We start from the raw sequence: 45,721 nt of genomic DNA on the forward strand, positions 1-45,721 counted from the left end.
GCTCATGTCGTGCAGGCAGGTACGGCGTGGGTGGGGTTGGATGCAGGCCCGATTCAGGCAGACATGGGCGCGTGGGCGTAGCGCCGGATCTCATCCAGTACCAGCCCGAAGCTGACCTGCAGCTGCACCAGTTCTTCGGGGCGTGGCGTCTGGCCCTGGCGGCCGGCCTGTTCTGTCTGCAGCAGCAGGGCGGTCAGTACACGGGCGTTGAACAGGGCGCACATGCCCTTGAGGGTGTGGCTCTCGTGGCGGGCGGCGTCGGCATTGCCGGCCAGGGTCGCCTGTTCCAGTCGCGAAAAGATGTCAGGCGCGCTGTCCACGAAGGTGCGTGCCAGCGCCGCGACGGTGCGCGCATCGCCGCCTACGGCCTCCAGCAGATCGCTGGGATCGATATGAAGATAGTCGCTCGCTGACTGGCCCGGATGCACGGTTCCCCCCTGTGTTTTCATTTCTTTGCCGCCGTTTTACTTCGGCTCTTCTATTGGCAATGTGAAGCTGAAAGTCGATCCCTGATGTTGTTTGGACTGTAACACGAGTTTACCCCCCATGAGCGTCACCAGACGCTGGGCAATGGTCAGTCCGAGACCGGCGCCATCCCTGGAACGGCGCACGCTGTCGTCGGCCTGGGTGAACTTCTCGAAGATGGTCTCCAGTTGCGCGGGTGGAATGCCGATGCCGGTGTCCTTGATATGGATGTCGAGCTGGTCGGCAGCACTGCGCTCGACCTCGACCATGATGCGGCCTGTGTCGGTATAGCGCACGGCGTTGCCGATCAGGTTTTCCAGCACGCGCAGCACCTTGCGCTGGTCGCATACCAGCAGCTGCGGGACGTCGTCTGCGATGCGGCATTCCAGCAGCACACCCTTGTCGCGGGCAGCCGCATAGTGGCGGGCGATGGCCTGCCCGACCAGTTCGCGCAGGTTTTCCGGTGCCATGTGAACGGTCACGCGGCGGTCTTCCAGTTCGGTCACCTCCAGGATGGCATTGACCAGGTCCAGCAGGCGATTACCACTGTCGTGGATGGCCGTGGCGTACTGCGCCAGGGGCGACTCCCCCAGCTCCTCGCGCAAGGCGTCGGAATAGCCGAGCACGCCGTTGAGCGGGGTGCGGAACTCATGCGACATGTTGGACAGGAAGCGCGACTTGGCCTGGTTGGCCTGCATGGCGTCCTGGCGGCTGCGTTGCAGCGAGCCGGCCATCCAGATCAGTACCGCATTGAATACCAGCACCGCCAGCGTGATCAGGGTCGCCAGCGTGAGGGTACGGTTGCGTTCGCGGTAGTAGGGGGCCAGGCGTTCTTCGATGTCGATGCCCACCGAGGCGTAGAGCGGGTAGTCGCGCAACTTCTGGAAGGCGTAGATGCGCTCGCGGCCGTCGACCCGGCTGGCGGCTTCCACCACGCCGCTGCCCTGGGCCAGCATGGCAGCGTAGACCTTGCCGCCGCGCACCTGCTCGCCCATGGCGTCCATGTCGCCGGTGCGGCGCACCCGTGCCACGCCATCGGCACCGACCAGGGTGATCACGCCGTGATGGCCGACATCGATCTGGTGGTACAGGCTGGTAAAGTATTGCGGGTCCATCGAGACCACCACGACGCCGCCGAAGCCGCCGTCGGGGCGGTTGATGCGTCGCGTGAGCTGCAGCGACCATTTCTTGGAGACGCGGCCCAGTACCGGGGTACTGATGAAAAGCTTGTCTTCACCGCCATGCATGTGAACCTGGATGTGTTCGCGGTCGGACAGGTTCAGGGGTGTGAAGGGCTTGCTGGAGAGCACCACGTCACCGTTGCGGTCGACGATGGTGAAGAGGTTGTAGACGTTGCGTGCCACCAGGCCATTGTCGATCTCGTTGGCCAGGTCCAGTGCCGGGCCGCGTTCACCATAGCGGTAACGCAGGTAGACGGCAGCCTGGTCGGCTGCTTCGATGGTGCGGTAGGCATGTTCCAGGAACAGCCGCGAGAGCGACTGGGCATCGCGACGGGCGTCCTGCAGGTGGTTTTCGCGGCTGCTCTGCAGCTCCTTGAGCGCTCCAAGCCACAGACCGCAGATCAGCAGCAGGGAAAACAGCCCCAGCGCCAGGCGCAGATCGATGCGCGCAAACCGGAGGGGCAAGAGAGAGGTTTTCCGGTCATCCATGGCGCTGCTGGCCTTTCCAGTGGTAGTCCCTAGCGGGACTCGCGCTCCCTGCGTGCACAACAGGCCCGCATGTAGCCGCGTAATTCATCAAAATTGACCGGTTTGGGGAAGAACACCACCCCTGCCGGAATACCGCCACGCTGCGCCATCTCGTCCTGATCCAGGCTGCTGACGATGGCGATGCTCACATCGCGCAGTTGTGGATCGTTGAGGATGGTCTTGACCACTTCGTAGCCGTCCATGCCTTCCATCACGATATCGGCCAGCACCACGTCGGGTTTGCTGCGCGCGATCTCCAGCAATGCCTTGTAACCGTTGTCGCAATAGACCAGATCCAGCGGCAGCCCCCAGGAACCGAGCGCGCTTGCATACAGCTCGCGTTGCAGGCGGTTGTCCTCGATCACCAGTACAGCGGTGCGGCCATTGCCAGGGCGCGGTGCCGGCGCGTTGCGACTGTACTCGGCAGCGTCGCCGGAGCTACCCGGCGTGGCCTTGTAGGCATGCACGGCAGCCAGCGGAATGCGACGGTGACCGCCCTTGGTCTTCCAGGCTTCGATGATGCCGGCCTCGACCAGTTGCTGAACGGAGGACACCGAAATGCCCAGGATATGGGCCGCTTCCTGCGTGGTGCAGACCTCGGAGCTGATTGTCTTTGCGGTTTTCATAAATCCATTATCGGTATTTTGCACAAATAAATCAAATTTGTTAGATAAAATTTGAATTCGGTATAATCGGTTTTCGACGAAAAGCAACAGTGATGCCGCGCAGTCGGCTTTGGCGGCCGCATCAAGCAGGGAATTTCGTGAGTTCGTCAGATTTTGTGTATTTTGCCTGCTTTTGGGCAATCCAGCACAAGTTATCGGCCGGCGGGAGTTTCCCCGAACGATACTGGGCCAGCAGGCCCTAGAGACTGTCCAGGCGAGCGCGCAGGGTGGCGGCCTGTTCCTGCAGGCGGGTGATATCGGCCTGGTCCATCTTCTTGAGTTGCTGGTAGGCCATGCCCATGCGCGGGTTGTTGCCGAAGGTGGAACGGTGGCGCAGGAAAAAATCCCAGTACAAGGCATTGAAGGGGCAGGCGTCCTCGCCGGTCTTCTGCTTGGGATCGTAGGCGCAGCCCTGGCAATAGTCGCTCATGCGCCCGATATAGGCGGCGCTGCTGACATAGGGCTTGGTGGCGATGATGCCGCCGTCGGCCCATTGGCTCATGCCCAGGGTGTTGGGCAGTTCCACCCATTCGAAGGCATCGATATAGATGCCCAGGTACCAGTGGTGCAGTTCCTTGGGGTCCAGTCCGGCCAGCAGGGCGAAGTTGCCGATGACCATCAGGCGCTGGATGTGATGCGCATGTGCCGTCTGCAACGACTGGCCGATGGCGTGCTGCAGGCAGCGCATGCGGGTCTGGCCGGTCCAGAACCAGGCCGGCAGCGGCAGCCGGTGTGCCAGGGCATTGCGTTCGTCATAGCCGGGCATCTGCGACCAGTAGATGCCCCGCACGTATTCGCGCCAGCCGATGATCTGGCGGATGAAGCCCTCCACCGCCGCCAGCGGCGCATCGCCATCGCGATAGGCCTGCTCGGCGCGACGGACCACCTCCAGCGGCTGCAACATCTTGACGTTGAGCGCGAACGACAGCAGCGAGTGGAACAGGCGCTGGGCCCGGCTGCTCATCGCGTCTTCATAGTCGCCGAAGCAGGGCAGCACGCGGGTGATGAAATGCTCCAGGTGCTGCAGGGCTTCGTCGCGATCCAGTGGCCAGCGCAACTGGTTGGCCTGCGGCTCGCCGAAGCTGGCCACGCCCTGTTGCTGCAGCATCTGCCATAGCGCGCCGTGGTCGTGCGGTGCGCGCCAGTCTTCCGGTTCGGGCGGAGTACCGGGCCAGCGCTTGCGATTGTCGTGGTCGAAATTCCATTGACCGCCCTCGGGCTGGCCGGCCGCATCGAGCAGCAGTTCGAAGCGGCGGCGCATCTGCCGGTAGAAGTGTTCCATCAGCCATTGCTTGCGCCCGGCGAAGAGGCGCGGCAGTTCATGGCGGGCGGTGAGGAAGTGCTCGGTATCGACCACAGTCGCCGGCAGCGCCTGGCCCTCGGCCCATTGTTGCAAGGTCTGGTCGACCCGCCATTCATCCGGCGCCTGCCATTGCACCTCCTGGGCCTGGTAGTGGGTCACCAGGGCCGACAGGTTGGCCTCCAGCGACTGGCGGTTGCTGGCATCGTCCAGGCTGATGTAGCGCACCCGGTGGCCGTCGGCGCGCAGGCGCGCGGCAAAGGCACGCATGGCGGCGAAGATGGCCAGGATCTTCTGCGCGTGGTGCAGCACGTAGTCGGTTTCCGAACGGACTTCCATGAGCACGTAGACCACCTCGGGATCGACGGTATCGAACCAGGAGTGCAGCGGGTTGAGCTGGTCACCCAGGACCAGGCGCAGAGTGCGGGCCGGATGGAACGAGGACGTGTCTTTCTTCTTCATGCTGATGCGTCAAAAAGGATGCCTGCGCCCATAGCGGCTCAGTGCCACGAAGGCGCAGAGCTTGAGCAGGCAGGGCAGGGCGGCATAGACCAGGGGCAGGCTGGTGCCGGGGCCCTGGCCAGGGTGGTAATCCAGGGCCGACAGGATGGGGAGCGCGATGCCGGCCAGGGCCAGCGCCAGCTTGCCCAGCATGGTGAGGATGCCAAAGGCCGCGCCCACCGAGCCGCGCCCGGTGACGACCCGCGCTAGCAAGACCGGCGGCAGCAGCAGGTCGGCGCCCAGTGCGGCACCGGTGGCCAAACACACGGCAAGGAAGGCGAGGCGATCGCCCGGCCCCAGCCACGCCGCGCCGATGAAGCCCGCGGTCGATAGCAGCATGGCCAGGCGCCAGCAGGCCACCGCGCCGACCTTGCGCGCCAGTGCACTCCACAGCGGCAGGCCCAGCGCGGCCGCGCCGAAATAGGCGGCCAGGAACAGGCCGGCGAGGGCCTTCTCCTGCAATTGATCTTCGATGAAGAACAGCGCCAGCGTGGCCGGAATGGCAGCCGACAGGGCATTGAGCAGATAGGGGGGCAACAGGGCGCGGAAGGCGCGATTGGCCCACAGGCTGGTCAGCGCCTGTCGCCACGGCTGCCCGGCTGCCACGGTGGGCGGCGCAGGCTGGCGCAGCAACAGCACTAGCGCCACGCCCAGCACGGCGGCAAAGAACAGGCAATACATATTGAGACGGGCCGCTACCTGCGCCGGGTCGGCGGCCAGGATGCCCACCGGCACCACGCTGGCCACGATCACCCCGACCAACCCGGCCGCCTCGCGCCAGGCCACGGCGCGCAGACCATCGTCAGGCAGGCGCGAGCCCCATGACAGGTAGGCGATGCTCAGCATGCTGTGCGCGCCATAGGCCAGCACCAGCATGCCGACCAGCCAGGGCATGGCGGCCTGGGGCGTGGCGGGAGGATTCCACAGGCAGACGAAAGCCAGTGCCAGCACCAGCGCGGCCAGGCCCATCCAGCGCTTCTGGCGTTGCGCCGAGTGATCCAGCAGATGACCGAAGAGCGGGTCCTGCAGCATGTCCAGCAGGCGTGCGGCAAACAAGACCCACCCCAGCGGGGCCAGTGCCACGCCGACATGGCTGGCGTAATACGCCGGCAGCTGTACGAACAGCGGCAGCGCCGCCATCGCCAGCGGTGCGCCCAGCATACCGTAGGCCGGGTCGTGCCAGCGCCCGGGCAGGCAGGCGGTGCCTGCACTCAAGGCGTTTCCCCCAGCAGGCGGCGTCGCAGGCTGTCGTCACGGCTGGGCTGGCCGAGCCAGATATTGAAGAAGGCGCGTGCCAGTTCGGGATCGGCGATCTCGGCCAGCAGCTTGTTCCTGTCATAGAGCCGCATGCCACGTCGGGGCAGATAGACGCCCACCAGTTCATCGCCATCGGCGACATCGACGAAGGCGCGGCTGAGCTCGCTCTTCCAGCGCGCCAGCGTGGGGCCGGGGATCGGCGCCGGATTCATGCGCTGGATTTCGTCGATGGAGGTATTGGCCAGCCGGTCGCGGCTGATGCCGACCTTGTAATCCAGTTGCAGCGCGAAAGGCTGGTTGTCGTCCAGCGGGCGCTGCGGCGCCCACAGGGTGGCGTCATAGATGCGCAGGCCCAGCCAGCGCATGGTGCCGCTGCCCACGGTCTGCGCCTGCGGCAGCACTTCGCGCCAGGGTGGGGTGGCTTGCGGAGCGGCCTGCGCGAAGGCGGTCCCGGCCAGGGAGAGTTGCAGGCCCAGAGCGATGCCTGTCATCAGGCGCCGCCGGCAAGACAAAGACAGGGAGGCAAACAGGGTGAACAGGGCGGTAGCGATGGACATGCGAGTCATTCCTCGTGGCGAAGGTCGGGGGCGCCAATGCGCGGCGCTTCACTTTGGTCGCTAGATTACTACCAAAGAAAGATGAACGCTACTGCTCGGTATTTTTTATTTACCAATCGGTATTATGGTGTTCGAGCCAGACCGTTCAGCGCGTCCATTTGCGTTCGTAGTCCATCTCCTCGAAGTGCTGGACCAGGAAATCGATGAACACCCGGACCTTGGCCGGCAGGTGCTTGCGCCCCTGGTAGGCGATATTGATGGTCAGGCGCGGCAGGTCCCAGTCATCCAGCACCGGCACCAGCCGGCCGGCGACGACGTCGTCGTAGATGATGTAATTGGGCTGGATCAGGATGCCCAGCCCCTCCAGCGCGGCGGCCCGGATGATCTGGCCGTCGTTGGATTGCATCAGGGCGCTGATCTCCAGCGTGCGTTCACCGGCCTGGCGGTGGTGAAAGCGCAGGCTGTTGGGCTGGTTGGCATGGCTGTAGACCAGCAGGTCGTGCATGGCCAGGTCCTCCAGCGTGCGCGGTACGCCACGTGCGGCCAGGTAACCCGGAGCGGCGGCCAGGATGCGGCGGGTCGAGGCCAGGCGGCGCACGGCGATGTTGGAATCCGGTTCGAACTCGCGGGTGCGGATGGCCACATCGATGCCACTGTCGAGCAGGTCGACATAGCGATTGGCCGCCACCAGGTCCAGCGTGATGTCCGGATAGAGCCGGTGAAAGCGCGGCAGGATGGGGCTGATGTGCTTCATGCAGAACGACAGCGAGGAGGTCACCCGTAGCATGCCGCTGGGCGCCACGCTATTGGCGTTGACCAGTTCCTCCGCCTCCTTCATCTGCACCAGGGCCGCCTTGCATTGGCGGTAGAAGGCTTCGCCGGTCTGGCTCAGCCCCAGCCGGCGCGTGCTGCGCTCCACCAGGCGTGCGCCCAGGCGTTCTTCCAGCGCCGCCAGGCTGCGGCTGGCCGCAGCGTTGGACATGCCCAGCACCTCTGCCGCACGCGACAGGCTGCCCAGTTCGGCCACCTGCACGAAGAGTTCGAATTGGCTCCAGCGGTCCACCCGGGTCTCCCGTCATGGCCGGGTGGAAAACAGTTTTCCACTTCCGGCATATATCCCTCCAGAAAACCGGCCTATATTAACGCCCAGCGGAAAAATCCGGACGATCCACCCAAAATAAGCGAGGAGACCATGCTCAACCTGAACGAAGACACCATCACCCAGGCCGTGCTGGCCCGCCATGCAGGCATGCCCGACGAGCGCCTGCGGCAGATCATGACCAGCCTGGTGCAACACCTGCACGCCTTCGCCCGCGAGGTCAAGCTGACCGAGGAAGAATGGTTCGAGGGCATCCGGTTTCTCACCGAGACCGGCCAGATGTGTTCCGACAAGCGCCAGGAATTCATCCTCCTCTCCGACACCCTGGGCCTGTCCACGCTGGTGATGGCGCAGCAGAACCACAAGCCCGCCGGTTGCACCGAGGCCACGGTGTTCGGTCCTTTCCATGTCGAGAATTCACCGCGCTACGAACTGGGTGCCGACATCGCCAACGGCGCACGGGGCGAGCCCTGCTTTGTCAGTGGCAGTGTGCGCGGACTGGATGGGCAGCCGCTGGCCCATGCCACGCTGGAAGTCTGGCAGGCCGACGAGGATGGCTTCTACGACGTGCAGTATCCAGACCTGGACCAGCTGCAAGCCCGTGGCACCCTGCAGACCGACGCCCAGGGGCGCTTCCATTTCCGCAGCATCCTGGCCAACTCCTATCCCATCCCGCATGATGGCCCGGTAGGGCGGATGCTGGACAAGCTGGGCCGGCATCCATGGCGCCCGGCCCACCTGCACTTTCGTATCCGGGCCGAGGGATATGAAACATTGATCACCCACGTGTTCCGCCGCGGCGACCACTACCTGGACTCGGATGCCGTGTTCGGCGTGCGTTCCACGCTGATTGCCGACTGGCCGCGCCATGAAGCGGGCATCGCCCCCGATGGCAGCCATTGCGAGCAGCCCTTCTACACGCTGCACTATGATTTCATCCTCAATCCCCAGCGCAACTGAACCGAGACCGCCATGCAAGCCTTTACCTACACCAGCGCTGCCGCCCGTGTGATCTTCGGCGCCGGCAGCCTGCAACATCTGGTCCGCGAAACCGAGCAGCTGGGCGCACGCCGCGCGCTGGTGCTGTGCACCCCGGGCCAGCGTGCCGAGGCCGAACGCGTGGCCGCGCTGATCGGCGAGCGCTGCGCCGGCATCTTCGACCAGGCCGTCATGCATGTGCCCATCGAGACCGCGCGCCACGCCCGCGAAGTCGCCCGCGAACTGGAGGCCGACTGCGCCATCGCCATCGGCGGCGGTTCCACCATGGGCCTGGGCAAGGCCATTGCGCTGGAATCGGATTTGCCCATCCTGGCCATCCCGACCACCTATGCCGGCAGCGAGATGACGCCGATCTACGGCATCACCGAAGCCGGCCTCAAGAAGACCGGGCGCGATGTGCGCGTCTTGCCGCGCACGGTGATCTACGATCCCGAGTTGAGCCTGGGCCTGCCGCTGCCCTTGTCGGTCACCAGCGGCATCAATGCCATGGCGCATGCGGCCGAGGGTTTGTACGCGGCCGATGCCAATCCCATCATGTCGATGCTGGCCGAGGAGGGTATCCGCGCACTGGCCGAAGGGCTGCCGCAGATCGTCCTGCGCGCCGATGACCTGGATGCCCGCAGCCAATGCCTGTACGGCGCCTGGCTGTGCGGGACGGTGCTGGGCAATGTCGGCATGTCGCTGCATCACAAGCTGTGCCACACGCTGGGCGGCAGCTACAACCTGCCGCATGCCGAGACCCACACCGTGATCCTGCCGCATGCACTGGCCTACAATGCGCCGGCCGCGCCGCAAGCTATGCAGCGCATCGCCCGCGCCCTCGGTAGCGGGGACGCGGCACAGGGCGTGCATGCGCTGGCGCGCGCGCTGCAGGCGCCCTTGTCGCTGCGCGAGCTGGGCATGCCCTATGAAGAGCTTGATCGCTGCACCGATATCGCCTTGCAGAATGCCTATGCCAATCCACGTCCGCTGGAGCGGGCCGCCTTGCGCGCCTTGCTGGAAAATGCCTGGCATGGCCATCCACCGGGTGCGGGGAACTGAGATGGCAGTTCGGCACATCGTGATGTGGGACATCCAGGGCGAGCGCGGTAGCGCGCCGCATCTGGCCAATGTCGAACAGGTCAGGCAAGCCTTCGAAGGGCTGGCCGGCCGCATTCCCGGCCTGCGCCATCTGGAGGTCGGCACCGACGTCAGTGGCGTCGATTACGCCTGTGACGTGGTGCTGGTCACGGAATTCGACAGCGCCGAGGCCTTGCGTGCCTATGCCGACCATCCCGCCCACCTGGCCGTGCGCCAGCAACTGGGCAGCCTGCGCATCGCGCGGCATCAGGTGGATTATCCGGTGCGCTGAGAAGCGACCAAAAGCCGGGCTGAAAGGCTGCGCAAAAGTGGCAGACGCGCCACGCCCATCGATCAGCGCAGCAGCAGGTGACCGATGGCGGCGCGTTCTTCCATCAGTTCATCGACGGCCCCCTGCAGGCGTTCACGTGCGAACGCGTCGATCGCCAGGCCGGTGATACGTTCAATGCGACCTTCTTCGCAGCGCACTGGCACGCCAAAGAAAATCCCTTCCGGAATATCGTAGTCGCCATTGGAGGGCAGGCTCATTGATACCCACCGGCCGTGGCTGCCGCAGACCCAGTCACGCATGTGGTCCACCGCCGCACTGGCGGCTGATGCCGCTGATGATTTGCCGCGGGCTTCAATCACCGCACTGCCACGTTGTGCCACGCGGGGAATGAAGACTTCCCGATTCCATTGCTCATCCTGGATACGCAGGGGCACCGGCTCGCCTCCGACCAGCGCGAAGCGATAGTCGGCATACATGGTGGGTGAGTGATTGCCCCACACCATCACCTGCTCCAGGCTATCCACCGGTTCGCCCAGGCGCGTGGCCAGCATGGCGCGAGCCCGATTGTGGTCCAGTCGCATCATCGCGCTGAAGCAGGCGGGGGCGAGGTCGGGGGCGGCACTCATGGCGATGAGGGCATTGGTATTGGCCGGGTTGCCGACCACCAGCACCTTGACCGAGCGGCTGGCAACGGCATTGAGTGCGCGCCCCTGCTGGGCGAAGATGTTGGCGTTGGCTGCCAGCAGGTCGCGCCGTTCCATGCCCTTCTGGCGCGGCTGTGCGCCGACCAGGATGGCGTGATCGACCTGATCGAAGGCGCGCTCTGCGTCATCCGTGCAGACGATACCCCGCAGCAGCGGGAAGGCGCAGTCCTGCAATTCCATTTCCACGCCGCGCAATGCCGGCTGCGCCGCAGGGACATCCAGCAAGCGCAGGCTGACCGGCTGGTCTGGCCCCAGCATGTCGCCGTTGGCGATGCGAAAGACCAGTGAATAACCGATTTGACCGGCGGCGCCGGTGATGGCGATGTGCTTGATTGGCTTCATGATGGACTCATAGTTGATGAATGGGAGGCCCGGTGCAGCAGAAATCGAATCTGAAGCTTCGACCTCCACCGCCCGTCTTGCCTGGACTGTTCTCGCAGACCGTGAATCCACTTTACGCACGTCTGATGAAGCTGTAAAACAACTTAATCTGTTTTGATCAACCTACAAAAAAGGTAGATATTTGCCTCGGTATTGCTGTCTCCCGACCGCTTAGACCATGCCGCCATTGGCGCGGATGGTCTGGCCGTTGATCCAGCCGCCGGCCGGGCTGACCAGGAAGGCCACCACCTCGGCGATATCGTCCGGCTGCGCCAGGCGTTCCAGCGGCGGCAGCTTGGCCAGGTGTTCGATCTGGGCCTCGGTCTTGTCCTTGAGGAAGAGATCGGTGGCGGTCGGTCCCGGCGCCACGGCATTGACGGTGATGCCGCGTCCGCGCAGTTCCTTGGCGAAGATGTTGGTCATGGCCTCCACCGCCGCCTTGGTGCCGGCATAGACCGAATACCCGGGCAACGCCAGGGCCTTCACGCTGCTGGAAAAGTTGACGATGCGGCCGCCGTCGCGCAGCCGTTTGGCGGCGATGCGCATGGTGTTGAAGCTTCCTTTGAGGTTGATGGCGATCAAGCGGTCGAAGAGCTCGTCATCGGTATCGGCCAGCATGGTCAGGCCGGGCTGGATGATGCCGGCGTTATTGACCATGAAGTCGACGCCACCGAAAAGCGTGCAAGCCTGATCAACCATGGCGGCCACCTGTGCCGGGACGGCGACATCGGCCTGGACGGCGGCAGCCCGTCCGCCGGCGGCTTCGATCCCGGCCACGACCGCGTCTGCGTCAGCCTTGCGTCCGGCATAGTTGATGATGACGGCGATGCCATCGGCCGCCAGGCGCCTGGCGATGGCCGCCCCGATGCCGCGTGATGCGCCGGTGACGATGGCGACCTTGTTACTGGAACGGGAACCGGAAGCGGTATTGGCAATACTGGTCATGGTTTTCTCCTGAATGGAAAGTCATTGGGGTGGAACGGCATGGAAGAATCATCTCACTGCCGCCGCTTCTGCTGTAGCCGTATAATCGACATATCGCTTATCCACTTATTGCATAGCCATGTTCGATGATCTGGTCCTGTTGCGCAGCTTCGTTGCCATCGTCGAATGCGGCAGTATCTCCTCCGCTGCACGGGCGCTGCGGATGACCCAGCCGACACTGAGCCGGCAGTTGAGTGCATTGGAACAGCAGTGCGGTGCCGAGCTGCTCAGGCGCGATACCCATCGCATGAGCCTGACCGAGACTGGCCAGCGCTTCCTGCATGATGCCCGTGCCATCATCGAACTGGCCGATGAAGCCCAGCAACGACTGAGGCTGGAACAGGGCGGACTGCAGGGCAACATCCGGGTGTTTTCCACCATCGACTTCGGGCAGACCGTGGTGAGTCGTCTCATCAGCAGTTTCATCCATGCACACCCCGGCGTGACGATGGAACTGGCCTATTCGAACCGTCCGCTGCACATGATCGAGGAGGGCTGTGACGTCGGCATCATCGCTGGGGCGTTGACCGACGACCGGGTGGTGGCGCGCTCCCTGGGACAGATCCGCCGTCATGTGGTGGCGTCGCCCGGGCTGATGGCGGCACACCGCCGCTGCCGTCGTCCGGAAGACCTGCAGGAATGGCCGTGGGTGATCCTCTCGTCCGCTACCTTTGGCGGTACGCGCGAGGTAATGCTGTATCGGGACGGGGAAGAAAGTCGCCTGCAGGTACGCCCGCTGCTGCAATCCGAAGGCGTGACCAGCCTGCGCGAAGCAGCGCGCATGGACCTCGGCGTGGCGGCGTTGCCGACCTGGCTGGTCGAGGAGGATCTGGTCTCCGGCCGGCTGGTGCGACTGCTGCCGAAATGGGAAGCCAGCACGCTGCCGGCGCACGTGGTCTATCCGGCGCGGCGCAACCTGCCCCTGCGGGCCAGGACCTTCGTGGACTTTGCGCTGGAGTATATGTCCACGGTCCTGACCTCGCACAGGCGCTGAAAAGCCGCGCTGAAGGATTGCACGGAAGAGCTGCGTCCGCTCTGCCTCAGGAGTGCAGGGCCTCGCTCCAGAGATCCACCGGACCCAGGCGATCAGCACTTTGCGTGGCCAGCATCCAGCCTGGATATTCAGGCGGCAGGGCACTGACCTCATCAAGGGCCTGCAATTCTTCCTGATCGAGTTGCAGATCGATGGCGCCCAGGTTGTCCTGCAACTGGTCGATGCGACGCGCTCCCATGATGACCGAGGTCACCACCTCCCGTGACAGCAGCCAGGCCAGCGCCACCCGCGCCGGGCTGACCTGGTGACGGCGGGCGATTGGCGCCAGCACATCGATGATGTTCCAGGCGCGCCCCTTCTCGACGATGGGGAAGTCGAAACCGGAACGGCGCGAGTCCGCCGGTTTCTGGTTGTCGCGGCTGAACTTGCCAGACAGCAGGCCGCCGGCCAGTGGGCTCCATACCATCAAGCCCATCTTTTCGGCTTCCAGCAGGGGGGCGATTTCTCGCTCCAGGTCGCGTCCGGCGAGCGAGTAATAGGCTTGTACCGTTTCGAAACGCGCCAGACCCTTTTCCGCCGAAACACCGATGGCGCGGGCGATCTTCCAGGCCTGCCAGTTGGATACGCCCACGTAGCGCACCTTGCCCTGGGTCACCAGATCATCCAGCGCGCGCAGGGTTTCGTCGATGGGGGTGATGGTGTCGTTGGCGTGCACCTGGTAGAGATCGATGTGGTCGGTCTGCAAGCGGCGCAGGCTGGCGTCGACCGCATCCATGATGTGACCCCGCGAGGCTCCCACATCATTGCGACCCGGCCCCATGCGGCTGTAGACCTTGGTGGCCAGTACCACATCGCTACGCGCCAGGCCGAGGTTGCGGAAGGACTGGCCCAGCGTGGCCTCGCTGGCACCGGCCGAATAGACGTCGGCGGTATCGAAGAAATTGACGCCGGCCTCGAAGGCGGTCCTGACCAGCTCATCGGCCTCTTTCTGGCCGACGTTGCCGATGTGCTGGTAGACGCCTTCACCATTGCTGAAGGTCATCGTGCCCAGGCAGAGACGGGAAACGAGCAGGCCGGTGTGGCCCAGGGTGCGGTATTGCATGTTGGATTCTCCTTGGCTGGAATAGATAGGTTCGGACGGTGACCGGTGGCGAAATCGACGACCGTCAGTGCGTCATGCGATCAATGTAGTCCTTGCATTCCAGGAGGAAAATACAAATAATCGGCGGATCATTTTCCATAAATAGAAAACGTCGATGGACTGGAACGACCTCAAGTTCTTTCTCGAAGTGGCCCGCAGCGGCAGTCTCACCAGGGCGGCCAGTGCATTGAAAGCCAGCCAGTCCACCGTAGCGCGGCGCGTGAGCGAGCTGGAGCAGGACCTGGGCGCCACGCTGTTCGAACGGCATCAGACCGGCTACTTCCTCACCGATGAAGGGCAGGAGATACTGCGCCGCGCCGAAGCCGCCGAGCAGGGCGTGCTGGCCGTGGAGCGGGGCGCGGCCAGTCTGAGTGGAACGGTCTCCGGCACGGTGCGCCTGGCAACCTCCGAAAACCTGGCCACGGATCTGGTCATTCCCGCCATGCCGGCGCTGGTCAAGCGCCACCCCGCGCTATGCCTGGAGATCGTCACCCACACCGCCACGGTGACGTTGGGCCGGCGTGAAGCCGACCTGGCCTTGCGGGTGGTGCGGCCGGCCAGCGGCAACCTGAAGCTGCGCCAGCTTGGCCGGATGAGTTATGCCGTCTACGCCAGCCGTGCCTACCTGAAGCAGCACCGCCAGCGCGATGGCGATCCCTTCGCCGGTCGCGATGTCATCACCTGGGACGACGCACACAGCCACCTGCCGGCGGCGCAATGGATGACGAGCCACGCCTCGCAGGCGCGCACCGTGCTGATGGTATCGAACCTGCCGATGCAGATCGCGGCGGCGCGTGCCGGCCTGGGGCTGGCGATCATCCCGGATTTCCTCGCCACAGCCCCGGAGCTGGTGAAGGTGGTGCCATCCGAGGAGCTCTTCGACAATGGCCTCTGGCTGGTGATGCACGCCGACCTGAGCGCATCGGCACGCGTGCGCGCCGTGGCCGATTTCCTGGCCGAGACGGTGGCGCGGCATCCGGTTCTGGGGCGCGCGCGCTGAGTGGAGAATGGGGCGGGGGCAGGATGGCGTCGCCGACGCCTTGCTCTTGTCGGCAGTCAGGTCCGCAGTCTGGCGACAGCGCGACCCTCCTCGGCCTAGAGCCCCTTGCGCAGGATATCGAATGCCTCAAGCAGATATCTGGAGGCAGGCTTGCGTTGACCGGATTGTTCGCGCCAGGTCTGCAAGGCAAGCCGCATGGCACCCACAGACACCATGGCCACCATCCGCAGCCGTGCTCGCTGCTCAGGATGGCGCCATACCTGGCATAGCGCGTCGAAGAGCATGACTTCCTGCTCCGCATAGAAGGCCTGTTTGCGCGCCATCAGGGACTCACTGGAACGCATCAGATTGTCCACCGCCGTCATCTGTTCGGTGGTGTAGCGCCCAATGTGCGCCACCATCACGTCCCGCACCGCATCCAGTGGATCGGCATCCGGCGACACCTTCAGCAGGTCCGCCAGCAAGGCAGCGGTATCGGCGTCCCGCCAGTATAGGATGATGTCGTCCTTCGACTTGAAATACGAAAAGAAGGTGCGGCGGGAAATATCTGCCGCAGCCGCGATGTCGTCCAACGTCGTGGCGGCATATCCACGCGCCATGAACAAGCCTTGCGCCACCTCGGCGATGCGACGCCGCGTCTCCAGACGCTTGCGCTCGCGCAGGCCAGGGGAAGCCCCGGAGTCGACGGAAGATGAAATGTCAGACATGAATAAACTCATTGCTAAATTGCACTGAGTGCATTAAATTATGCACTCAGTGCTTATTTTTAATCCGATTACTGCTTTCCAGTCAGGTTGACGATGATGACACATTGGACGGAGTCTCTCATCCCATTTCAACGCGGACGTACGGCCATCGTCACGGGGACCGGCGGCCTTGGCTATCGTACGGCACAGGCGCTGGCCGCCAGTGGCGCCCGGGTGATCATCGCCGGGCGGAATACGGACAAGGGCGCTGCGGCGGTGCAACGCATCCGCAGCGAAGTGCCTCAGTCCCTGGTCGATTTCGCATTGCTGGACCTGGCCAGTCTGTCTTCCATCAGCCAGTTTTGCCGGCGCCTGCAGGATACGCATGGGTGTGTCGACCTGCTCATCAACAATGCTGCCGTGATGGCGCCGCCGCAGCGCTGCAGCACCGAGGATGGCTTCGAATTGCAGTTCGGTACCAACTACCTCGGGCATTTCGCATTGACCGCCCAATTGCTGCCCTTGCTGCGGGCGGCCCCCCAGCCGCGCGTGGTGACGGTGTCGAGCGTAGCGGCGCGCTCGGGAAAGATCAGTTTCGATGATCTGCAAAGCGAGCATGCCTATCGGCCCATGAGCGCCTATGCGCAATCCAAGCTGGCCTGTCTGCTGTTTAGCATCGAGCTCCAGCGGCGCAGTCAGGCCATGGGCTGGAATATCCGCAGCATCGGCGCACATCCCGGCGTTTCCCGTACCGACCTGATCGCCAATGGCGCTGGCGCGCAAAGCGCTGCGGGATTGCTGCGGCGTTACTTCTGGTTCCTGTTCCAGCCCGTGGAGCAGGGAGCACTGCCCATCCTCTACGCGGCAACGGCCGAAGAGGCCGAGGCAGGTGCTTACTATGGACCGGACAAGCTGGGGGAGACCCGCGGATTTCCAGCCCCTGCCCGCGTCCCCAGGCAAGCGCTTGATCGCGGCGTGGCCGAACGGCTCTGGCAGGTGTCGGAACAGCTGGCTGGCGTGCGATTTACCTAGGGCGGGCATTGTGCTTCCAGGCCGCCGCGCAGTGTGAATTGGGCACCGGCGTCCGTTTGCTCTTCACCGTCGAGCTGGCCGGCGGGTCCGGCACCGACGCTTTTCTCCCGCATTCGGGTGGCGCTTCTATGATGACATGCTGCTGAGTTAGAATCGTTCGCCTAGACGTAACCAATACGTTACTGAAAAACTTACTCAGGGGGGAGAATGCGTCATTTTGATGAGCTGCCGCGTCGCAAATTTTTACAGGCCGGGGCGGCATTGCTGTATGCGTGCAGTGTTCCTTCGGCGCTGGTCGCCGCACCCGCGCTGCATTCCCCCAGAAACCTGCGAGCCCTGCGCAGCAGCATGCACGGCCGTCTGATCTTCCCCGGCGAAATGGGCTATGCGATGGCCGCCGCACCCAACAATGCCCGCTATGCCTACATCCTGCCGCGTGCCGTGGCGATGTGCGCCGATGCGCATGACGTCCAGCTCTGCCTGCGCTGGGCGGCCGACCATCGCGAGCCGTTTGCGATCCGCTCGGGCGGCCACAACTACGCTGGATTCTCCACCACCCGGGGCTTGCTGATCGACGTCAAGGCGATGAACAAGGTGTGGTACGACCTTGACAAGAACCGCGGCTACATCCAGGCCGGTGCCTGCAATCAGGATATGGCCGACGCTTTCAGCGGTACCAATTTCGCAATCCCCTCAGGTCGTTGCCCGACTGTGGGCGCAAGCGGCCTGGTGCTGGGCGGTGGCTGGGGTTTTTCCGCGACCCACGCGGGCCTGACCTGCGACAGCCTAGTGCAGACCGACCTGGTGCTGGCCAGCGGCAAGCAGGTCTCCGCCGATGCCGGCGGTGATTACAGCGACCTGTTCTGGGCGCTGCGCGGCGGGGGTGGCGGCAACTTTGGCGTCAACACCGCATTCAGCTTCGAACTGCATGAGGTCAAGGACGATGTGACCATCTTCAACATCGTGTGGCCCGGCGAGAAGCAGGTCGAATTGCTGCTTGCCCTGCAGGCGATCCAGAACGAGCACGCGCAGCATATCTCCACCCGCACCAAGGCCTATCCCAGCGCGCCAGGTGCGTATCCGAAGCGCGACCAGCTGCTGGTGACCACCTTGGGCCAGTTCTTCGGTCCGCGCGAGAAGGCGCTGGAAGTGCTGGCACCGGCGCTCAGTATGGTCAAACCGATCAAGCAGGACATCCGCCAGATGAGCTACTGGCAAGCGCGCGACTACCTCATCACCGATGATCCGAATGGCATGTACGATCTGCGTTCGAGCTACGTCGCCGACAAGCTGCCTCCGGAAGCGCTGGAAACCATGCTGCGCTGGATGATGAAATGGCCCGGCGGCTCGCTGCTGCCGCAGAACATGGGCATCCTGTTCGCCATCGGCGGCAAGGTCAGGGAGGTGGCGGCGGACGCCACCGCGTATGTGCACCGCAATGCCAACTACATCTTCGAGATGGAGAGTGCCTGGGCGCCGATCGATAATCCAGACACGGTGCGCCGGCAGCAGGCATGGCTGGCCGCCTATTTCGAGGACATGCAGTGCTTCATGCTGCCGCAGTCCTACGTCAATTTCCCCAGCCGGAACCTGCCCCACTGGGCCAAGGCCTATTACGGCGACAATCTGACACGACTGATGCGGGTGAAGAGAAAGTACGATCCCGAGAAGCTGTTCACGTTCGAGCAAAGCATACCGTCAGCTTGAAGCGGGAATCGCCTGGACCTGATCCACCCCGGGTCCGACCGAGGTCCAGGCATGCTATCTGTGAAGCATTCATGCAGGTTCAACCCAGGTTACCGGCGAAGCGTCGTGCGTAGTCTTCACGTTTAAAGGCCTCGATCAGGAAATCGATGAAGAATCGCGTCTTGGCCGGGAGCAGGTGGCGGCTCGCATAGTAGAGAGAGATTGCGCCCGCATCGGCCCACCAGCGCGGCAAAACCCGCACCAGCTCCGCCGACTCCAGTCCTGCCAGGATATCAGGAACGGCCACCATGGCCATACCCAAGCCCAACTGCACCTCGCTCTTGCATCAACCATAACCGGACCAGCCGGGCCGCCGCGTTGCTGGTGCAGCGCTGCGGCCACTTCGGACAGGGAGGCAGCTTGCACTTTGGTCAAGACCCTCGGCAAAGCGCGATTGCTGTCGCCCTGCTTGTTCAGGTTAAATCTGGCAGGCGCACGCCATTGCCTTTGTCTGTCACGACCTCGACAAGTAGATTCCGAATCCAGCGATGGCCAGCGTGTCCGTGGCTGCGCTCGTGCCAAATCAAGCTGACGTCGAACTGCTCCGAGAGCCAAGGGATATCGATCAAGACGAGCCGGTCCGCCTGGCCTCGTAGTTGCCGCCTCGGCACAAGGGCGACAAGATCGCTAGACGAAACGATCTCGGGGACGAAGAGGAAGGACGCTGCCGACATAACGACTTGGCGGCGATGCCCAAGCGCTGCCAGTGCCTCGTCGATCGGCGTTGTGAAGGCGCCGCCCGATGGTGACACGATTACATGTTCCAGTTTCGCGAACTCTCCGGGCGTAAGTCCGGGCCTGAGACTTGGATGATCTCGTCGACCGATGAGGACGTAGGTCTCCGTGTATAGGTGGCAGGTTCGCAGATGCACGTGACTGGGATCAGGCGTGGTGAGAGCCAGGTCGATCTCGCCGCGACTTAGCTGTTGCTCCATCGACGCAGGATCCCAATGGCGAACGGCCAGGCGCACCCCCGGCGCGCGCTGCCTCAACGTCACAGCGAGCGGTATCAGGACCGCAGCCTGCACATAGTCCGTGCAAGCCACCGTGACTGTCAGCTTGCCCCGTGCCGGCGAGAAGTCTTTATGGGAATGGAGGGTGATTCGCAGTTGATCGAGCGCTTCTCGCAGCGGGCCGATTAGGTCGAGCGCCTTGGCCGTAGGCGTCATCCCGCGGTGGGCCGGGACAAGCAAGGGATCGTCGAACACATCCCGAAGGCGGCTCAACTGTGCGCTCACTGCTGGCTGACTAAGGTGAAGTCGCGCGGCCGCCTTTGTCACATTCCGCTCTGCCAGGAGAGCTTCAAGAGTCAGCAACAAATTGAGATCGAGGCGTCCGGTATCCATGTGGTGGATTGTAGAGTAAAAAATAATCGATTTCACATATACCAGGGCCAGAGGCCATCATGCGGTCATTGCAAACCACTTGGAGAACCGCACCATGACCAAGAAAGTCCTCATCGTCTACGCCCACCCTGAGCCGACCTCGCTGACGCGGCAACTGGTCGATGTCTCGATTGAAGCCCTTACCGCCCAAGGGCATGAAGTCATTCAGTCGGACCTCTATGGCATGCGCTGGAAGGCTGTCTTCGATGCAGAGGATTTTCCGAGCAGGGTTAATCCTGATCGGCTCTCGTACATTATGGAATCAGGTCATGCCTATGCAACTGGGCAGCAGACGGCGGATGTCGCCGCAGAGCAGGCGAAGCTGATGGCGGCCGATGCGGTGATCATGCAGTTCCCCCTTTGGTGGTATGGCTTGCCCGCCATCCTGAAAGGCTGGATCGATCGTGTCTACGCCTTCGGCTTTGCCTACGGGTACAAGAATGGCACCAACGAATATCGCTTTGGGGACGGCATCCTGAAGGGCAAGCGGGCGCTGGTTAACGTTTTGGCAGGCGGCCCGGCTGCGGACTATGGTCCGCGCGGCATCAACGGCCCGATCGATCAGCTGCTCTTTCCGCTCACCCACGGCGCGCTTTTCTATCCAGGCATGGACGTGCTCCCCGTCCATCCGGTGTACGGCGCCGCCCATGTCGGCAAAGCGGAAGAGATCGAACTCATCCGGGCGGTGTGGCGTAGTCGCGTCGAACGCCTGTTCGACGACGCGCCGATTCCGTTTCGCTCGCAGAACGGAGGCAGCTTTCCCGATCGCCACACCATGGCCGACCATGTTTCGCCAGGCCAAACCGGCATCGCCGCGCACATTGCCGACCTGACCACCGCATAAGGACATGGAAATGGATATGGATATGGCCCTCATCGGGCTTGGGCAAATGGGCTCGGGCATGGCCGCCAGGCTGGCCTGGAACAATCGCGACAAGGACGTCTTCCCGGACATCCCTGGCGAGGCCGAATGGATCCCGCTGCCGGTGCACTGAAGCCGGCGCACCCAAAGAACACGGATGTCAACGAACTCACTTGGACGACAATAAACAAAAAACCCGCTATCTCCTAGGAGATAAGCGGGTTTTCCGGATGTCCTTGGATTTCAAAGGACTGATGTTTGGTGGAGCCGGCGGGAATCGAACCCGCGTCCAGAAGCACTCTACAGACAGTTCTACATGCGTAGTGCAGTCAATTGGTTTTGATCCTGGCGACGCGGACGCACACGCTTCGACAGGACGAGTTACCTTGGATTTAATGACGTATCAAGTAACCCGATACGCCACGATTCCCTGTAAATGACTCTACCGCTGTTGCCAGCACACCCCAGGGAAGAAGTGCTGTAGAGCTAGAAGTTTCTTAGGTTTCTAGGTGCGATTTACGCTGCGAGAGCGTAAGATTCGTCGTTTGCATTTAAGCAGTTCCGGATGGATTAACGAGGTAACCAGTCCTCGGCATGCCCTGTTCCGCTTTGCAACCCCTGTCGAAACCAAGTCGGCCCCGTGAGTGTTGAAGCTTCGCAAATCCAGCTGGGCGCTTGAACCTGCGTATTACGCTTGCCTCCCGCTAGAGAGGCGCCCGCTTTTCGGCGGGAGGTAAATTATAACCTACTCCTTGTTGTATGGGCGTGGCCGGGCTTTTCAAGGTCCGGCGTTCACTCCGTTCATCCATTCATCCATCCGTTCATTCATCCAGTCACTGGATCGTCAGTTCCACCCGCGCCTTGGGCTCCTTGGCTGGAATACCGGTGCCGTCCAGCCTGGGGGCGATCAGGAAGATGCGCGCCGGGTCGATCACGCTTTGCTCCTGCAGGTAATTGCGCACCTGGTCGGCACGACGCTGGGCCAGATTGCGCAGATCATCCTGGGTGACCTCTGTATGTTCCAGGATCATCTTTTCCATCTCTTCCGGCGGTAAGGACTTGGACAACCCGATCATGTTGCGCGGCTTGTCGAACTTGCTGTCCTTGTAGACGCGCTCCAGATACTTGCCGCGCTCGGCCGGGCTGATGCGCACCGGGCCGGAGGGCTGGCCTTCGCGGGCGATCAGGTCGGCGCGTTTCAGGCCGCGCATCTTGCGTTCCAGGGCTTCCTGGCGCAGGCCCTGGTCATCGACCTGAGGATCGACGCGGCCGGTGATGTCGAGCTTGATGCCGGGGCGTTCGTGCAGGACGTAGCCCAGCGCATCGAGCTTCTTGCGGACCTCGTCGGTGACTTCGGAAGAGCCAGGCGCGAACTCGATATAGCGCAGTTCGCCAATGTGCTCGTCGGCACGGAACATCGATCCGATGAGCGCAAAGGGCGAGGTGACGGCCTTGACGATCAGGTTCACGAAGACCCGCACGATGATGCCGCCGACCGAGAACTCGGGGTCGGAGAGCGAGCCTGAGATCGGCAGGTTGAGATTGATATTGCCGTCACGGTCCTTGAGCAGAGATACCGCCAGCATGACCGGCAGCTTGGTGGCGTCGGGGCTGTCCACGCGTTCGCCGAAGGTCAGCTGTTCGATGCGCAGGTCGTTCTGGGCGACCAGCTTGTCGTTCTCGATCTTGTATTGCACATCCATGGACAGCTTGCCCTTGGTGATCGGATAGCCGGCGTACTTGGCGGAGTACGGCGTCAGGCGCGGCAGTTGCACGCCGTTGGCGCTGGCCTTGAGGTCCAGGTACATGGGCTTGAACAAGGGATTGAGCGAGCCGGAAATCTGCAGCGGGGCATCGTTGTCGATCTTGCCGCTGATGTTGACGGGAGCGGGCTGCGGTTTCTCCGACGAGATCTGGCCGATGGTGCCGGCCAGGCCGGTCATGTTGGCGGTGTAGTTGGGTTTGACGAAGTTGTCGGTGTAGTTGATGTTGCCGCCTTCCAGGACCACCTGACCGATGCGTACGATGGGGGCATCAGCGGAGGCGGCCGGCGTGGTCACCGGGGCGGTGGAGGTGGTCTTGCGGGAGCTGCCGATGTTGCCCGCGTTGCCGGGCTTGGTCTCCTTGCTGTCCTTCTTGCTGTCGTCGGTGATCGAGCCCTGTTCCTGGGCGTCGGCCACGACGATGTCCTGCAGGTTCAGGCGGCCCTTGTCGGAGAGGATGGCGCGGGCGTAGAAGTTGGACAGGGTGATCTTCTCCAGCGCCACTTGCGTGCGTGCCCCCAGTCTGGCCTGGATGCCGCTCACGGCCAGGGTGCGCCAGCGCAGGAAGTCGGTGGAGGTGACCTTGTCCTGCATGCGCAGGTTGGTGACGGCCGCCTCGCCCTTGTAATCCAGCGCGAGCTTTTGGCTCTCCAGCGGCGGCGTGACGGCCAGCTTGCCCTTGGCGCTGACCAGGCCGGTGCTGAGGGTCACGTTGAGGACATTGGTGAAGTAGTGCTGGAAGGGCGCGATGGGCAGGTCCTTGACGTCCAGGTCGAGGTCCAGCTGCTTCAGGCGAGGCGCAGCCTGGCCGCTCAGTTCGGCACTGCCGGCTTTGTCGAAGCGTGCCTGCAGCTTGAAGGGGATGGGCTGGTCCACCGTGTCGCTGAGATTTTTCGCCTGCAATGACAGGGACTGCAGGCTGATCGGCTGGGCGCCCTTGCCGGGCGGCGTCAGGCGCAGGTCGGCCAGGTCCACGCTGGTGTCGTCGAGCTTGATGTTCCCATCGCGCAGTTGCAGGGTGGAGTTACCGGAGAGCTTGCCGGCGATGTCGGTGACGGGGCTGCGCGCCAGGTAGTTGCGGTAGGCGGCTAGGTCGATGCGTTCCAGCTTGAGCTTGCCACTGACCTGCGCCTTGAGCGGCTGGACCTGACCGTCAAAGGCCAGCGTGCCGTGACCGTTTTCCGTCACCGACAGGTTCAGTTGGGCGGGCTTGGCATCGACGGCGGTCGACAGGCCGGTGGCATTGATCTCCAGTTTGGAGAGCTTGATGTCCTGCGCAGGGCTGGCGTTGGCCTGGTCACGCCAGTGGATGTCGCCGCCGTTTACTTTCAGTTGTTGCAGGACGATGGGGGCCGCTGGTGCGGGTGCCGCGGGTGTTGCTGGTGCAGCCGGAGTCGCCGGTGCCGGCGTGCCGGCCTGCGCTGGCGTGGCGCCCGGTTTGGCCGGAGCCTTGCTGTTGCTGGTACCGCTGCCGAGGGCGCGCAACCAGTTGATTTCGCCGCGGGCATTCATGTCGACCCAGACTTGCGGCTGTTCCAGGCTGACCTGGCTGATCTCGCCGCTGGCGGCCAGCAGGTCGAATTGTCCGAGCTGCACGGCCAGTGACTTGGCCTTGAGCATCGGTGCCTTGGCCTTGTCCTGCAAGGAAATGTCGTCGATCCGGATATCACCGGCCAGGGTCACGGTGGGCTTGTCTTCCTTGCGACTGAAGCCCAGGTCCAGCCTGGTGGTGAGCTTGGCGCTCTGCACGGCCAGGGGCAGTTCGGCGGGGACGAAGGGCAGGTAGCTGACCAGGTCCAGCTGGTCGATGTCGATGGCGAATGCCGATTCCTGCGACGAGGTGAAGGGTTTGCTGCGACCCTTCAGGTGCAGCGGCGTGCCGTTGATGGTGGCGGCCAGTTGCGGCTGCACGAAACTGTCGATGTTGCCGGGCAGGTTGGAGATGAAGGGCAGGCCCAGTTGCAGGGCGGCGATGTCGATGGTCTTGCCGCTGACCTTGTCTTCGAAGTGGATTGCGCCATCCTGCAATTGCACGTTGGCCAGCGAGAAGCGGGCCTGGCTTTCGCTCTTGGGCTGTGCGGCCAGACGGTCGAGGATGTCGGAGAAGTTGTAGTGGCCGCTGCCATTGGCGTCCAGGCGAATGACATGCAGTTGCGGAGTGGTCAGCTTGATCTCATCTAGTACCGGTGCCATGCGTAGCAGTGAGGCCGAGGAGGCGTCCACCAGCAATGATTGGGCGCTGAAGAAGGCACTCTTGCCGTCGGCTTCGAAGAGCGTGATATCGGAGGCCCGCAGCGCCAGCCGGAAGGGATTGAAGCTGATCTCGCCGATGGAGAGCTTGCGGCCGATCTGGGCCTGGGTCTGATCGACGGCGATCTTGCGCACCAGCGCCGGCAGGGCGGCCCAGCTGAGGGCGGCCAGCACCAGCAGGACGACCAGGATCCAGGCCAGCCATCTGAGGGGGCGGCGCAGACGCTGCCATGCGGGGTGCTGGGTGATAGAGGCGGTGCCCGGCTTGGTCATTGCGGTTTTCCCTTGTCGGTGCCGGCCCGTCCGCTGCATTGGCTGCAATGGCTGCAATCCTTGCAAGGGAGGCCGGTTCTGATTGTGATGTGTCGGCGGTGAGCCTGTCTGCCGTCATTCTAATGCGAGGCGTCGTCACTGTGACACGTGAGGCTGGCGCAGGCTAGGAGGGGAAAGCGGCGCCAAAGTTTCCGCTGGGCGCCGCTGGGGGATCAGGAGAGGAGGGTGAGGATCTGCAGTGGGGCGTGCAGCAGGGCGTCGGCATCCCATCCGGTGGGCTCGCTGTGGCCGCAGTAGCCCCAGGCCGCAGCGATGGTGGGCATGCTGGCGGCACGGCCGGCCTGGATGTCGCGCAGGTCGTCGCCGACGTACCAGCAATCCTCGGGCGCCAGTTGCAGGCGCCGTGCGGCTTCCAGCAGCGGTGCGGGGTGGGGCTTGGGGTGCGGGGTGGTATCGCCGGAGACGATGCAGGCAGCGTGGCCCAGGCCGATCTGCGGGGCTAGCACGTCGGTGAAGCGCGCAGCCTTGTTGGTGACGATGCCCCAGGCGATCTGGCGCGATTCCAGCTGTGCCAGCAGTTCGGGGATGCCGTCAAACAGGCGGCTGTGCTGGCTCATGTTGGCTTCGTAGCGATCCAGGAAGCGCACGCGTAGCGCTTCATATTCGTCGTGCTCGGGATGGATGCCGAGCGCTGCCCCGATCAGGCCGCGTGCACCGGCTGAGGCGACCGGGCGAAGCTGCTCATAGGGCGCATCGTCCAGGCCGCGCTCCTGGCGCAGGAAATTGGCGGCCGCCGCAAGGTCGGGCGCGGTATCGGCGAGGGTGCCGTCAAGGTCGAACAGGATTGCGCGCGGAGGGCGTAATGGCATGGGGTCTTGTCTGTGATGGCGGTGGAGAGGAGCGGCCGCAGCAGGGCGCTGCGGCGCGATGGCGGATCAGGCCAGCTTGGTACAGGCGACCAGGTAGTTGACGCTGGTGTCTTCGTTGAGGGAGTAGATCTTGGTCAACGGGTTGTAGCCCATGCCCTTGAAGGCGTCGATCTGCAGGTCGGCCTCGCGGGTGTAGCGGGCCAGTTCGGCCGGGGTGATGAACTTGGCGTAATCGTGCGTGCCCTTGGGGAGCAGGCGCAGGACGTATTCGGCGCCGATGATGGCCATCAGGTAGGACTTCATGTTGCGGTTGAGCGTGGAGAAGAACAGCTTGCCGCCCGGCTTGGCCAGGGTGGCGGCGGCGCGCACGATGGCGGCCGGATCGGGTACGTGTTCCAGCATTTCCATGCAGGTCACCACGTCGTACTGGCCGGCTTCGCGTGCGGCCATGTCTTCGGCGGCGATTTTCTCGTAGCGCACCTGTACGCCTGATTCCATGCTGTGCAGGTCGGCCACTTTCAAGGCCTTGTCGGAAAGGTCGATGCCGGTGACGTCGGCGCCCTTGATGGCCATGGATTCGGCCAGGATGCCGCCACCACAGCCGATGTCGATGACTTTCTTGCCGGCCAGCGGAGCGCGGGCATTGATCCACTCCAGGCGCAGCGGGTTAATTTCGTGCAGGGGACGGAATTCGGAACCCGGGTCCCACCAGCGATGGGCCAGTTCACTGAATTTCTGGATCTCTTGGGGATCGGCGTTCATGGTCGCGTTGGTCGCATTGGTCGTGTTCATGGGGCCTAATGATAGCCCAAACGGACAGTCCCGGTTGGCGGCGGCAGATCAAGTGATGCGGCAAAAAGGGGCTGACGCGCAAATGCCGCAGCAATAAAAAAACCCCGCCGAAGCGGGGTTCATTGAGCCTTGTAGCGTCAATCGATTACTTGCGGGTACCCACAACTTCGATTTCCACACGACGGTTCTTGGCGCGGCCAGCAGCGGTCTTGTTGTCAGCGACCGGTTGCGACTTGCCCTTACCTTCGGTGTAGACGCGGTTGGCTTCAACGCCCTTCGAAACCAGGTAGGCCTTGACGGACTCAGCGCGGCGAACCGACAGCTTCTGGTTGTAGGCGACGGAGCCGATCGAGTCGGTGTGGCCGACGGCGATGATGACTTCCAGGTTGATGGCCTTCAGGTTACCAACCAGTTCGTCCAGCTTGGCCTTGCCAGCCGGCTTCAGGGTTGCCTTGTCGAAGTCGAAGAATGCGTCAGCAGCGTAGGTGACCTTTTCCGAGGTCGGAGCAGCGACAGGAGCCGGAGCCGGAGCAGGAGCAGCAGCGGCAACCGGAGCCGGTGCCGGCGGTTCTTCGCACGGACCGTTCACGTAAGCGGTTTGCCAGCACAGACCGTAACCGCTGCGGGTCACGACGTCACGGCCATCTTGCAGGTACAGGCTGCCGGGACGAACCTTGATGTCCTTGGTTTCCTGAGCGGTGGCAGACAGTGCGATGGCTGCGGACGCAGCAGCGAAGACGAGTTTTGCTAATTTGTTCATGTTTCTCCTCTCGGGTGAGATATCCGCAGATAAACTGCGCTACAAGATTACGACATCAAAAAATGAATAATATCATGTGTTCAGGTCGTCACAGGCCCTTGTTCCATGGGGCTAGTAATGAACTTAGCCGCCATTCTGCCACACGGATTGCCCTTGAGCGATGCTTGCCAATTGGTCCAGACAACGTTTTTGGGACTGTGTTGTTTCTTCGCAACGGGATATTTTTGAGCCGTTTTTGTTCCATCTGAGCCTGAAAAACCCCGATTTTTTCTAGAAAATCCTTATTTTTCATACAGTTCGCGCATTTTCGTCTCGGCAAGTAGTTGTCATTTTCTCCGAGGCATTGTCGACGGCGATGTGGATCAATTTTCTGTGCCGGGGCACGGGAATGATCTCGAGAAAGTTTTTGGTGCTTGTTATTTTGGCATCAGGCAGGCCAGCGCAAGGAAAACAATGCCTTCTGGCAATGCTTCCGTTTCTATCTCGCCAACCTGGTGCGTCAACGGCCTGGCTGCCGGATGCCGCCACTAATATATATAGCGAGTGCGACCACAAGGCCAGCCGCTCCCGCAGGCTGGGAGCGGCTGTGCGGCGGGCATCTGAAATTTGCTTCACTTCCCTGGCGGGCGGTGAAGCGCGCCGTTCGAGGCGTTTTGAGGGCGGTTGAAGGGCTTTTGACCCTCCTGGCGTGCTAGAATCCACTGTTCTGATCAGTCCAAGGGCCACGCCCGCCCGGCAGGATTTTCTGGCCGGGAAACATCTTTCGACTCTCCAATGGATCAATTCGCTAAAGAAACCATCCCCATTTCCCTCGAAGAAGAGATGCGCAAGAGTTACCTCGATTACGCCATGAGCGTGATCGTGGGTCGGGCACTGCCGGACGTGCGCGATGGCTTGAAGCCGGTGCACCGCCGCGTGCTGTACGCGATGCACGAGATGAACAACGTCTGGAACCGTCCCTTCGTGAAGTGCGCGCGCGTGGTCGGTGAAGTGATGGGCAAGTATCACCCCCACGGTGACGCTTCCATCTATGACACCCTGGTGCGCATGGCCCAGGACTTCTCGCTGCGCTATACCCTGGTCGACGGCCAGGGCAACTTCGGTTCCATCGACGGCGACGGCGCTGCGGCGATGCGTTACACCGAGTGCCGCCTGGACAAGATCTCCAACGAATTGCTGGCCGACATCGAGAAGGAAACCGTCGATTTCGTGCCCAACTACGACGGCAAGGAAAAGGAACCTTCGGTCCTGCCGACCCGGATCCCCAACCTGCTGGTCAACGGCTCCTCCGGCATCGCCGTGGGCATGGCCACCAACATCCCGCCGCACAACATCACCGAGGTGATCAACGGCGCGCTGCACCTGCTGGCCAACGAGCATTGCACCATCGATGAACTGATCGAACTGGTGCCGGCGCCTGACTTCCCCACCGGCGGCATCATCTACGGCGTATCCGGCGTGCGCGACGGTTATCGCACCGGGCGTGGCCGCGTGGTCATGCGCGCCAAGACCCACTTTGAAGAGTATGGCCGCGAAGGTCGTATCGCCATCATCGTCGATGAGCTGCCCTACCAGGTCAACAAGAAGGCCCTGCTGGAACGTATCGCCGAGCTGGTGCGCGACAAGAAGCTCGAAGGCATTTCCGACCTGCGCGACGAGTCCGACAAGTCCGGCATGCGCGTGGTGATCGAACTGAAGCGTGGCGAAGTGCCTGAGGTCGTATTGAACAACCTCTACAAGCAGACCCAGCTGCAGGACACCTTCGGCATGAACATGGTGGCCCTGGTCGATGGCCAGCCCCGCCTGCTGAACCTGAAGCAGCTGCTGGAATGCTTCCTGTCGCACCGGCGCGAAGTGGTTACCCGTCGCACCGTGTTCGAACTGCGCAAGGCGCGTGAACGCGGTCACGTGCTGGAAGGTCTGGCCGTGGCACTGGCCAACATCGATGACTTCATCGCCATCATCCGCGCCGCACCGACGCCGCCGATCGCCAAGGCCGAACTGATGTCGCGCGCCTGGGATTCGTCCATGGTGCGCGAGATGCTGGCCCGCGCCGGCGAAGCCAACGAAGGCGGCATCGAAGCCTTCCGTCCGGAAAGCCTGCCGGCCCATTACGGCATCCAGTCCGATGGCATGTACAAGCTCTCCGACGATCAGGCCCAGGAAATCCTGCAGATGCGTCTGCAGCGCCTGACCGGCCTGGAGCAGGACAAGATCGTCAACGAATACAAGGAAGTCATGGCGCAGATCGCCGACCTGCTGGACATCCTGTCCAAGCCGGCCCGCGTGACCGCCATCATCACCGACGAACTCAACGCCGCCCGGAACGACTACGGCATCGGTGCCAAGGACGAGCGTCGCTCCACCATCGAGCACAACGCCACCGACCTGGCCACCGAAGACCTGATCACGCCGCAGGACATGGTGGTGACCCTGTCCCACACCGGCTACATGAAGTCGCAGCCGGTCTCCGAGTACCGCGCACAGAAACGTGGCGGTCGCGGCAAGCAGGCCATGGCGACCAAGGATGACGACTGGATCGACCAGCTCTTCATCGCCAACACGCACGACTACATCCTGTGCTTCTCCAACCGTGGCCGCCTGTACTGGCTGAAGGTCTGGGAAGTGCCGCAGGGCTCGCGCAACTCGCGCGGCAAGCCCATCGTCAACATGTTCCCGCTGCAGGATGGCGAGAAGATCACCGTGATCCTGCCGGTGTCGGGTGCCAACCGCAGCTTCCCGGATGACCGCTATGTCTTCATGGCGACCAGCCTGGGCACCGTCAAGAAGACCCCGCTGTCGGACTTCTCCAACCCGCGCAAGGCCGGCATCATCGCCGTGGACCTCGATGAAGGCGACTTCCTGATCGGTGCCGCGCTGACCGATGGCGCTCATGACGTGATGCTGTTCTCGGACGCCGGCAAGGCCGTGCGCTTCGATGAAAACGATGTCCGTCCCATGGGCCGTACCGCCCGCGGCGTGCGCGGCATGAACCTGGAAGAAACACAGCAGGTCATCGCTCTGCTGGTGGCCGAGAATGAGCAGCAGTCGGTGCTCACGGCCACCGAGAACGGCTTCGGCAAGCGTACCCCGATCACCGAGTACACTCGCCATGGTCGTGGCACCAAGGGCATGATCGCGATCCAGACCAGCGAGCGCAATGGCAAGGTGGTCGCGGCCACGCTGGTGGATTCCACCGACGAGATCATGCTGATCACCACCGGTGGCGTGCTGATTCGCACCCGCGTCTCGGAGATCCGCGAGATGGGTCGTGCCACCCAGGGCGTGACCCTGATCGCGGTGGAGGACGGCACCAAGCTGTCCGGCCTGCAACGCGTGGTCGAGTCCGATGTGGAAGACGTGATGGACGGCGAGAACGCCGAGGGTGCCGGCAGCGAAACTCCTGCCGCTGGCGAGTAAAGCAAGTCCCGGGCGGCTGGCGACATGCCGGCCGCCTTTTTTGATGGCGAACGCAGAAATGGTTTATAACTTTTCCGCCGGACCGGCGGTATTGCCCAAGGAAGTGCTGCAACAGGCAGCCGACGAGATGCTGGACTGGCATGGCAGCGGCATGTCGGTCATGGAGATGAGCCATCGCGGCAAGGAGTACATGTCCATCATCGAAGCCGCGCTGGCTGACGTGCGCGCGCTGATGAACATCCCCGCCAACTACAAGGTGCTGTTCCTGCAGGGCGGGGCGATTGCCGAAAACGCCATCATCCCCATGAACCTGGCGGCCCTGCGTTCACCGGCCGGCAAGCACGAAGTGGGTGTGGCCGACTACATCAATACCGGTTCCTGGTCGACCAAGTCGATCAAGGAGGCAGGGCGCTACTGTACCGTCAACGTGGCGGCTTCCTCGGCCGACCGCAAGTTCGCCAGCATTCCGGCGCGCGGTGACTGGAAGCTCTCGCGCAATGCCGCCTACGTGCACATCTGCAGCAACGAGACCATCGACGGCGTCGAATACCAATACACCCCCGAGGTTGCAGCCGATACCGACGGTGCGCCGCTGGTGGCCGACATGTCTTCGCACATCCTCTCGCGCGAGGTCGATGTCTCGAAGTACGGCGTCATCTATGGTGGTGCCCAGAAGAACATCGGCCCGGCCGGCGTGACCATCGTCATCGTGCGCGAAGACCTGCTGGGTCACGCGCTGCCGTTCTGCCCCTCGGCCTTCGACTGGAAGATCGTGGCCGACAACGACTCCATGTACAACACCCCGCCGACCTACGCGATCTACATCGCCGGCCTGGTGTTCCAGTGGATCAAGCGCCAGGGTGGCGTGGCTGCGCTGGAAGCGCGCAACATCGCCAAGGCCGGGCTGCTCTACGGCTACCTGGACAGTACCGATTTCTACAGCAACCGGATCGCAGCGGATTGCCGTTCCCGCATGAACGTGCCGTTCTTCCTGCGCGACGAGTCGCTCAATGACACTTTCCTGGCCGGCGCCAAAGAGCGCGGCCTGCTGCAGCTGAAAGGCCACAAGTCGGTCGGCGGCATGCGTGCATCGATCTACAACGCGATGCCGATCGAGGGCGTACAGGCCCTGGTCGATTATCTGAAAGACTTCGAAAAGCAGCACGGTTGAACTGCACCTGACCGGGCAGCCTGCCCGTGCGGTGCCGGCCTTCGGTCGTGCGCCATGCCAACGCCATGCCAAGAACGCCGCAGCCCGGTCTTCGCGCCGGGATGCGGCTGCAGACACTGAAAGAGCAAGATGAGTGACGACAAGTTGCTGCCCCTGCGCCAGAAGATCGATGCCATCGATGCGCAAATCCTCGACCTGCTGAACCAGCGCGCCCGCGTCGCGCAGGAAGTGGGTCACGTCAAGGCCGAGACCAATGCCCCCGTGTTTCGCCCCGAGCGCGAAGCCCAAGTGCTGCGCCGCGCCGCCGACCGCAATCCCGGCCCCTTGCTGGGGACCGATATCCAGACCATCTTCCGCGAAGTGATGTCGGCCTGCCGCGCGCTGGAAAAGCGCGTGGTCGTGGCCTATCTCGGCCCCGAGGGCACCTTCAGCGAACAGGCGGTGTACCAGCAGTTCGGCCACGCCATCGAAGGCCTGCCCTGCGTGTCCATCGATGAAGTGTTCCGCGACGCCGAAGCCGGCACCGCCGATTTCGGCGTGGTGCCCATCGAGAATTCCTCCGAAGGCGTCATCAACCGCACTCTCGATCTGTTGCTGCAGACCACCCTGACCATCAGCGGCGAAGTCTCCATCCCGGTGCATCACAGCCTCATGACCGCCGACGGCAAGATGGATGGCATCACCCGCATCTGTGCACACTCGCAGGCCCTGGCCCAGTGCAATGCGTGGCTGAATATGAACTATCCTTCCATCGAACGCCAGGCGGTGGCCTCCAACGCCGAGGCGGCGCGCATGGCAGGTGAAGACAAGAGCGTGGCGGCCATCGCCGGCGAGATCGCCGGGCAGAAGTACAACCTGCAGACCGTCAACGCACACATCCAGGACGACCCGCACAACCGCACCCGCTTCGCCATCATCGGCCGTCTGCGTACGGCGCCCTCCGGCCGTGACCAGACTTCCATCGTGCTGTCGGTGCCCAACAAGGCGGGGGCGGTCTACAACCTGCTGGCGCCACTGGCGCGTCATGGCGTGTCGATGACGCGCTTCGAGTCGCGGCCGGCCCGCATGGGCGCGTGGGAATACTATTTCTACGTCGACCTGGAAGGTCACGAGCAGGACGAGAAGGTCGCCCAGGCGCTGGAGGAACTGCGCCAGAATGCCGCCTTCTTCAAGCTGCTGGGTTCCTATCCGCTGGGCCTGTAAGTGCCGGCTGTCCTGACACCTTTACCGTCCGAGTCCACCGTGTTCAAGAAAGTCGTCATCTTCGGCGTGGGCCTCATCGGCGGCTCGTTTGCCCTGGCGCTGCGCCGTGCCGGCCAGGCCGCCCACATCGTCGGCGTCGGTCGCTCCCCGGCCAGCCTGGAGCGCGCCCGCGAACTGGGTCTGATCGATAGCGTTGCCACCGACCCGGCGGCTGCAGTCGATGGGGCCGACCTGATCCTGCTGGCCGCCCCGGTGGCCCAGACCGAAGCCATCCTGGCCTCCATCGCGCCCTACCTGGCACCGCGGGCCATCGTTACCGACGCTGGCAGCACCAAGGGCGACGTGGTCGCCGCAGCCCGCAAGGCGCTGGGTGCGCGCATCAGCCAGTTCGTCCCCGCCCATCCGATCGCCGGGCGTGAGCAGCATGGTCCGGAAGCCGCCCTGGCCGACCTCTACGAAGGCAAGAAGGTGGTCATCACCACCTTGCCCGAGAACGCCGCGCAGGACGTGGAAACGGTCGCCGCGGCCTGGCGCGCCTGTGGTGCCGTCATCCACCGTCTTTCGCCGCAGGAGCATGATGCGGTGTTCGCCTCGGTCAGCCATCTGCCGCATGTGCTGGCCTTTGCGCTGGTGGACGATATCGCCGCCAAGCCGCATGCGGACACGCTGTTCCAGTATGCGGCCAGTGGTTTTCGCGATTTCACCCGCATCGCCGCTTCTTCGCCCGAGATGTGGCGCGACATCACACTGGCCAATCGCGATGCCCTGTTGACCGAAGTCGATGCCTATCTGGTGCAATTGCAGGCCATCCGCGAGATGATCGCCAATAGCGATGGCCCCGCGCTGGAACAGGTCTATGCCAGTGCCCGCGATGCGCGCCAGCAATGGGCCGCCGCCATCGAGGCTGCCGAACGCAAGAATGGCTGAGCCAGCCTGGCCGGCAGATTAATGAAACTTTGCGTGCCGCTGCGGCGGCCCGATTCATCCACCGAAAACGAATCCCGATGAAACAGCCTTCCTACCCCCGTCATATCGACCTGGCTCCGGTGCACCACGTGCAAGGCACGGTCAAGCTGCCAGGCTCCAAGAGCATCTCCAACCGCATCCTGCTGCTGGCGGCGCTGTCCGGCGGCACCACCCGTATCTTCGATCTGCTGGCCTCCGACGATACCCTGGTCATGCTGATGGCCTTGCAGACCCTGGGAGTGAAGTGGGAGCAGATCGAAGGCACCCAGGATTACATCGTCCATGGCGTCAACGGCGTGCTGCCGGTGCACCAGGCCGATCTCTTCATGGGCAATGCCGGCACTGCCATCCGCCCGCTCACCGCGGCGCTGGCCGTGCTGGGTGGCGACTACACGCTGCACGGCGTGCCGCGCATGCATGAGCGCCCCATCGGCGACCTGGTCGATGCCCTGAATACGGTGGGCATGCGTATCGACTACACCGGCAACCCGGGTTATCCACCGCTGCATATCCGTCGTGGCCAGTTGACTTCCTCGCGCATGAAGGTGCGAGGCAATGTGTCCAGCCAGTTCCTGACCGCCTTGCTGATGGCGGCGCCCTTGATGGCGCGCGAAGAGGCGATGCAGATCGACGTGGTCGGCGAGCTCATTTCCAAGCCCTACATCGAGATCACCCTGAACCTGATGCGCCGCTTCGGCGTCGAGGTCGAGCGTGATGGCTGGCAGCAGTTCATCATCCAGCCCGGCCAGCACTACCGCAGCCCGGGCAGCATCCACGTGGAGGGCGATGCGTCCTCGGCCTCCTACTTCCTGGCGGCCGGCGCCATCACCGGCGGCCCGATCCGGGTCGAAGGGGTGGGCCGCGACAGCATCCAGGGCGATGTGCGCTTCGTCGAGGCGCTGCAGCAGATGGGGGCCACCATTACCATGGGTGAGAACTGGATCGAGGCCTCGTCCAACGGCCCCCTGAAGGCCATCGAAGCCGATTTCAACCATATTCCCGATGCCGCCATGACCATCGCCGTGGCCGCGCTCTATGCCGACGGCCCCAGCACCTTGCGCAATATCGCCAGCTGGCGTGTCAAGGAAACCGACCGCCTGGCTGCCATGGCCACTGAGCTGCGCAAGCTCGGCGCCGAGGTGGAGGAGGGCGCCGACTACCTGAAGGTGACGCCGCCGGCCGAGATCGGCAGCGCCGCCATCGACACCTATGACGACCATCGCATGGCCATGTGTTTCTCCCTGGCATCGCTGGATGGTGCATTGCGGCGTGGCAACCGGGTGCGCATCAATGACCCCAAATGCGTGGCCAAGACCTTCCCGGATTACTTCGACGTCTTCAAAAAGATTGCCGAGCAAACCTTGATCTGATAAACCCTGTAGTAACGAGAAATTGCACTAAATTATTCACTGATAAAGGGTTCAGGCCATGGAAAAAGCAAAGATACCGGTCATCGCCATTGATGGTCCCACCGCCTCGGGCAAGGGCACCGTGGCCCAGAAGGTGGCCCAGCAACTGGGTTTCCATTACCTGGATTCGGGCGCGCTGTACCGCCTGACGGCGCTGTCCGTGCTGCGGCGCGGCATCGCCCTGGACGACGAGCATGCGCTGGCCAAGGCGGCCGAGCACCTGCACTGCCATTTCGATGGCGCCCACATCTTCCTGGCCAATGAAGACGTGACCCAGGCCATCCGTGCCGAAGAGGTTGGCAATACCGCCTCCCGCATTGCCGCCCTGATCACCGTGCGCCAGGCCTTGTACGGCCTGCAGTTGTCATTCAGGAAATCCCCCGGCCTGGTGGCCGATGGTCGCGACATGGGTACCGTCATCTTCCCCAACGCCCGTCTGAAGGTGTTTTTGACCGCCAGTGTGGAAGCGCGCGCCACAAGACGCTATAAGCAATTGATTGACAAGGGTTTTTCTGCTAATATCGAAGACCTCTCCAGAGATTTGAAGGAACGTGACGAACGCGACATGAGTCGCTCGTCGGCCCCCTTGAAGCCTGCGGAGGGCGCATATCACCTGGATACATCCGACATGACCGCTGACGAAGCGGTGCAGCAGGTACTCAGCTGGTACGCTGCCCTGGGGCATTGAAAGCGCTTGAATCTGCTTGAAAAAGCGCCTTTCGCTGCCATCATGGGCAAGTCCTTGTTGTACCCGTAGTGCCATTGGTGCCCGGCAGATGCAAAGTCTGACGGGTGTTGATAAACCTAACCCAGTATCCATGCCATCGGCGGCAACGCAGGCGGCAGTGCAAGTCGGGACGATTGCATCGTACGGATACCGGCCAATCTTTCTTACTTTCTTTTATGTCTACCACTACCGTTATCGCTGCAGGTGTTGATACCTCCAGCGAATTTGCTGCTCTGTTTGAAGAATCGCTGTCGCGTCAGGACATGCGTTCGGGTGAAGTCATCTCGGCAGAAGTCGTGCGCCTGGATCACAACTTCGTGATCGTCAACGCCGGCCTGAAGTCGGAAGCATTCATCCCTGTTGAAGAATTCAAGAACGACAACGGCGAAGTCGAAGTCAACGTCGGCGACTTCATCTCCGTTGCGATCGAATCGCTGGAAAACGGCTTCGGCGACACCATCCTGTCGCGCGACAAGGCCAAGCGTCTGGCATCGTGGCTCTCGCTGGAAAAGGCGATGGAGTCCGGCGAGATCGTCACCGGTACCGTCAATGGCAAGGTCAAGGGCGGCCTGACCGTTCTGACCAACGGCATCCGTGCCTTCCTGCCGGGTTCGCTGGTCGACACCCGTCCGGTCAAGGACACCACCCCGTTCGAAGGCAAGACCCTGGAATTCAAGGTCATCAAGCTGGATCGCAAGCGCAACAACGTGGTTCTGTCGCGCCGTGCCGTGATCGAAGCCTCCATGGGCGAAGAGCGCGCCAAGCTGATGGAAACCCTGAAGGAAGGCACCGTCGTCACCGGTATCGTCAAGAACATCACCGACTACGGTGCGTTCGTTGACCTGGGTGGCATCGACGGCCTGCTGCACATCACCGACCTGGCATGGCGTCGCGTGCGTCACCCGTCGGAAGTGCTGTCGGTTGGCCAAGAGATCACCGCCAAGGTCCTCAAGTACGATCAAGAGAAGAACCGCGTCTCCCTGGGCGTGAAGCAACTGGGCGACGATCCGTGGACCGGTCTGTCGCGTCGCTACCCGCAAGGCACCCGCCTGTTCGGCAAGGTCACCAACCTGACCGACTACGGTGCATTCGTGGAAGTCGAACAAGGCATCGAAGGCCTGGTGCACGTCTCCGAAATGGACTGGACCAACAAGAACGTGGCCCCGAACAAGGTCGTCCAGCTGGGCGACGAAGTCGAAGTCATGGTTCTGGAAATCGACGAAGAGCGTCGTCGTATCTCCCTGGGCATGAAACAGTGCAAGCCGAACCCGTGGGACGACTTCGCCATGAGCCACAAGAAGGGCGACAAGGTCAAGGGTTCCATCAAGTCGATCACCGACTTCGGCGTGTTCATCGGCCTGCCGGGCAACATCGACGGTCTGGTGCACCTGTCCGACCTGTCCTGGACCGAAGCTGGCGAAGAAGCCGTGCGCAAGTTCAAGAAGGGCGACGAGCTGGAAGCCGTTGTTCTGGCCATCGACGTGGAACGCGAGCGCGTCTCCCTGGGCGTGAAGCAACTGGAAGGCGACCCGTTCAACAACTTCGCCGCCCTGAACGACAAGGGTGCGTTGGTGACCGGTACCGTCAAGTCGGTTGAGCCCAAGGGCGCCGTGATCCAGCTGAACGACGAAGTCGAAGGCTACCTGCGTGCATCCGAAATCTCCCGCGACCGCGTGGAAGATGCCGGTACCCACCTGAAGGTTGGCGATTCCGTCGAAGCCCTGGTCATCAACATCGACCGCAAGGCTCGCAGCATCCAGCTGTCGATCAAGGCCAAGGACAACGCCGAGACCCAGGAAGCCATGCAGAAGATGTCGGCTGACTCCAACGCTGCTTCGGGCACCACCAGCCTGGGCGCGCTGCTGAAGGCCAAGCTCGACAACAAGAACTGATCTTCCGGTCACGATGACGAAGTCGGAGCTGATCGCCCGTCTGGCTGAGCGTTATCCGCAACTTGTCGCCAAGGATGCGGATTACGCGGTCAAGACCATCCTCGATGCCATGGTCGACGCACTCGCGACCGGCCAGCGTATCGAGATCCGTGGTTTTGGCAGCTTCGCGCTCAACCGCCGTCCGCCGCGTATCGGCCGCAATCCCAAGTCTGGCGACAAGGTGATGGTTCCCGAAAAACGGGTGCCGCACTTCAAGCCCGGCAAGGAATTGCGCGAACGCGTCGATGCGATGGTCGGCCAGCCAATCCGCGAGGATTGAACCGGCTTGGCCTGTGACCAGGCAGTTCTTGTCGCCAGCTTCATTGATGGCGATGTCAGGCTGCAGTAATCGTTGATGCCTTGCACCTGCCCAGCGCACGCTGAGCGGGTGTAAAGGCAGATCAACAAAATGAACGGCATCTTTGGATGCCGTTTTTTTTCACGTACAATCCGCATTTGACCTGGATTGACCTGGAAAGCGAGCGAAACAGGCCCGATTTTTCCGGCCAGCGCAATAATTGCGATCCGGCACGCCCCGCCGCGAGGTGCGCAGGCGGCCTTCCGGGCAGCACACTGACCCGCCAGAAAGGATTACGCCATGAAAATACTCTCCCGATTGATCGCGGCCATCCTGTTCGTGTTCTTCTTTTTCTTCGCCCTGCGCAACACCCAGGAAGTGACCATGCACTTCTTCCTCGGCTATGAGCGCAGCGACCCGCTGGTCCTGGTCCTGCTGGCCTTCTTCGTGGTCGGCGCGGTACTGGGCGTGCTGGCCATGGTGCCGCTGGTCTTGCGCCATCGCCGTGAAGCCTCGCGCTACAAGAAGACCCTGGCCCAGATCCAGAAGGCCCAGGAAGACCTGGTCCAGGCACAGGCCCAGCCGCCACAGCCAGACAGCGTGATAACAGCGCAGCACATCCTCTAATTGCCCCTCTCTCTTTATGGAATTTGAATTTTGGTGGTTGCTCGGCATCCCGGTCTTCTTCGGACTCGGATGGATTGCCGCGCGGGTTGACATCAACCAGTTGCTGTCCGAATCGCGTACCCTGCCACGCGGCTATTTCAAGGGCCTCAACTTCCTGCTCAACGAGCAACCCGACAAGGCCATCGACGCCTTCATCGAAATCGTCAAGCTGGATCCGGAAACGGTAGAACTGCACTTTGCCCTGGGCAACCTGTTCCGCCGCCGCGGCGAGACCGAACGCGCCATCCGCGTGCACCAGAATCTACTGGCGCGCCCGGACCTGCCGGCCGAGCACCACGGACATGCCCTGTATGAACTGGGCCAAGATTATCTGAAGGCCGGCCTGCTGGACCGCGCCGAGGAAACCTTCAACAAGCTCATCGACACCCCCTACAGCGCCCAGGCCGGTCGCGCCCTGCTGGAAATCTACCAGCGCGAGAAGGAGTGGACCCGCGCCATCGCCGCGGCCGAGATCCTGCAAGCCACCGGCGCCGGTGGCCGCCAGCGCGAGATCGCCCAGTTCTATTGCGAACTGGCTGCCGACGAACTGGTGCGCACCAATACCGATGCCGCCATGTCCCTGCTGGACAAGGCCCTGGCCGCTGACCGCAAGAGCGTACGCGCCACCATGCTGATGGGCGACGCGCTGCGCGCCCGTGGCGACATCGAGGGCGCGCTGGAAACCTGGCGCCGTGTGGAGCACCAGAGCGTGCCGCATACCGCCCTGGTGGCGCAGCGCCTGATGGATGGCTATATCGCCGTGGGCCGCCCGCAGGAGGGTATCAACCTGCTGCGCGCCTACCTGGCCGAAGCGCCGTCGATCGACTTGCTGGAAGTGGTCTTCAAGGCCGTCCTCGACGCCGATGGCATCGACGCCGCCAACGTCCTGGTCAGCGACGAGCTGCGTCGTACGCCCACGCTGCTGGGCCTGGACAAGTTCCTGGAAGCCCGCATGATGAGTGCGCCCCAGACCGTGCGTCCCGAGCTGGCGGTGGTCAAGACCCTGGTGCATGGCTATACCCAGAAGCTGGCACGCTACCAGTGCAGCCACTGCGGTTTCAAGGCCCGCCAGTTCTATTGGCAATGCCCGGGCTGCAGCCAGTGGGAGACCTATCCGCCGCGCCGCACCGAAGAACTGAACGTGATGAACTGAACGTGATGAATCAAGGCCGCATGGCCGTACCTGACACTCTGGATCTACCATGAAAATCACCATCATCGGCACCGGCTACGTTGGCCTGGTGACCGGCGCCTGCCTGGCCGAACTCGGCAACGATGTGTTCTGCCTGGACCTCGACCAGCGCAAGGTCGACATCCTCAACAACGGCGGCATCCCCATCCACGAACCCGGCCTGGAAGAAGTGGTGGCGCGCAACCGTGCTGCCGGCCGCCTGCAGTTTTCCACCGACGTGGCCGCCAGTGTGGCCCACGGGGACATCCAGTTCATCGCGGTAGGTACTCCGCCCGACGAAGACGGCTCGGCCGACCTGCAATACGTGCTGGCCGCCGCCCGCAACATCGGCCGTCACATGGAAGGCTTCAAGGTGGTGGTCGACAAGTCCACCGTGCCGGTGGGTACGGCTGACCGCGTCAAGGCCGCCATCGCCGAGGAACTGGCACAGCGCGGCACGACCGATGCCAGCTTCTCGGTGGTCTCCAATCCGGAATTCCTCAAGGAAGGCGCAGCGGTAGAAGACTTCATGCGCCCCGACCGCATCGTGATCGGTCACGACCAGAGCGCCGATGGTCTGCGCGCGCAGAATCTGATGAAGAAGCTCTACGCGCCCTTCAACCGCAACCATGAGCGCACCTACTGGATGGACGTGCGCTCGGCCGAATTCACCAAATACGCCGCCAACGCCATGCTGGCCACGCGCATTTCCTTCATGAACGAGCTGGCCAACCTTGCTGACCGGGTCGGTGCCGATATCGAGTCGGTGCGCCATGGCATCGGTTCCGATCCGCGTATCGGTCACAGCTTCCTGTATGCCGGCTGCGGCTATGGCGGCTCCTGCTTCCCCAAGGATGTGCAGGCGCTGGAACGTACCGCCCGCGACTACGACCAGGAACTGCTGATCCTGCAGGCCGTCGAGCGTGTCAACGATCGCCAGAAGCACGTGCTGGGCAAGAAGATCGTCACCCGCTTCGGCGAAGACCTGACGGGCAAGCACTTCGCGATCTGGGGCCTGGCCTTCAAGCCCAATACCGACGACATGCGCGAAGCGTCGTCGCGGGTGCTGATCGGCGAACTGGTGCGACGCGGCGCCAGCGTGGCCGTCTACGATCCGGTGGCCATGAAGGAAGCCGGTCGCGTGCTGGAACTGGACTTCGCCGACGATACGCAGTTGCTGCAGAAGATCCGTTTCGCCGCGTCGCCCAATGACACCTTGCAAGGTGCCGACGCCCTGGCCATCGTCACCGAATGGAAGGCTTTCCGCAGTCCTGATTTCGAGCGCGTCAAGGCGGTACTGAAGACCCCGGTCATCTTCGATGGCCGCAACCTGTTCGATCCGCAGCTCATGGCCGACAGCGGCATCGAATACTACGGCATCGGCCGCACTCTTCAAGCGCGTGGACAATAACGTGAACAAGGACCTCTCTTCCGCCTGGGATTCCGCCCGCATCCTCATCGTGGGCGATGTCATGCTGGACCGCTACTGGTTCGGCGAAGTCAATCGCATCTCTCCCGAAGCCCCGGTTCCGGTGGTGCGCGTGGAGCGCCGCGAAGAGCGCCTGGGTGGCGCCGCCAACGTGGCACGCAATACGGCCAGCCTGGGGGCTAAGACGGCGCTGCTGGGCGTCACCGGCGACGACGAACCGGCGCGCGTGATGGAGAACATGCTGCGTGAAATGGGCATCGACAGCCACCTGAACCGCGACCCCAGCATCGCCACCATCGTCAAGCTGCGCGTGATCGGGCGCCAGCAGCAGCTGGTGCGCATCGACTTCGAAGAGGCGCCTACCGATACCGTATTGCGCGACAAGCTGACCCAGTTCAACTCGCTGGTGGCCGATTACGACGTCATCGTCTTTTCCGACTACGCCAAGGGCGGGCTGGTCAACGTCGCCGAGATGATTGCCACCGCGAAGAAGCTGGGCAAGCGCATCCTGGTCGACCCCAAGGGCGATGATTTCACGCGTTACGCCGGCGCCTCCATCCTCACGCCCAACAAGTCGGAGATGGTGCGCATCGTCGGCCAGTGGAAGAACGAGGAAGACCTCACCGCACGTGCCCAGAAACTGCGTACCGAACTGGACCTCGAAGCCTTGCTGCTGACCCGTTCGGAAGAAGGCATGAGCTTGTACCGCGATGGCGAAGTCACTCACTTCCCCACCATGGCGCGTGAAGTGTTCGACGTCTCTGGCGCAGGCGATACCGTCATCGGTACCCTGGCCGTGATGCTCGGCGCAGGCGCTTCGCTGGTGGATGCCGTCACCATGGCCAATCGTGCCGGAGGCATCGTGGTCGGCAAGCTCGGTACCGCCACCGTGACTCGCGAGGAATTGCTGGCGGGGTGATTTGAGAGCGGTTTTCTAGCTGGATTACTGTCAACAGGCTGCTGTGACTTTCGTTGAGGATGGGCAGCGCATTTCCGGATGCGCTGCCCTTTGTTTTTTCCCTCAATCCAGAAAGTCGAAAGGACGCATCATGTTAAAGAAAACCCTGTTGTTCGTACTGAGCTTTTTCGTCGCTACCGGTCTCGCCCTGGCCGAGGTGGACGTCAACAAGGCCGATCAGGCCGCCCTCGACGGCGTACGCGGAATCGGTCCCTCCATGTCCAGGCGCATCCTGGATGAACGCCAGAAGGGCGGCAGCTTCAAGGACTGGAGCGACCTGCAGGCGAGGGTCAAGGGCATCAAGGACAAGGCCGCCGCCAAGCTGTCCGCCAATGGCCTGACGGTGAACGGTCAGCCTAAGGCCGGAGCGTCCGGCGACGCGGTGGCCCGCTCGGGTAAAGCCGCCAAATCCCCGCGCGCTGAGAACAAGGGCAAGGAGCCCGCCGCCAAGGCTGACAAGATGGCCGAAGAGCCGGCGGCCGCCAAGAAGTGACGGCTGGAAGTTGCTGATCCGGGGAAAGCCTTCGTAGCAAGGGCATCCGCAGGATGGCAACGACAGCGTCGATGGGTCTGGCGCCTGACGGCGGGCCGAGGTAGGGGAGGCCTGCTGTTCGATGTCAGGCAATGGGAAGCGGGCGAGGGCGATGTCCGCGCTTCTTGTGCATAACTAAATCTTGTTTCTCGAAAAATTTGGGGTTAAAGTGAGCCGCAGCCTGCCGTTAACCTGGGCAACCACGTCCATCTGCGTTGATGAATCATGATAATTGCCGAGCTCCCCGTCAATGAAGCTGCCCGCATCGACGCCCTGCATTCGCTGCGCATCCTCGATACGCCCAGGGAAGAGCGCTTCGACCGCCTGACCCGCCTGGCGCGGCGTCTGTTCGATGTACCGATGGCGGTGGTGACGCTGGTCGATGTCCATCGTCAGTGGTTCAAGTCTTGCGTGGGACTGGGCGATGCCACCGAGACCTCGCGTGACGTTTCCTTCTGCGCCCATGCCATCCTGAGCGAAGACCTGACCATCGTTCCCGACGCCCGGCTCGATGCGCGTTTCGCCACCAATCCGCAGGTCACCGGCGAACCCTTCATCCGGTTCTACGCCGGGTGTCCCATCAAGAGCGAAAGCGGCTTCACCCTCGGCACCCTGTGCCTGGTCGATACGGTCCCCCGCAGTTTCGATGTCGATGAGCAATCCCTGCTCAAGGACCTGGCTGCCATGGTCGAGCAGGAACTGGCTGCCGTGAAACTGGCCACCATCGACGACCTTACCGGGGTCTCGAACCGGCGTGGCTTCGAGGCGCTGGCCCGGCATGCCCTGGCCAACGCCCGGCGCATCGGCCATGCCGCCTGCGTGCTCAATTTCGACCTGAACCATTTCAAGCAGATCAACGACCGCTTCGGGCATTCCGAAGGCGATCAGGCCCTGACCGATTTCGCCGGCCTGCTCATGGCCAACCTGCGCGAATCCGATGTCATCGGGCGCCTGGGCGGTGATGAATTCGCGGTTTTCCTGACCAATACTTCCCTGGACGATTCGGTCGTCGTCCTGCAGCATCTGCAGCAGGCGGTGCAAGCCTTCAACCAGAGTGGCCAGCGCCAGTATCAGCTGGACTACTGCGTCGGTGCGGTGCAGTACGATCCAGAGCAGCACCCTGACCTGGCTGCCCTGCAGCGGGACGCCGATGCAGCCATGTACGAGCGCAAGAAGGCGCGCCGCGCCGCGCCCTGATCCGGCCGGCAGGGGCTGGCGGCGGCAGTGCATGCAGGCAAAGGCGATACGGGCGGCGAAATAGCTTAAAATGCCCCCCTGAGCCAAAAAGCCGACTGCAGCCACCTCATGTCCTATCAAGTTCTCGCCCGTAAATATCGTCCCCGCAGCTTCGACACCCTGGTAGGCCAGGAACACGTCGTGCGCGCGCTGACGCACGCGCTGGAACAGCAGCGGCTGCACCACGCCTATCTGTTCACCGGGACCCGTGGCGTAGGCAAGACCACGCTCTCGCGCATCCTGGCCAAGTCGCTCAATTGCGTCGGCCCGGATGGCAACGGCGGCATCACCGCGGCTCCCTGTGGCGTGTGCGAAGCCTGCGTGGCCATCGATGCCGGCCGCTTCGTCGACTACATAGAGATGGACGCCGCCTCCAACCGCGGTGTGGACGAGATGGCGCAGTTGCTGGAACAGGCCATCTACGCGCCGTCCAACGCCCGCTTCAAGGTCTACATGATCGACGAAGTGCACATGCTCACCAACCACGCCTTCAACGCCATGCTGAAGACGCTGGAAGAGCCGCCCGAGCACATCAAGTTCATCCTCGCCACCACAGATCCACAAAAGATTCCCGTGACCGTGCTGTCGCGCTGCCTGCAGTTCAACCTGAAGCAGATGCCGCCCGGCCACATCATCAGCCATCTCGACAACATCCTGAACCAGGAAGGCATCGCGTTCGATCCCCCCGCGCTGCGCCTGCTGGCGCAAGGGGCGTCGGGCTCCATGCGCGATGCGCTGTCGCTGACCGACCAGGCCATCGCCTATGCCGCCGGCCGGGTCACCCTGGAAGCCGTGCAGGGCATGCTGGGCGCGCTGGACCAGTCCTACCTGATCCGCGTCCTCGACGCCCTGGCCGTGCAGGATGGCGCCGCCCTGCTGGGTGTGGCCGACGACATGGCGACCCGCAGCCTGTCCTACAATGCTGCGCTGCAAGACCTGGGGACGCTGCTGCACCAGATCGCGCTGGCGCAGGCCGTACCGGCTGCACTGGCCGAGGACCTGCCCAACCGCGAAGATATCCTGCGCCTGGCGACCCAGTTCAGTCCCGAGCACGTGCAGCTGTTCTACCAGATCGCCGT

General features: G+C 63.0%; 42 protein-coding genes and 1 other RNA gene (1 of these 43 only partly in view). 24 read left to right on the top strand and 19 right to left on the bottom strand.

From position 1 onward, the window contains the following. From HFRIS_RS04645 to HFRIS_RS04680, 8 genes are all read right to left on the bottom strand, one after another. A protein-coding gene (locus tag HFRIS_RS04645) for a hybrid sensor histidine kinase/response regulator (RefSeq protein WP_006462085.1) crosses the window boundary here: on the bottom strand, window positions 1-6 show its beginning. 2,307 nt of this gene lie to the left of the window's left edge; the window shows 6 of its 2,313 coding nt (coding positions 1-6); its start codon is at window positions 4-6; its stop codon lies beyond the left edge, outside the window. 47 nt (window positions 7-53) lie between these two features. Continuing rightward, complete coding sequence (locus tag HFRIS_RS04650; RefSeq protein WP_051110874.1) at window positions 54-449, bottom strand: Hpt domain-containing protein; 396 nt, start codon at window positions 447-449, stop codon at window positions 54-56. A gap of 15 nt (window positions 450-464) precedes the next feature. After that, the gene (locus HFRIS_RS04655) at window positions 465-2,111 is read right to left on the bottom strand and encodes a sensor histidine kinase (protein ID WP_006462087.1); all 1,647 of its coding nucleotides are present in this window, start codon (window positions 2,109-2,111) and stop codon (window positions 465-467) included. Between the two features lie 53 nt (window positions 2,112-2,164). Next, complete coding sequence (locus HFRIS_RS04660; RefSeq protein ID WP_006462088.1) at window positions 2,165-2,800, bottom strand: response regulator; 636 nt, start codon at window positions 2,798-2,800, stop codon at window positions 2,165-2,167. Between the two features lie 238 nt (window positions 2,801-3,038). Further along, window positions 3,039-4,601 (bottom strand): cryptochrome/photolyase family protein, encoded by a 1,563-nt coding sequence (locus HFRIS_RS04665; RefSeq protein WP_006462089.1) that lies wholly within the window; start codon window positions 4,599-4,601, stop codon window positions 3,039-3,041. A 9-nt stretch (window positions 4,602-4,610) separates the two neighbouring features. Further along, entirely contained in the window at window positions 4,611-5,801 is a 1,191-nt protein-coding gene (locus HFRIS_RS04670; RefSeq protein ID WP_152486632.1) for an MFS transporter, read from the bottom strand. Window positions 5,802-5,851: 50 nt separating this feature from the next. Further along, window positions 5,852-6,454, bottom strand: coding sequence for a chalcone isomerase family protein (locus HFRIS_RS04675; protein WP_006462091.1), 603 nt, complete (start codon window positions 6,452-6,454; stop codon window positions 5,852-5,854). Window positions 6,455-6,599: 145 nt separating this feature from the next. Beyond that, the gene (locus HFRIS_RS04680) at window positions 6,600-7,517 is read right to left on the bottom strand and encodes a LysR family transcriptional regulator (protein ID WP_006462092.1); all 918 of its coding nucleotides are present in this window, start codon (window positions 7,515-7,517) and stop codon (window positions 6,600-6,602) included. Window positions 7,518-7,646: 129 nt separating this feature from the next. Here HFRIS_RS04680 and HFRIS_RS04685 point away from each other — a divergent pair, with 129 nt between their 5' ends. The 3 genes from HFRIS_RS04685 to HFRIS_RS04695 are packed head-to-tail and all read left to right on the top strand — an operon-like array spanning window position 7,647 to window position 9,903. Next, window positions 7,647-8,513 carry an intradiol ring-cleavage dioxygenase gene (locus HFRIS_RS04685; protein ID WP_006462093.1) on the top strand — a complete coding sequence of 289 codons (867 nt, stop codon included), beginning with the start codon at window positions 7,647-7,649 and terminating at the stop codon, window positions 8,511-8,513. Between the two features lie 12 nt (window positions 8,514-8,525). Then, window positions 8,526-9,593, top strand: coding sequence for a maleylacetate reductase (locus tag HFRIS_RS04690; protein ID WP_006462094.1), 1,068 nt, complete (start codon window positions 8,526-8,528; stop codon window positions 9,591-9,593). Between the two features lies 1 nt (window position 9,594). After that, window positions 9,595-9,903, top strand: coding sequence for a Dabb family protein (locus HFRIS_RS04695; RefSeq protein WP_039874383.1), 309 nt, complete (start codon window positions 9,595-9,597; stop codon window positions 9,901-9,903). 62 nt (window positions 9,904-9,965) lie between these two features. Here HFRIS_RS04695 and HFRIS_RS04700 read toward each other — a convergent pair whose 3' ends face one another. Both HFRIS_RS04700 and HFRIS_RS04705 read right to left on the bottom strand, forming a co-directional pair. Beyond that, the gene (locus HFRIS_RS04700) at window positions 9,966-10,952 is read right to left on the bottom strand and encodes a malate dehydrogenase (RefSeq protein WP_039874428.1); all 987 of its coding nucleotides are present in this window, start codon (window positions 10,950-10,952) and stop codon (window positions 9,966-9,968) included. Between the two features lie 207 nt (window positions 10,953-11,159). Beyond that, window positions 11,160-11,933, bottom strand: coding sequence for an SDR family oxidoreductase (locus HFRIS_RS04705; protein ID WP_006462097.1), 774 nt, complete (start codon window positions 11,931-11,933; stop codon window positions 11,160-11,162). A 118-nt stretch (window positions 11,934-12,051) separates the two neighbouring features. Here HFRIS_RS04705 and HFRIS_RS04710 point away from each other — a divergent pair, with 118 nt between their 5' ends. Then, a complete protein-coding gene (locus tag HFRIS_RS04710) occupies window positions 12,052-12,966 on the top strand; it encodes a LysR family transcriptional regulator (RefSeq protein ID WP_006462098.1) in 915 nt (304 codons plus the stop codon). A 46-nt stretch (window positions 12,967-13,012) separates the two neighbouring features. Here the strand turns inward: HFRIS_RS04710 and HFRIS_RS04715 are convergent, their stop codons facing one another. Beyond that, complete coding sequence (locus HFRIS_RS04715; protein ID WP_006462099.1) at window positions 13,013-14,068, bottom strand: aldo/keto reductase; 1,056 nt, start codon at window positions 14,066-14,068, stop codon at window positions 13,013-13,015. A 154-nt stretch (window positions 14,069-14,222) separates the two neighbouring features. Here HFRIS_RS04715 and HFRIS_RS04720 point away from each other — a divergent pair, with 154 nt between their 5' ends. Then, window positions 14,223-15,107, top strand: a complete 885-nt coding sequence (locus HFRIS_RS04720; RefSeq protein ID WP_006462100.1) for a LysR family transcriptional regulator — start codon at window positions 14,223-14,225, stop codon at window positions 15,105-15,107. A gap of 95 nt (window positions 15,108-15,202) precedes the next feature. Here the strand turns inward: HFRIS_RS04720 and HFRIS_RS04725 are convergent, their stop codons facing one another. Beyond that, entirely contained in the window at window positions 15,203-15,814 is a 612-nt protein-coding gene (locus HFRIS_RS04725) for a TetR/AcrR family transcriptional regulator (protein WP_006462101.1), read from the bottom strand. Between the two features lie 93 nt (window positions 15,815-15,907). Here HFRIS_RS04725 and HFRIS_RS04730 point away from each other — a divergent pair, with 93 nt between their 5' ends. Both HFRIS_RS04730 and HFRIS_RS04735 read left to right on the top strand, forming a co-directional pair. Beyond that, complete coding sequence (locus HFRIS_RS04730) at window positions 15,908-16,825, top strand: SDR family oxidoreductase (protein WP_244436257.1); 918 nt, start codon at window positions 15,908-15,910, stop codon at window positions 16,823-16,825. Between the two features lie 348 nt (window positions 16,826-17,173). Next, on the top strand, window positions 17,174-18,532 hold the full coding sequence (locus HFRIS_RS04735; protein WP_006462103.1) for an FAD-binding oxidoreductase: 1,359 nt from the start codon (window positions 17,174-17,176) through the stop codon (window positions 18,530-18,532). Between the two features lie 79 nt (window positions 18,533-18,611). Here HFRIS_RS04735 and HFRIS_RS04740 read toward each other — a convergent pair whose 3' ends face one another. Together HFRIS_RS04740 and HFRIS_RS04745 are read right to left on the bottom strand one after the other, a co-directional pair. Beyond that, window positions 18,612-18,827 carry a type 2 periplasmic-binding domain-containing protein gene (locus HFRIS_RS04740; RefSeq protein ID WP_209442997.1) on the bottom strand — a complete coding sequence of 72 codons (216 nt, stop codon included), beginning with the start codon at window positions 18,825-18,827 and terminating at the stop codon, window positions 18,612-18,614. 157 nt (window positions 18,828-18,984) lie between these two features. Next, entirely contained in the window at window positions 18,985-19,917 is a 933-nt protein-coding gene (locus HFRIS_RS04745; protein WP_006462105.1) for a LysR family transcriptional regulator, read from the bottom strand. 94 nt (window positions 19,918-20,011) lie between these two features. On the opposite strand from HFRIS_RS04745, the gene HFRIS_RS04750 reads away from it, so the two are divergent. Together HFRIS_RS04750 and HFRIS_RS25915 are read left to right on the top strand one after the other, a co-directional pair. Beyond that, window positions 20,012-20,800: an NAD(P)H-dependent oxidoreductase gene (locus tag HFRIS_RS04750; RefSeq protein ID WP_006462106.1), complete on the top strand. Its 789-nt coding sequence runs from the start codon at window positions 20,012-20,014 to the stop codon at window positions 20,798-20,800. 16 nt (window positions 20,801-20,816) lie between these two features. After that, the gene (locus tag HFRIS_RS25915) at window positions 20,817-20,951 is read left to right on the top strand and encodes a hypothetical protein (protein ID WP_275450445.1); all 135 of its coding nucleotides are present in this window, start codon (window positions 20,817-20,819) and stop codon (window positions 20,949-20,951) included. A gap of 126 nt (window positions 20,952-21,077) precedes the next feature. Here the strand turns inward: HFRIS_RS25915 and ssrA are convergent. The 5 genes from ssrA to ompA form a co-directional block, all read right to left on the bottom strand. Further along, window positions 21,078-21,458: a transfer-messenger RNA gene (gene ssrA, locus HFRIS_RS24715) on the bottom strand. Between the two features lie 193 nt (window positions 21,459-21,651). Further along, window positions 21,652-25,104: a DUF748 domain-containing protein gene (locus HFRIS_RS04755; protein ID WP_006462108.1), complete on the bottom strand. Its 3,453-nt coding sequence runs from the start codon at window positions 25,102-25,104 to the stop codon at window positions 21,652-21,654. 212 nt (window positions 25,105-25,316) lie between these two features. After that, window positions 25,317-25,973, bottom strand: a complete 657-nt coding sequence (locus HFRIS_RS04760) for an HAD family hydrolase (RefSeq protein WP_006462109.1) — start codon at window positions 25,971-25,973, stop codon at window positions 25,317-25,319. Window positions 25,974-26,039: 66 nt separating this feature from the next. After that, window positions 26,040-26,765 carry a bifunctional 2-polyprenyl-6-hydroxyphenol methylase/3-demethylubiquinol 3-O-methyltransferase UbiG gene (ubiG, locus tag HFRIS_RS04765; RefSeq protein WP_006462110.1) on the bottom strand — a complete coding sequence of 242 codons (726 nt, stop codon included), beginning with the start codon at window positions 26,763-26,765 and terminating at the stop codon, window positions 26,040-26,042. A 145-nt stretch (window positions 26,766-26,910) separates the two neighbouring features. Further along, the gene (gene ompA / locus HFRIS_RS04770) at window positions 26,911-27,525 is read right to left on the bottom strand and encodes an outer membrane protein OmpA (RefSeq protein WP_006462111.1); all 615 of its coding nucleotides are present in this window, start codon (window positions 27,523-27,525) and stop codon (window positions 26,911-26,913) included. A 774-nt stretch (window positions 27,526-28,299) separates the two neighbouring features. Here ompA and gyrA point away from each other — a divergent pair. The 15 genes from gyrA to dnaX all read left to right on the top strand — a co-directional run. Beyond that, a complete protein-coding gene (gene gyrA, locus HFRIS_RS04775; protein ID WP_006462112.1) occupies window positions 28,300-30,945 on the top strand; it encodes a DNA gyrase subunit A in 2,646 nt (881 codons plus the stop codon). A 58-nt stretch (window positions 30,946-31,003) separates the two neighbouring features. Continuing rightward, complete coding sequence (serC, locus tag HFRIS_RS04780) at window positions 31,004-32,116, top strand: 3-phosphoserine/phosphohydroxythreonine transaminase (RefSeq protein ID WP_006462113.1); 1,113 nt, start codon at window positions 31,004-31,006, stop codon at window positions 32,114-32,116. A 129-nt stretch (window positions 32,117-32,245) separates the two neighbouring features. Beyond that, on the top strand, window positions 32,246-33,319 hold the full coding sequence (gene pheA / locus HFRIS_RS04785; RefSeq protein ID WP_006462114.1) for a prephenate dehydratase: 1,074 nt from the start codon (window positions 32,246-32,248) through the stop codon (window positions 33,317-33,319). A 39-nt stretch (window positions 33,320-33,358) separates the two neighbouring features. Further along, window positions 33,359-34,246, top strand: coding sequence for a prephenate dehydrogenase (locus HFRIS_RS04790; protein WP_006462115.1), 888 nt, complete (start codon window positions 33,359-33,361; stop codon window positions 34,244-34,246). A 77-nt stretch (window positions 34,247-34,323) separates the two neighbouring features. Beyond that, window positions 34,324-35,655, top strand: a complete 1,332-nt coding sequence (gene aroA / locus HFRIS_RS04795; protein ID WP_006462116.1) for a 3-phosphoshikimate 1-carboxyvinyltransferase — start codon at window positions 34,324-34,326, stop codon at window positions 35,653-35,655. Window positions 35,656-35,713: 58 nt separating this feature from the next. Then, the gene (gene cmk, locus HFRIS_RS04800) at window positions 35,714-36,382 is read left to right on the top strand and encodes a (d)CMP kinase (RefSeq protein ID WP_006462117.1); all 669 of its coding nucleotides are present in this window, start codon (window positions 35,714-35,716) and stop codon (window positions 36,380-36,382) included. A 215-nt stretch (window positions 36,383-36,597) separates the two neighbouring features. Beyond that, window positions 36,598-38,313 (top strand): 30S ribosomal protein S1, encoded by a 1,716-nt coding sequence (gene rpsA / locus HFRIS_RS04805; RefSeq protein ID WP_077235498.1) that lies wholly within the window; start codon window positions 36,598-36,600, stop codon window positions 38,311-38,313. A gap of 13 nt (window positions 38,314-38,326) precedes the next feature. Next, window positions 38,327-38,632 carry an integration host factor subunit beta gene (locus HFRIS_RS04810; RefSeq protein WP_006462119.1) on the top strand — a complete coding sequence of 102 codons (306 nt, stop codon included), beginning with the start codon at window positions 38,327-38,329 and terminating at the stop codon, window positions 38,630-38,632. A 318-nt stretch (window positions 38,633-38,950) separates the two neighbouring features. Further along, window positions 38,951-39,277: a LapA family protein gene (locus HFRIS_RS04815; RefSeq protein WP_039874393.1), complete on the top strand. Its 327-nt coding sequence runs from the start codon at window positions 38,951-38,953 to the stop codon at window positions 39,275-39,277. Between the two features lie 16 nt (window positions 39,278-39,293). Further along, on the top strand, window positions 39,294-40,469 hold the full coding sequence (lapB, locus tag HFRIS_RS04820; RefSeq protein WP_039874394.1) for a lipopolysaccharide assembly protein LapB: 1,176 nt from the start codon (window positions 39,294-39,296) through the stop codon (window positions 40,467-40,469). Window positions 40,470-40,518: 49 nt separating this feature from the next. Further along, a complete protein-coding gene (locus HFRIS_RS04825; RefSeq protein ID WP_006462122.1) occupies window positions 40,519-41,898 on the top strand; it encodes a UDP-glucose dehydrogenase family protein in 1,380 nt (459 codons plus the stop codon). Window position 41,899: 1 nt separating this feature from the next. Continuing rightward, a complete protein-coding gene (gene rfaE1 / locus HFRIS_RS04830; protein ID WP_006462123.1) occupies window positions 41,900-42,835 on the top strand; it encodes a D-glycero-beta-D-manno-heptose-7-phosphate kinase in 936 nt (311 codons plus the stop codon). 130 nt (window positions 42,836-42,965) lie between these two features. After that, on the top strand, window positions 42,966-43,367 hold the full coding sequence (locus tag HFRIS_RS04835) for a ComEA family DNA-binding protein (RefSeq protein WP_039874398.1): 402 nt from the start codon (window positions 42,966-42,968) through the stop codon (window positions 43,365-43,367). A 264-nt stretch (window positions 43,368-43,631) separates the two neighbouring features. After that, the gene (locus HFRIS_RS04840) at window positions 43,632-44,603 is read left to right on the top strand and encodes a GGDEF domain-containing protein (RefSeq protein ID WP_006462125.1); all 972 of its coding nucleotides are present in this window, start codon (window positions 43,632-43,634) and stop codon (window positions 44,601-44,603) included. Between the two features lie 108 nt (window positions 44,604-44,711). After that, window positions 44,712-45,721 (top strand): DNA polymerase III subunit gamma/tau (gene dnaX, locus HFRIS_RS04845; RefSeq protein ID WP_006462126.1); only part of this gene is annotated, 1,010 nt, incomplete at its 3' end.

Source organism: Herbaspirillum frisingense GSF30, assembly GCF_000300975.2.
GTDB classification, from domain to species: Bacteria; Pseudomonadota; Gammaproteobacteria; order Burkholderiales; family Burkholderiaceae_D; genus Herbaspirillum; species Herbaspirillum frisingense.

What these genes read in the sequence shown, in the direction of transcription:
- HFRIS_RS04650 (WP_051110874.1), bottom strand. Translation starts at nt 449, where the DNA reads ATGAAAACACAGGGGGGAACCGTGCATCCGGGCCAGTCAGCGAGCGAC.
- HFRIS_RS04660 (WP_006462088.1), bottom strand. Translation starts at nt 2,800, where the DNA reads ATGAAAACCGCAAAGACAATCAGCTCCGAGGTCTGCACCACGCAGGAA.
- HFRIS_RS04665 (WP_006462089.1), bottom strand. Translation starts at nt 4,601, where the DNA reads ATGAAGAAGAAAGACACGTCCTCGTTCCATCCGGCCCGCACTCTGCGC.
- HFRIS_RS04670 (WP_152486632.1), bottom strand. Translation starts at nt 5,801, where the DNA reads ATGCTGGGCGCACCGCTGGCGATGGCGGCGCTGCCGCTGTTCGTACAG.
- HFRIS_RS04675 (WP_006462091.1), bottom strand. Translation starts at nt 6,454, where the DNA reads ATGTCCATCGCTACCGCCCTGTTCACCCTGTTTGCCTCCCTGTCTTTG.
- HFRIS_RS04685 (WP_006462093.1), top strand. Translation starts at nt 7,647, where the DNA reads ATGCTCAACCTGAACGAAGACACCATCACCCAGGCCGTGCTGGCCCGC.
- HFRIS_RS04690 (WP_006462094.1), top strand. Translation starts at nt 8,526, where the DNA reads ATGCAAGCCTTTACCTACACCAGCGCTGCCGCCCGTGTGATCTTCGGC.
- HFRIS_RS04695 (WP_039874383.1), top strand. Translation starts at nt 9,595, where the DNA reads ATGGCAGTTCGGCACATCGTGATGTGGGACATCCAGGGCGAGCGCGGT.
- HFRIS_RS04705 (WP_006462097.1), bottom strand. Translation starts at nt 11,933, where the DNA reads ATGACCAGTATTGCCAATACCGCTTCCGGTTCCCGTTCCAGTAACAAG.
- HFRIS_RS04710 (WP_006462098.1), top strand. Translation starts at nt 12,052, where the DNA reads ATGTTCGATGATCTGGTCCTGTTGCGCAGCTTCGTTGCCATCGTCGAA.
- HFRIS_RS04715 (WP_006462099.1), bottom strand. Translation starts at nt 14,068, where the DNA reads ATGCAATACCGCACCCTGGGCCACACCGGCCTGCTCGTTTCCCGTCTC.
- HFRIS_RS04720 (WP_006462100.1), top strand. Translation starts at nt 14,223, where the DNA reads ATGGACTGGAACGACCTCAAGTTCTTTCTCGAAGTGGCCCGCAGCGGC.
- HFRIS_RS04725 (WP_006462101.1), bottom strand. Translation starts at nt 15,814, where the DNA reads ATGTCTGACATTTCATCTTCCGTCGACTCCGGGGCTTCCCCTGGCCTG.
- HFRIS_RS04730 (WP_244436257.1), top strand. Translation starts at nt 15,908, where the DNA reads ATGATGACACATTGGACGGAGTCTCTCATCCCATTTCAACGCGGACGT.
- HFRIS_RS04735 (WP_006462103.1), top strand. Translation starts at nt 17,174, where the DNA reads ATGCACGGCCGTCTGATCTTCCCCGGCGAAATGGGCTATGCGATGGCC.
- HFRIS_RS04740 (WP_209442997.1), bottom strand. Translation starts at nt 18,827, where the DNA reads ATGGCCATGGTGGCCGTTCCTGATATCCTGGCAGGACTGGAGTCGGCG.
- HFRIS_RS04745 (WP_006462105.1), bottom strand. Translation starts at nt 19,917, where the DNA reads ATGGATACCGGACGCCTCGATCTCAATTTGTTGCTGACTCTTGAAGCT.
- HFRIS_RS04750 (WP_006462106.1), top strand. Translation starts at nt 20,012, where the DNA reads ATGACCAAGAAAGTCCTCATCGTCTACGCCCACCCTGAGCCGACCTCG.
- HFRIS_RS25915 (WP_275450445.1), top strand. Translation starts at nt 20,817, where the DNA reads ATGGATATGGCCCTCATCGGGCTTGGGCAAATGGGCTCGGGCATGGCC.
- HFRIS_RS04755 (WP_006462108.1), bottom strand. Translation starts at nt 25,104, where the DNA reads ATGACCAAGCCGGGCACCGCCTCTATCACCCAGCACCCCGCATGGCAG.
- HFRIS_RS04760 (WP_006462109.1), bottom strand. Translation starts at nt 25,973, where the DNA reads ATGCCATTACGCCCTCCGCGCGCAATCCTGTTCGACCTTGACGGCACC.
- ubiG (WP_006462110.1), bottom strand. Translation starts at nt 26,765, where the DNA reads ATGAACACGACCAATGCGACCAACGCGACCATGAACGCCGATCCCCAA.
- ompA (WP_006462111.1), bottom strand. Translation starts at nt 27,525, where the DNA reads ATGAACAAATTAGCAAAACTCGTCTTCGCTGCTGCGTCCGCAGCCATC.
- gyrA (WP_006462112.1), top strand. Translation starts at nt 28,300, where the DNA reads ATGGATCAATTCGCTAAAGAAACCATCCCCATTTCCCTCGAAGAAGAG.
- serC (WP_006462113.1), top strand. Translation starts at nt 31,004, where the DNA reads ATGGTTTATAACTTTTCCGCCGGACCGGCGGTATTGCCCAAGGAAGTG.
- pheA (WP_006462114.1), top strand. Translation starts at nt 32,246, where the DNA reads ATGAGTGACGACAAGTTGCTGCCCCTGCGCCAGAAGATCGATGCCATC.
- aroA (WP_006462116.1), top strand. Translation starts at nt 34,324, where the DNA reads ATGAAACAGCCTTCCTACCCCCGTCATATCGACCTGGCTCCGGTGCAC.
- cmk (WP_006462117.1), top strand. Translation starts at nt 35,714, where the DNA reads ATGGAAAAAGCAAAGATACCGGTCATCGCCATTGATGGTCCCACCGCC.
- rpsA (WP_077235498.1), top strand. Translation starts at nt 36,598, where the DNA reads ATGTCTACCACTACCGTTATCGCTGCAGGTGTTGATACCTCCAGCGAA.
- HFRIS_RS04810 (WP_006462119.1), top strand. Translation starts at nt 38,327, where the DNA reads ATGACGAAGTCGGAGCTGATCGCCCGTCTGGCTGAGCGTTATCCGCAA.
- HFRIS_RS04815 (WP_039874393.1), top strand. Translation starts at nt 38,951, where the DNA reads ATGAAAATACTCTCCCGATTGATCGCGGCCATCCTGTTCGTGTTCTTC.
- lapB (WP_039874394.1), top strand. Translation starts at nt 39,294, where the DNA reads ATGGAATTTGAATTTTGGTGGTTGCTCGGCATCCCGGTCTTCTTCGGA.
- HFRIS_RS04825 (WP_006462122.1), top strand. Translation starts at nt 40,519, where the DNA reads ATGAAAATCACCATCATCGGCACCGGCTACGTTGGCCTGGTGACCGGC.
- HFRIS_RS04835 (WP_039874398.1), top strand. Translation starts at nt 42,966, where the DNA reads ATGTTAAAGAAAACCCTGTTGTTCGTACTGAGCTTTTTCGTCGCTACC.
- HFRIS_RS04840 (WP_006462125.1), top strand. Translation starts at nt 43,632, where the DNA reads ATGATAATTGCCGAGCTCCCCGTCAATGAAGCTGCCCGCATCGACGCC.